Source organism: Empedobacter sedimenti, assembly GCF_030005555.1.
GTDB lineage: Bacteria > Bacteroidota > Bacteroidia > Flavobacteriales > Weeksellaceae > Empedobacter > Empedobacter sedimenti.
The window spans coordinates 57,672-115,342 of sequence record NZ_JASCQG010000007.1 but is presented as its reverse complement, the minus strand read 5'-3'; the positions used below and the strand labels follow the sequence as shown (position 1 = coordinate 115,342).

50 protein-coding genes (2 of these 50 cut by a window edge) are annotated in these 57,671 nt (G+C 30.6%); 24 read left to right on the top strand and 26 right to left on the bottom strand.

The features are described from left to right. From QHG34_RS08400 to QHG34_RS08390, 3 genes are all read left to right on the top strand, one after another. Window positions 1–222, top strand: partial view of a glutathionylspermidine synthase family protein gene (locus tag QHG34_RS08400; protein ID WP_282629732.1) — the 3' end only. Its footprint begins 915 nt before the window's first position; only the last 222 of its 1,137 coding nucleotides appear in the window; the start codon falls outside the window, past its left edge; it ends in the stop codon at window positions 220–222. 111 nt (window positions 223–333) lie between these two features. Then, window positions 334–1,218, top strand: coding sequence for a class A beta-lactamase (bla, locus tag QHG34_RS08395; RefSeq protein WP_282629731.1), 885 nt, complete (start codon window positions 334–336; stop codon window positions 1,216–1,218). Between the two features lie 245 nt (window positions 1,219–1,463). Next, complete coding sequence (locus QHG34_RS08390; protein ID WP_282629730.1) at window positions 1,464–2,120, top strand: DUF4240 domain-containing protein; 657 nt, start codon at window positions 1,464–1,466, stop codon at window positions 2,118–2,120. Between the two features lie 175 nt (window positions 2,121–2,295). Here the strand turns inward: QHG34_RS08390 and sucD are convergent, their stop codons facing one another. From sucD to QHG34_RS08375, 3 genes are all read right to left on the bottom strand, one after another. Further along, a complete protein-coding gene (sucD, locus tag QHG34_RS08385; RefSeq protein WP_282629729.1) occupies window positions 2,296–3,165 on the bottom strand; it encodes a succinate--CoA ligase subunit alpha in 870 nt (289 codons plus the stop codon). Between the two features lie 155 nt (window positions 3,166–3,320). Continuing rightward, window positions 3,321–4,247 (bottom strand): UDP-3-O-(3-hydroxymyristoyl)glucosamine N-acyltransferase, encoded by a 927-nt coding sequence (locus QHG34_RS08380; RefSeq protein WP_282629728.1) that lies wholly within the window; start codon window positions 4,245–4,247, stop codon window positions 3,321–3,323. A gap of 88 nt (window positions 4,248–4,335) precedes the next feature. Continuing rightward, on the bottom strand, window positions 4,336–5,115 hold the full coding sequence (locus QHG34_RS08375; RefSeq protein ID WP_282629727.1) for an META domain-containing protein: 780 nt from the start codon (window positions 5,113–5,115) through the stop codon (window positions 4,336–4,338). A gap of 164 nt (window positions 5,116–5,279) precedes the next feature. On the opposite strand from QHG34_RS08375, the gene dnaG reads away from it, so the two are divergent. Together dnaG and QHG34_RS08365 are read left to right on the top strand one after the other, a co-directional pair. Beyond that, on the top strand, window positions 5,280–7,226 hold the full coding sequence (gene dnaG / locus QHG34_RS08370; RefSeq protein WP_282629726.1) for a DNA primase: 1,947 nt from the start codon (window positions 5,280–5,282) through the stop codon (window positions 7,224–7,226). 247 nt (window positions 7,227–7,473) lie between these two features. Next, window positions 7,474–7,977 (top strand): septal ring lytic transglycosylase RlpA family protein, encoded by a 504-nt coding sequence (locus tag QHG34_RS08365; RefSeq protein ID WP_282629725.1) that lies wholly within the window; start codon window positions 7,474–7,476, stop codon window positions 7,975–7,977. Window positions 7,978–8,043: 66 nt separating this feature from the next. Here the strand turns inward: QHG34_RS08365 and QHG34_RS08360 are convergent, their stop codons facing one another. Then, a complete protein-coding gene (locus QHG34_RS08360) occupies window positions 8,044–8,322 on the bottom strand; it encodes a hypothetical protein (RefSeq protein ID WP_282629724.1) in 279 nt (92 codons plus the stop codon). Window positions 8,323–8,440: 118 nt separating this feature from the next. Here QHG34_RS08360 and QHG34_RS08355 point away from each other — a divergent pair, with 118 nt between their 5' ends. After that, window positions 8,441–8,749 (top strand): hypothetical protein, encoded by a 309-nt coding sequence (locus QHG34_RS08355; protein ID WP_282629723.1) that lies wholly within the window; start codon window positions 8,441–8,443, stop codon window positions 8,747–8,749. Window positions 8,750–8,823: 74 nt separating this feature from the next. Here QHG34_RS08355 and QHG34_RS08350 read toward each other — a convergent pair whose 3' ends face one another. From QHG34_RS08350 to QHG34_RS08325, 6 genes are read right to left on the bottom strand one after another with little or no spacing between them, the layout of a single operon-like run. Continuing rightward, the gene (locus QHG34_RS08350) at window positions 8,824–10,161 is read right to left on the bottom strand and encodes a hypothetical protein (protein ID WP_282629722.1); all 1,338 of its coding nucleotides are present in this window, start codon (window positions 10,159–10,161) and stop codon (window positions 8,824–8,826) included. A gap of 18 nt (window positions 10,162–10,179) precedes the next feature. Further along, the gene (locus QHG34_RS08345; RefSeq protein ID WP_282629721.1) at window positions 10,180–10,863 is read right to left on the bottom strand and encodes a c-type cytochrome; all 684 of its coding nucleotides are present in this window, start codon (window positions 10,861–10,863) and stop codon (window positions 10,180–10,182) included. After that, on the bottom strand, window positions 10,863–11,432 hold the full coding sequence (locus tag QHG34_RS08340) for a DUF3341 domain-containing protein (protein ID WP_407080907.1): 570 nt from the start codon (window positions 11,430–11,432) through the stop codon (window positions 10,863–10,865). The genes QHG34_RS08345 and QHG34_RS08340 overlap by 1 nt, the downstream gene beginning before the upstream one ends. Beyond that, complete coding sequence (gene nrfD, locus QHG34_RS08335; protein WP_282629720.1) at window positions 11,413–12,816, bottom strand: NrfD/PsrC family molybdoenzyme membrane anchor subunit; 1,404 nt, start codon at window positions 12,814–12,816, stop codon at window positions 11,413–11,415. Before nrfD ends, QHG34_RS08340 begins: the two co-directional genes overlap by 20 nt. Window positions 12,817–12,850: 34 nt before the next feature. Then, window positions 12,851–16,015: a TAT-variant-translocated molybdopterin oxidoreductase gene (locus tag QHG34_RS08330; RefSeq protein WP_282629719.1), complete on the bottom strand. Its 3,165-nt coding sequence runs from the start codon at window positions 16,013–16,015 to the stop codon at window positions 12,851–12,853. 22 nt (window positions 16,016–16,037) lie between these two features. Then, a complete protein-coding gene (locus QHG34_RS08325) occupies window positions 16,038–17,456 on the bottom strand; it encodes a c-type cytochrome (RefSeq protein WP_282629718.1) in 1,419 nt (472 codons plus the stop codon). Window positions 17,457–17,875: 419 nt separating this feature from the next. Between QHG34_RS08325 and QHG34_RS08320 the strand changes: the two genes are divergently transcribed. Next, entirely contained in the window at window positions 17,876–18,367 is a 492-nt protein-coding gene (locus tag QHG34_RS08320; RefSeq protein ID WP_282629717.1) for an SPOR domain-containing protein, read from the top strand. Window positions 18,368–18,470: 103 nt separating this feature from the next. Here the strand turns inward: QHG34_RS08320 and QHG34_RS08315 are convergent, their stop codons facing one another. Continuing rightward, window positions 18,471–18,791: a hypothetical protein gene (locus QHG34_RS08315; protein WP_282629716.1), complete on the bottom strand. Its 321-nt coding sequence runs from the start codon at window positions 18,789–18,791 to the stop codon at window positions 18,471–18,473. A 159-nt stretch (window positions 18,792–18,950) separates the two neighbouring features. On the opposite strand from QHG34_RS08315, the gene QHG34_RS08310 reads away from it, so the two are divergent. Then, window positions 18,951–19,274 (top strand): HopJ type III effector protein, encoded by a 324-nt coding sequence (locus QHG34_RS08310; protein ID WP_282629715.1) that lies wholly within the window; start codon window positions 18,951–18,953, stop codon window positions 19,272–19,274. 60 nt (window positions 19,275–19,334) lie between these two features. Here the strand turns inward: QHG34_RS08310 and ccoG are convergent, their stop codons facing one another. Then, on the bottom strand, window positions 19,335–20,786 hold the full coding sequence (gene ccoG, locus QHG34_RS08305; protein ID WP_282629714.1) for a cytochrome c oxidase accessory protein CcoG: 1,452 nt from the start codon (window positions 20,784–20,786) through the stop codon (window positions 19,335–19,337). Window positions 20,787–20,914: 128 nt separating this feature from the next. Between ccoG and QHG34_RS08300 the strand changes: the two genes are divergently transcribed. Next, the gene (locus QHG34_RS08300) at window positions 20,915–21,349 is read left to right on the top strand and encodes an energy transducer TonB (protein WP_282629713.1); all 435 of its coding nucleotides are present in this window, start codon (window positions 20,915–20,917) and stop codon (window positions 21,347–21,349) included. A gap of 4 nt (window positions 21,350–21,353) precedes the next feature. Here the strand turns inward: QHG34_RS08300 and QHG34_RS08295 are convergent, their stop codons facing one another. After that, window positions 21,354–22,238: a helix-turn-helix domain-containing protein gene (locus QHG34_RS08295; RefSeq protein ID WP_282629712.1), complete on the bottom strand. Its 885-nt coding sequence runs from the start codon at window positions 22,236–22,238 to the stop codon at window positions 21,354–21,356. Between the two features lie 53 nt (window positions 22,239–22,291). Here QHG34_RS08295 and QHG34_RS08290 point away from each other — a divergent pair, with 53 nt between their 5' ends. Beyond that, entirely contained in the window at window positions 22,292–23,401 is a 1,110-nt protein-coding gene (locus QHG34_RS08290; RefSeq protein ID WP_282629711.1) for a patatin-like phospholipase family protein, read from the top strand. A 40-nt stretch (window positions 23,402–23,441) separates the two neighbouring features. On the opposite strand, the gene QHG34_RS08285 is transcribed toward QHG34_RS08290, so the two are convergent. Both QHG34_RS08285 and QHG34_RS08280 read right to left on the bottom strand, forming a co-directional pair. Next, a complete protein-coding gene (locus QHG34_RS08285; RefSeq protein ID WP_282629710.1) occupies window positions 23,442–23,768 on the bottom strand; it encodes a hypothetical protein in 327 nt (108 codons plus the stop codon). A gap of 105 nt (window positions 23,769–23,873) precedes the next feature. Next, window positions 23,874–26,114 (bottom strand): PAS domain-containing sensor histidine kinase, encoded by a 2,241-nt coding sequence (locus tag QHG34_RS08280; protein WP_282629709.1) that lies wholly within the window; start codon window positions 26,112–26,114, stop codon window positions 23,874–23,876. Between the two features lie 158 nt (window positions 26,115–26,272). On the opposite strand from QHG34_RS08280, the gene glsA reads away from it, so the two are divergent. Then, complete coding sequence (gene glsA, locus QHG34_RS08275) at window positions 26,273–27,304, top strand: glutaminase A (protein WP_282629708.1); 1,032 nt, start codon at window positions 26,273–26,275, stop codon at window positions 27,302–27,304. A gap of 55 nt (window positions 27,305–27,359) precedes the next feature. On the opposite strand, the gene QHG34_RS08270 is transcribed toward glsA, so the two are convergent. From QHG34_RS08270 to QHG34_RS08225, 10 genes are all read right to left on the bottom strand, one after another. Beyond that, window positions 27,360–30,455 carry an efflux RND transporter permease subunit gene (locus QHG34_RS08270; protein ID WP_282629707.1) on the bottom strand — a complete coding sequence of 1,032 codons (3,096 nt, stop codon included), beginning with the start codon at window positions 30,453–30,455 and terminating at the stop codon, window positions 27,360–27,362. A gap of 2 nt (window positions 30,456–30,457) precedes the next feature. Beyond that, window positions 30,458–31,549, bottom strand: coding sequence for an efflux RND transporter periplasmic adaptor subunit (locus QHG34_RS08265; protein WP_282629706.1), 1,092 nt, complete (start codon window positions 31,547–31,549; stop codon window positions 30,458–30,460). A 1-nt stretch (window position 31,550) separates the two neighbouring features. Beyond that, the gene (locus QHG34_RS08260; RefSeq protein WP_282629705.1) at window positions 31,551–32,801 is read right to left on the bottom strand and encodes a TolC family protein; all 1,251 of its coding nucleotides are present in this window, start codon (window positions 32,799–32,801) and stop codon (window positions 31,551–31,553) included. Between the two features lie 80 nt (window positions 32,802–32,881). Continuing rightward, on the bottom strand, window positions 32,882–34,219 hold the full coding sequence (locus QHG34_RS08255; RefSeq protein ID WP_282629704.1) for a sensor histidine kinase: 1,338 nt from the start codon (window positions 34,217–34,219) through the stop codon (window positions 32,882–32,884). A gap of 3 nt (window positions 34,220–34,222) precedes the next feature. Further along, on the bottom strand, window positions 34,223–34,897 hold the full coding sequence (locus tag QHG34_RS08250) for a response regulator transcription factor (protein WP_282629703.1): 675 nt from the start codon (window positions 34,895–34,897) through the stop codon (window positions 34,223–34,225). Between the two features lie 145 nt (window positions 34,898–35,042). Further along, on the bottom strand, window positions 35,043–37,421 hold the full coding sequence (gene tssR, locus QHG34_RS08245) for a type VI secretion system protein TssR domain-containing protein (RefSeq protein WP_282629702.1): 2,379 nt from the start codon (window positions 37,419–37,421) through the stop codon (window positions 35,043–35,045). A gap of 9 nt (window positions 37,422–37,430) precedes the next feature. After that, window positions 37,431–38,348 carry a PKD domain-containing protein gene (locus QHG34_RS08240; protein WP_282629701.1) on the bottom strand — a complete coding sequence of 306 codons (918 nt, stop codon included), beginning with the start codon at window positions 38,346–38,348 and terminating at the stop codon, window positions 37,431–37,433. 47 nt (window positions 38,349–38,395) lie between these two features. Continuing rightward, window positions 38,396–38,902 carry a type VI secretion system TssO gene (tssO, locus tag QHG34_RS08235; RefSeq protein ID WP_282629700.1) on the bottom strand — a complete coding sequence of 169 codons (507 nt, stop codon included), beginning with the start codon at window positions 38,900–38,902 and terminating at the stop codon, window positions 38,396–38,398. Between the two features lie 17 nt (window positions 38,903–38,919). Beyond that, window positions 38,920–39,426 carry a type VI secretion system TssO gene (tssO, locus tag QHG34_RS08230; protein ID WP_282629699.1) on the bottom strand — a complete coding sequence of 169 codons (507 nt, stop codon included), beginning with the start codon at window positions 39,424–39,426 and terminating at the stop codon, window positions 38,920–38,922. A 19-nt stretch (window positions 39,427–39,445) separates the two neighbouring features. Continuing rightward, entirely contained in the window at window positions 39,446–40,117 is a 672-nt protein-coding gene (locus QHG34_RS08225) for a response regulator transcription factor (protein WP_282629698.1), read from the bottom strand. A gap of 170 nt (window positions 40,118–40,287) precedes the next feature. Here QHG34_RS08225 and QHG34_RS08220 point away from each other — a divergent pair, with 170 nt between their 5' ends. From QHG34_RS08220 to QHG34_RS08175, 10 genes are all read left to right on the top strand, one after another. Further along, on the top strand, window positions 40,288–42,780 hold the full coding sequence (locus QHG34_RS08220; protein WP_282629697.1) for an ATP-dependent Clp protease ATP-binding subunit: 2,493 nt from the start codon (window positions 40,288–40,290) through the stop codon (window positions 42,778–42,780). 22 nt (window positions 42,781–42,802) lie between these two features. Beyond that, entirely contained in the window at window positions 42,803–43,651 is an 849-nt protein-coding gene (locus QHG34_RS08215) for a lytic transglycosylase domain-containing protein (RefSeq protein ID WP_282629696.1), read from the top strand. A 63-nt stretch (window positions 43,652–43,714) separates the two neighbouring features. Continuing rightward, a complete protein-coding gene (locus tag QHG34_RS08210) occupies window positions 43,715–44,155 on the top strand; it encodes a GPW/gp25 family protein (protein ID WP_282629695.1) in 441 nt (146 codons plus the stop codon). Between the two features lie 63 nt (window positions 44,156–44,218). Continuing rightward, a complete protein-coding gene (locus QHG34_RS08205; protein ID WP_407080906.1) occupies window positions 44,219–46,024 on the top strand; it encodes a type VI secretion system baseplate subunit TssF in 1,806 nt (601 codons plus the stop codon). Next, the gene (locus tag QHG34_RS08200) at window positions 46,024–46,989 is read left to right on the top strand and encodes a hypothetical protein (RefSeq protein WP_282629693.1); all 966 of its coding nucleotides are present in this window, start codon (window positions 46,024–46,026) and stop codon (window positions 46,987–46,989) included. The genes QHG34_RS08205 and QHG34_RS08200 overlap by 1 nt, the downstream gene beginning before the upstream one ends. Before the next feature lie 43 nt (window positions 46,990–47,032). Further along, window positions 47,033–47,935 carry a TssN family type VI secretion system protein gene (locus QHG34_RS08195; RefSeq protein WP_282629692.1) on the top strand — a complete coding sequence of 301 codons (903 nt, stop codon included), beginning with the start codon at window positions 47,033–47,035 and terminating at the stop codon, window positions 47,933–47,935. Between the two features lie 12 nt (window positions 47,936–47,947). Next, window positions 47,948–49,093 (top strand): hypothetical protein, encoded by a 1,146-nt coding sequence (locus tag QHG34_RS08190; RefSeq protein ID WP_282629691.1) that lies wholly within the window; start codon window positions 47,948–47,950, stop codon window positions 49,091–49,093. 105 nt (window positions 49,094–49,198) lie between these two features. Beyond that, window positions 49,199–49,648, top strand: a complete 450-nt coding sequence (locus QHG34_RS08185; protein ID WP_282629690.1) for a type VI secretion system contractile sheath small subunit — start codon at window positions 49,199–49,201, stop codon at window positions 49,646–49,648. A 25-nt stretch (window positions 49,649–49,673) separates the two neighbouring features. Continuing rightward, window positions 49,674–51,041 (top strand): DUF5458 family protein, encoded by a 1,368-nt coding sequence (locus QHG34_RS08180; RefSeq protein ID WP_282629689.1) that lies wholly within the window; start codon window positions 49,674–49,676, stop codon window positions 51,039–51,041. Between the two features lie 72 nt (window positions 51,042–51,113). Further along, window positions 51,114–51,557, top strand: a complete 444-nt coding sequence (locus QHG34_RS08175; RefSeq protein ID WP_282629688.1) for a hypothetical protein — start codon at window positions 51,114–51,116, stop codon at window positions 51,555–51,557. A 9-nt stretch (window positions 51,558–51,566) separates the two neighbouring features. Here the strand turns inward: QHG34_RS08175 and QHG34_RS08170 are convergent, their stop codons facing one another. After that, the gene (locus tag QHG34_RS08170; protein WP_282629687.1) at window positions 51,567–52,352 is read right to left on the bottom strand and encodes a GLPGLI family protein; all 786 of its coding nucleotides are present in this window, start codon (window positions 52,350–52,352) and stop codon (window positions 51,567–51,569) included. 418 nt (window positions 52,353–52,770) lie between these two features. Between QHG34_RS08170 and QHG34_RS08165 the strand changes: the two genes are divergently transcribed. The 3 genes from QHG34_RS08165 to QHG34_RS08155 form a co-directional block, all read left to right on the top strand. Continuing rightward, window positions 52,771–55,383 carry a carboxypeptidase-like regulatory domain-containing protein gene (locus QHG34_RS08165; protein ID WP_282629686.1) on the top strand — a complete coding sequence of 871 codons (2,613 nt, stop codon included), beginning with the start codon at window positions 52,771–52,773 and terminating at the stop codon, window positions 55,381–55,383. Between the two features lie 301 nt (window positions 55,384–55,684). After that, window positions 55,685–56,926 (top strand): phage integrase SAM-like domain-containing protein, encoded by a 1,242-nt coding sequence (locus QHG34_RS08160; protein ID WP_282629685.1) that lies wholly within the window; start codon window positions 55,685–55,687, stop codon window positions 56,924–56,926. Between the two features lie 170 nt (window positions 56,927–57,096). Then, on the top strand, window positions 57,097–57,671 hold the 5' portion of the coding sequence (locus QHG34_RS08155; RefSeq protein WP_282629684.1) for a hypothetical protein. 403 nt of this gene lie beyond the right edge of the window; the window shows 575 of its 978 coding nt (coding positions 1–575); it begins with the start codon at window positions 57,097–57,099; its stop codon lies off the right edge, out of view.

Sequence of the window (57,671 nt, the reverse complement as noted above, 5' to 3'; positions counted from 1 at the left end):
GAAGTTGTAAAAAACGGAACTATTTCGGAGCAAACTTCTGGAGAATATGGCGAAGAAGGTTTTATTTACCAAGCTTTAGCTAATTTACATCACGAAGAAACGGGTTATACTATTATCGGAAGTTGGATTATTGGACAAGAATCGTGTGGAATTACGTTCCGCGAAAGTGACCAATTTATTACAACTGATAAAAGTCGATTTGTTCCGCATATTATTGAATAAATATTTAAAATAACAAATATCAAAAAGTCTAATTCCATTCCGAATTAGACTTTTTTTAGTTTGAACAAAATCAAATAATTAACTAATTTGGTCGAAATATTAATCACAACTATGAACAAACTGATTTTTTCTTTCCTATTCATACTTTCAGGTTACTGTTTAAATGCTCAATCCATTGAAAGGTTAAGAACAGAAATCAATCAAATTATTTCTTCAAAAAATCTTACAGCTGGTATTTCATTAAAAAATCTTGAAAATAAAGACACCTTAAGTATCAACGGAAATCAAATGATGCCAATGATGAGTGTGTTTAAATTTCATATTGCATTGACTGTTTTACATGAAGTTGATCAAAATAAATTACAACTTAATCAACAATTTTTTATCAAAAAAGAAGATTTATTACCTAATACTTGGAGCCCAATTCTTGAAGATTACCCAAAAGGAAATATGTATCTAACACTTGACCAACTTTTAAGATATACAGTTTCTCACAGCGATAACAATGGATGTGATATACTTTTAAAGATTATTGGTGGAACTAAAACTGTTCAAAATTTCATTAAAAAACAAGAGATTAAAGATTTTGTTATAAAAGTAAACGAGCAAGAAATGCAAACTTGGGATAATTTATATCTCAATACAACTTCTGCAAATGCTACTACAAAATTACTTGAGAAATTTTACACAAATAAAGTTCTTAAAAAGAATTCTACAGCTTATTTATACAAACTAATGGTCGAAACATCCAGAGGTTTAACTTGGATGAAAGCAGGTTTGCCCACAAACACAGAATTGGCTCACAGAACAGGAATTAGTGATACAAATAACCAAAATCTAAGAGTTGCATTGAATGATATTGGAATCATTAAACCAATTAATAATAAACCAATTATTTTATCAATTTATTTGAAAAATATAACAGAAGAAAGAACTGAAACGGAAAAAGTAATTGCTGATATTACAAAAGCTGTTTGGAATTATTACAACAAATAGAAATATTATAAGTCTAATTCCATTCCGAATTAGACTTTTTTAGTTTGAACATAATCAATTATTTAACCTAAAAATCACACATCATTCAGAAAAAGGTTGGTTTTTTATGACATTTTTCATAAATTAAAGAAAGATTCATTTAATTACAAATTTTGATTAACAATTTAAAATTTAAATCGTTAGAAAAAATAAAATGTACAATTTGAATCAAAACCAACTCTGAATAAACCAAAAAAAGTAGAAATATGGACTTTTTCGATGATTTATTAAATTCTTCAACTATTCCGACGCAGCAGATTTCTAAAATGCTTGAGGAAGATTTGTTTTGGCAAATTATAGAAAACTCTTTACAAGATTCAAACAATTTACAAGACCAAGAAATACATCTTTCTCATGAATTAGAGAATTTGGTAGCCGAAGATATTATTGGTTTTCAACTTCGCCTTGAATATTATTTATTTGCTTTGCATACACCAGAAGTATGGTGCGCGGCGTGTATTATGAACGATGATACTAATACGGATCATTTTTTCTATTTCAAAAACTGGATTATTTCGCAAGGAAAAGATTTATTTGAAAAAGCAATTGTAAATCCTGATGATTTAGCCGATTATTTTGAAGAAGGTTTTAACGAAGATGATTTGTACGAATTTGATAGTTTTCATTTAATTGCGAATATCGTGTTTAACAGTAAATTTGAACATAATATTATTGATTTTGTAGACAAAGAATGTTTCAACTTTTTTACTGAAAGTGCTGCAAAACCAGAATTTGATTGGGATGACGAAAACTTGACAAATCTTCAAATATTATGTCCAAGATTATTTAAAGTTTTTGTGGAAGATTATTCACCTGATGATGATTTCGACGAAGATTTTGATGACGAGGATGAGTTTTTGTAGGTATTATATGCGAAGCTGAAATAAATTCAGCTTGACATTACTGTCATTCCGAGCTTGTCGAGGAATCTTAGATCTATTTTTTTTCGAAGATACTCATTCTTAAATGACGAAAAATATTAAGACAAAAAAAAGGAACTCAAATTGAGTTCCTTTACTATTTTGATTAAGAATATTCTTATCCTAAAACTTTTGCAACTGTAGCTCCGATATCAGCAGGAGATGCAACAACGTGGATTCCACATTCTTCCATAATTGCCATTTTAGCTTGTGCTGTATCATCAGCTCCACCTACGATAGCTCCAGCGTGTCCCATTGTACGACCTTTTGGTGCAGTTTGACCTGCGATAAATCCTACAACTGGTTTAGTTCCATTCGCTTTAATCCAACGAGCAGCCTCAGCTTCTAATTGTCCACCAATTTCACCAATCATAACGATACACTCAGTTTCTGGGTCATTCATAAATAATTCAACAGCTTCTTTTGTTGTAGTTCCAATAATTGGATCTCCACCAATTCCGATTGCTGTAGAAATTCCGTAACCAGCTTTTACAACTTGGTCAGCAGCTTCGTAAGTTAAAGTTCCTGATTTAGAAACGATACCAACTTTACCTTTTTTGAAAATGAAACCTGGCATAATACCAACTTTAGCTTCTTCAGAAGTGATAACACCTGGACAGTTAGGTCCGATTAATGTTACATCTCTTTGATCAACATAAGCTTGTACTTTAACCATATCTTCTACAGGAATACCTTCTGTAATACAAATAATTACTTTGATACCTGCTTCTGCAGCTTCCATTACAGCGTCAGCAGCGAATGCTGGTGGAACGAAAATAATAGAAACGTCAGCTCCAGCTTGATCAACAGCATCTTTTACAGTGTTGAAGATTGGTAAACCTAAGTGAGTTTGCCCACCTTTACCTGGAGTTACACCTCCTACTACGTTTGTTCCATATTCAATCATTTGTTCAGCGTGAAAAGTTCCTTCTTTCCCAGTGAATCCTTGAACGATTATTTTTGAATCTTTGTTTACTAATACAGACATTGTGATTTTTAATTTACACAAATATAAAAGGACTTTTGGATTTTAAAAAATATTCGATGTAAAAAATACGCTAAGCATTTATTGAAACTGGTCTATTAGCTATAAGATATTTATCATAAAAAAAGCCGACTTAGTTGTCGGCTTCAATTTTAATTTTATTTTTTTCGATAATCTCTTACCATTATTTCTGTCGCGGCAATCTTTTTATATAGTCCACGTGCTTCTTCTGCTGGTGTCCCAAAGTAAGTTTTTCCTCCTTCTAAAGATTTACTTACACCACATTGTGCTAATAAAACAGCTTTTGTACCAATTGTTACACCACTTGTTATCCCAACTTGTCCCCAAATAGACACTTCGTCTTCAACATTTACACAACCTGCAATACCAACTTGAGAAGCGATCAAACATTTTTTACCAATAATTGTATCGTGACCAATCTGAATTAAATTATCCATAATTGTTCCTGCTCCAATAATTGTAGATGCCGAAACTCCTCTATCTATCGTACAGTTCGCTCCTATTTCTACATTATCTTCGATGATAACATTTCCTACAGATTTTAAACGATCAAATCCCGTTGGGCGATTTTTATAATAAAAAGCGTCTGCTCCTAAAACTGTTCCTGAACGGATAATTACGTTATCACCAATAATTGCATAATCATTAATTGATACATTAGAGTGAATCACACAATTTTTACCGATTGTTACATGATTCCCGATAAAAGCTCCTGGCTGAATAATTGTTCCTTCGCCTATTTCTGCTGTATCAGAAATTTGTTTTGTAGCAGGTTCAAAAGCCATAAAATGTTGACCAATTTTCACGAAATCGCGAAATGGATCATCAGAAATTAATAAAGCTTTTCCTTCAGGACAATCTACTTCTTTGTTAATTAATATGATTGTTGCATTAGACTCTAACGCTTTATCATAATATTTTGGATGATCGACAAATACGATATCACCAGCTTCTACACGATGAATTTCATTAATTCCTTCTACAGGATAATTTTCGTCACCAATAAATTTTGCATCAATAATTGCTGCAACTTCTTTTAATTTATGTGTTTGTGGAAATTTCATAATTTCAACTTTTATTAAAGTGTACAAATATAAAAAGAAAAAAGCTGTCAATAAATGACAGCTTTTAGGTTTATTGATTAAAAATCAATTATTTCTTTTTGAAAACCATTGTTTTTACATCATTAGCATACAATACTAACTTACCATTTTGGATTTCGTATTTATTTACATTGTTAAAACGCTCTCCAAATGCATCAGAATCTACTCCTTGACAAGCCATACGTGTAGTTGCGATATTTTTTACGGTCAACGAATTACCAATTGCTAAATAACCTCCAGTCATATTATTACAACCATCATTTCCAGAAACTTGATTATTTTGGAATGTTACAGTTGGTTTTTGATTAGGAAAACGATCATTTAAAGATTTTGCACTTCTATCTTTACCTATAAACTCTTCTAATTCCCAAGTTCCAGCTAAAGTACCAGGTCGTTTGAATCGCATAATTGCAATATCACCTTGGATTAAAGTTAACGTATTATCTTGAATATCATATTTCAAAATACCTTGTAATTTTTTACTAAAATTAGCATCTTGTACACCATTACATGCTTTCATAGTAGACATCATATTACCAAATGTAATTTGATTTCCCTCTACTGTTACACCACCATTTAACGTGTTACATCCATCAGAAGCATTCAGCATTTTATTTGATACAAAATTCAAATATGGTGCTCCCATTGGATAAGCTTCAGCTAAACTTTTTCCATCCTGAGTCATGATATAATCTAACTCCCATTTTCCTAAAATCCCTTCGTTAGAAGCTTGATTATTTGTAATAGGATTTGCAATTGTAGAACAAGAAGATAAAAATCCTGTTGCCATCACTGCTACGAATGTAATTTTTAAAAAAGCTGTTTTCATTTAAATATTTTTCAAGTTTCTTCTTAATATACGAATACCGTACCAATTTTAACAATTTATCTAAAATGGTATAATTATAAATAGATAAATGAATGATGTTAAGAATTTGTTTTAATTTTGAATAAATAATTTTTGATTTTAATTCTCTTATAAAATAATTCAGTTTGATTTCTCAAAGAACAATAGATATAATTTTTGAAACAGCTCGTGTAGAAGAAGTTGTAGGTGATTTTGTAAATCTAAAACGTGCCGGATCTAGTTTAAAAGGTTTGTCTCCATTTGGTAACGAAAAAACTCCTTCGTTCGTCGTATCACCTGCAAAACAAATTTGGAAAGATTTTTCTTCAGGACGTGGAGGAAATGTTGTTTCTTTTTTGATGGAAGTTGAACAATTCTCTTATCCAGAAGCTTTGCGATGGTTAGCGAAACGTTATAATATAGAGATTGAAGAAGATGAAGAATTTTCGGTAGAACAAAAACAAGAAGAAAAAGACCGCGAAAGTCTGTTTACTTTAACCGAGTTTGCAAAAAAATTCTTTGTCAACCAATTACATAATTCTGAAGAAGGAAACTTAATTGGACTAAGTTATTTCCGCGAGCGTGGCTTTACAAAAGAAACCATTGATAAATTTGAGCTTGGTTATTCTCCCAAACAATGGGATGCTTTTGCCGAATATGCAATCAAACAAGGATATTCGAAAGAATTATTAGAAGAATCTGGATTAGTTTCTTTCAAAGAAGATAACAAGAAATTTGACAAGTTTAGAGAGCGTGTCATGTTTCCTATCTATAGTTTTTCGGGGCGTACACTAGGTTTTGGTGGTCGTATTTTAAGAAATGATATCAAAGCTGCAAAATATCTTAACTCTCCCGAAAATAAAATCTACCATAAAAGTAAAACACTTTACGGATTTTATCAAGCCAAACAAAGTATCAGAAAAGCGGATGAATGCTATTTGGTAGAAGGTTATACAGATGTTTTATCATTGCATCAAGCAGGAATTGAAAATGTAGTAGCGAGTTCTGGAACAGCACTTACTAATGAACAAATCCGAATGATTAAGCAAATGACACCTAACATTACTGTAATGTATGATGGTGACAATGCTGGTATCAAAGCTTCTTTCCGTGGAATTGATATGATTTTGGAGCAAGAAATGAATATCAAAGTTCTTTTGTTACCAGAAGGCGAAGATCCTGATTCTTTTGCAAGAAATCATTCTACAAGCGAAATTGAAGCATATATCAAAGAAAATGCGAGCGATTTTATCCGTTTCAAGGTAAATGTTTTGCTGGAAGATGCGCAGAATGATCCGATCAAAAAAGCTGAATTGATTAGAGAGATTGTCAAATCAATTTCGTTGATTCCGAATATTATCAAACAAGAAGTTTATATAGCAGAAACTTCAAAATTATTACAAATTCGTGAAGAGGTTTTATTCAAAGAATTAGCTCAAATACAAAAATCTGGAGATAAAAATTCTGAAAGCTCTACTCATATTACTGATAAAGCTAGAACTAAGCAGCCTATAATTTCTGTTGTTCCATCAAATAAAGAAGTGGTTAATGTTCAGCAAACTGTCGAATCAGAAATCATTAAACTTATTCTACAATATGGTGATTTAGAGGTAGATTTAAAGAACGAAAACAACGAGCTATATAAAACTACGGTAATACAGGAAATAGTTACTCAATTTGACGAAAACGAATTAGTGCTTTCAAATCCTTTGTATCAATCTATTTTAGACGATGTAAAAATTGGACTAGAGAATGATGAATTACGAACTGGTATCTATTTTTCACGTTTAACTAATCCAGAAATGATCAATTTAGCATCAGAAATGATGTTGGAAAAACATAGTTTAAGTGAAAACTGGACCATTAAACAAGGTATCAATATCAAGAAAAAAGAAGAGTTTGTTCACAAAGATTTGTTTGATGTGCTATTAAGATTTAAGATTATTTACATTGACAATATGATTGGAAACTTAATGAATGAAACTAAAAATCCTGAGTTACCTCAAGAACATATCCAACAAATATTGCAACAAATAATGCATTATACTGGATTAAAAAATATCCTAAATCAACATCTTAATCGAGTAATATAATTTAGCAATAATTTCAATATTTCATAACTAATTGTATATTAAGTTTTTATATGTTTTTTGTCAAATATTCTTAAAAAATTTAATAAGTTGAATATTTTTTAACTTTGCTTTAACAAACAATCATAAATCGTCTACTTATAAAGGATTATACCTTCTTCGTGTAGCCTAAATCATCAAGAAATATTATCTAATTGTAAACAAACTCTATTATGTAGTATTTTAGATAAAGATTCAGAAAAAGCTATATATGACAAAAAAGTTTTTAACATTATTAGTAGTACTGATGATTCTTCCAATGGCTAAAGCAAATGGAAAATCAAGCTTTTCTAAAGAAAGTCCACTACCATTACCTGTTTCAACATATGCTAAGAAATTGATTAGCGCTAAATTTGTTGATAAAGTAAATGAAATAAAGAAGATAGATAATTCTTCGGTAGCTGAGATAGTAGAAAAAGCAGGAAAAAAAATAAGTGGAATTGTCTCATGGTATGCAGATAAATTTCAAGGACAAAAAACTTCAAGCGGAGAATTGTATAACAAAGATAACTTTACTGCAGCACACAAAACTTTACCTTTCGGAACTAAAGTAAAGGTAACTAACACAAAAAATGGTAAATCTGTTGTTGTAAAAATAAATGACAGAGGTCCACATACCAAAGCAAGATTATTGGATTTAAGTAAAGCAGCATTTTCATCTATAGGTTCTATCAATTCAGGCGTTCTGAATGTAGAAATGGAGGTAGTTGAATAATTGCATTTTTAGATATTAAAGAAAAAGGATTGAACAATGTTCAATCCTTTTTTATTCGTCATCATATTAATGATGTTTTTTTCCTTTTTTATAATATTTGTTTTGTTGTCCTGGAGCATATTTTTTGGCTGATTTATCACCGTGTATTTTCTTATGTTGTCCTGGAGGTAAACTTCTATGATCTTCGTATCGTACATCATATTTCGGATACTTTTTATATTTACCTTTCTTATGGTTACTATGCTCTATTCCATAAATTGTTGTCGTACCATCACATGAAACTAAAAATAAAGCAGCTAAACCAAATACCAAAACCAAATTAAATTTTCTAAATACTGTTTTCATATCTTTCATCATTTCTTATACTTACTAAGACAATAACCTTACCAAAAAGAAATTAATTAAGTATTTAATAAACTTATTGGAATAATATTTGAGGTTTTACAACTACAAACTCTACATTATGAAAGAAAAAATACAGTATCGATACAAATCAGCTTCTCTAGCTCTGGCTGAATTAAAAGAATTAGGTTACACAATTGATTACAACATTGAGAAAGATCAAATAAAGCAAGATTCTACTAATTTTGATATTACTTATATCTACCGCTACGAAGGTGATTCTAATCCTGATGACGAATCTTCTGTATACGGAATAGTGAATAACATAAACGGAGATAAAGGCGTATATGTAGTTGGAAATCTAGGTACAGATGATGAAGTTGATCACTTTTTAATTCAATTAGAAATTAAAAGACGAACAATAGAATAGTACTATAACTCTGAAAATAAAAAAAGCTCGATACAAATGTATCGAGCTTTTTAGTTTTATAATCATCTTTCTGATTAGAAAGGATATTCATAAATTTTTGATTCGTGGAAGTAAGGGTGACCTTTTGCTTCTAAGTTTAATTTAGAAACTGCATTCATAACTACGAATGTAAAGATTCCTCCGATTCCAACTAATGCTCCAATTTCCATTAAACCAAAGTTGTGGAATGGACCTACAGCTGCTGGCATAATTTGGTTGTAGAAATCCCAATAGTGTCCAAAAATGATAACGAATCCCATCACGAAAACGATTTGGTAACGACGTTTCATACTTGATGAAATTAAAATCAAGAATGGAGCTACTAAATTGATCACTAACATCCAGAAATATAATGGGTATTGTGCCATACGTTGTTGGAAGTATTGAGCTTCCTCAGGAATGTTAGCATACCATTGTAACATGAATTGACAGAACCATAAGTAAGACCATAATAATGAGAAACCGAACATGTATTTTGTTAAATCATGTAAGTGGTTATCATTAAATAACGGTAAAGCGTTCTTTCTTTTTAAGTAGATAGAAATAATTGCCATAATAGAAACCGCAGAAACTAAGTATGAAACCATTCCGTACCACATAAATAATGAAGAGAACCAGTGTGGATCTAAAGACATCACGAAATCCCAAGCAAATGCTGCAGAACATAATGCAAAAATTACTAAGTAGATTACAGATTTTTTGTATAATTGAGCATATACTTTTAAATCTCCGTTTGTCTCGTCTAATTTACGTGTTGCGTTTTTAATTACAGGTAACATTAAAGATAATACTACTAAGTAAATAACACAACGTACTAACCAGAAGTTAGGGCTTAACCAAAGTTGAGCTTTGTTTGCCATGTAAATATCATAATTAGCACTTTTTGTATCAATCAAACTAGCATCCATCCAGTGGAATAAGTGATTCATGTGAAAATAAGATCCTAAAACGATGATACCAACAAGAGCAGAACCAACTGGTAAAAATGATGCGATAGCCTCCATAACACGAGATACTACCATAGACCAACCAGCGTTTGCTACGAATTGAATACATAAGAAAAATAGCGCAGAAGCCGCAATACCAAATGCTAAATAAGCTGGTACATAGAAAGCAGCCCAAGGTCTGTTTTTCAATAAATTTGTCAAATGCTCCATGTGTCCAGCATGATCTGTATTCATAGATGCATAAGAATCTGAAATGTACTCTCCAAAAAATTGTGTTGGATGAGCTTCAATCAAACCGTTAATATATTCAGTTGAATTAGCAACATCTTGTTGATGTAAGAAAAATCCTATCCCGTAAAGTACAACACCTATCACAGCAAGGATAAGCGATGCATTTTTTAATCTTGGGGAAAATGTATATTGCATAATAATTAACTTATTTTATTATTTATTAGTTGCTTTTTCTTCAGTTGCAGGTTTAGCTTCAGCTGTAACCTCTCCAGCAGGAGCAGGAGTAGCAGCAGCTGTTGAACCACCTTTCAAACTCATTACATATTCAGCAACTCTCCAACGGTCTGCAGGAGTCAATTGAGATGCGTAAGAACCCATCGCATTTTTTCCATACATAATTACATGATAAACTGATCCTACAGTAACATCTCTTTCGCTATAATTTGGAACACCAGAATAAGCTTTAGATTTTACAATAGATCCTTGTCCATCACCAGCGTCTCCGTGACAAACGGCACAGTTTTGACCATACATTACTTTACCTCTTTCTAAATCTGCCGCTTTATTAGCTGCGTTAAGAGGAGAAGTAGTTACAGCTTTTGCTTGTGCGTAACCAGCGTTATTATTTTTGAAAGTCCAAGGTAAAATATCACCATCCGTTCTTGCAACAGCTCCTTCTACAGATTCTAATGCAGACATATTATGATTTTTACTCATTACTGGAACTTCAGAGTTTTCTTCGTCATGAGGATAACCAAAAGTAGCCTTTTCATAAGGATCGTAAGCTGTCGGATAATACATATCTGGCATATAAACGATACTTGGATGACGTTTCTTATCAGAACAAGAAGTAATTAAAATACTTCCTAATCCTATAAATAGTGCGATCTTTTTCATTATGCTTCTTGTACTAAATTGTTAACACTTGGTTCTACTACAACATCACCTTTTACAGTTACTTCTTCAGCACCAGTTTCTACAAATACATTTTTGATTTTCTCTACATCAGATGTTTTAATTTCAATTAAGAATTTATCATCTGTTGTACGAGGATCTGGGTTTTTAGCTTTTGCACCAGGATACATTTTGTTACGTACTAAGTAAGTTAATGTCATAAAGTGCGCTGCACAAAATACTGTCAACTCGAACATAATAGGAACGAAAGCTGGCATATTTTGCCCCCAAGAGAAAGATGGTTTACCACCAATATCCTGAGCCCAGTCATGGTTCATAATAAACCATGTCATCAATGATGCTAATGTTGTACCAAATGCACCGTAAAAGAATGCTAGGTCAGAAATACGAGTTTTCTTTAATCCTAATGCTTTATCTAATCCGTGTACAGGGAAGGGTGTATATACTTCATCTATTGTAATACCTTGTTTACGAATAGATTTTACTGCTTTTAATAAATCATCGTCGTCTCCGTAAAGACCATAAACGATTTTAGTGTTCGTGATGCTCATCTTCAGTATGATGTTTTTTATAGCTTTCGCCTGATGATTTCAAAATAGTTTTTAATTCAGACTGTGAAATTACTGGGAATGTACGTGCGTACAATAAGTATAACACAGAGAAGAATCCCATAGTACCTAAGAAGATACCTACGTCTACCCATGAAGGCATAAACATTGTCCAGCTCGATGGTAAGTAATCGCGAGATAAGTTGATAACGATAATATCAAAACGCTCAAACCACATACCAATGTTAACTACGATAGAGATAACAAAAGTCCAGAAGAAGTTTCTTCTGATTGGACGAATCCATAGTAATCCTGGTACTAAAACGTTACAGATAATTAACGCCCAGAATGCCCACCAATAAGGTCCTGTTGCAGCACCTGGAGAGAAGTATGTAAAATCTTCATAACGAGATCCAGAATACCATGCAATCCATAACTCTGTTAAGTAAGCTACTGCTACCATACCACCAGTTACAACGATTACGATATTCATATACTCGATGTGTTTACGAGTAATATAATCTTCGTAATGTAAAACTTTACGCATTACACTTAATAATGTTTGTACCATTGCGAAACCAGAGAAAATTGCTCCGGCAACGAAATATGGAGGATATACTGTCGAGTGCCATCCTTTAATAACAGATGTCGCGAAATCGAAAGATACAATTGTGTGTACCGAGAATACTAACGGTGTACATAAACCAGCTAATACCAAAGATAATTCTTCGAAACGTTGCCAGTGTTTAGCTCCACCACCCCATCCGAAAGCTAAAATTCCGTAGATTTTTTTAGCGAATGGTTTTGTTGCACGGTCACGTACCATAGCGAAGTCAGGAATTAATCCCATCAACCAGAAAACTGTTGATACAGAGAAATACGTAGAAATCGCAAATACGTCCCATAATAATGGTGAGTTAAAGTTAGGCCATAAAGATCCAAATTGGTTAGGAATTGGGAATACCCAATACATTAACCATGGACGACCCATGTGAATTACAGGGAATAACGCTGCCTGTACAACGGCGAAGATAGTCATAGCTTCCGCAGAACGGTTAACCGACATTCTCCATTTTTGACGGAATAATAATAAAACGGCTGAGATTAATGTACCAGCGTGACCGATACCTACCCACCAAACGAAGTTGGTGATATCCCATCCCCAGTTAATCGTTCTATTCAATCCCCAAACACCAATACCTGTTCCTACTGTATATGCAATAGCTCCTACTCCAAAAACGAAAGCAACCATTGCAATACTGAAACATATCCACCACAGTTTACTTGCTGGCGTCTCAATCGGACGTGCAATGTCTTCTGTGATATCGTGGTAGGTTTTATGTCCTAAAATAAGGGGTTCTCTTACCTGTGATTCGTAATGTGACATATTTGTTTACCTTATTGATTCTTTACTAATTAAATTAAGCTTGTTCTTTTCTGTTTCTAACTTTTACTTGATAGATAACATTTGGTTTAGTACCAATTTCTTCTAATAAAACATAAGAACGTTTATCTTTCGATACTTTTCTTACTTCTGATTTATCATCATTGATATCACCAAATTTCATCGCACCTGTTCCACAAGCAGCAGCACAAGCAGCAGCATTCAAGAATTCATCGTCTTTAACGACTCTGTTTTCTTTTTTCGCTTTCAAGATTACAGCTTGAGTTTGTTGGATACAGAATGAACATTTCTCAATTACACCTCTTGTACGTACAACAACGTCTGGGTTAAGTACCATACGACCTAAATCATTGTTCATGTGGAAGTCGTATTTGTCATTATTCGCCCAGTTAAACCAGTTGAAACGACGTACTTTGTAAGGACAGTTATTTGCACAGTAACGTGTACCAACACAACGGTTATAAGCCATCATGTTTTGACCTTGACGACCATGAGATGTTGCACCTACTGGACACACAGTCTCACAAGGAGCGTGGTTACAGTGTTGACACATTAATGGTTGGAAAATCACGTCTGGATTTTCAGCCTCTGGTTTAATTAAACGTGTGTATTGTTGTGGCTCATTATCTGGATCAGATTCTAAAGCGACTTTTTGAGTTAATTTTCCGTCTTTATCTTGGTAAGTTACATCAGAGTAGTAACGGTCAATTCTTAACCAATACATATCTCTTGACATACGCATTTGCTCTTTACCTACAGTTGGTACGTTGTTTTCTGCTTGACAAGCAATCACACACGCTCCACATCCTGTACAAGAGTTCATATCAATTGTTAAATTGAAGTGAGGTCCTGTAGAACGATCAAAACTAGCCCATAAGTCAACCTCTCCTACTGGAGAATCTCCTCTCCAAGTTGGCATTTTAGCAACTGGATTCCATTCTTGACGATCTGTGTTGATGAAATCTGCTAAAGAAACTTCTCTTGCAATTTCATAACGTCCCATCAATGTTGGTTGTTGTTGCATGTTAGCAAATTCGTGCTTATCTGTACGAGAAGATTTTTCAATCTTAGCATTAGTAGCTCCTACATTACCATTGTATAATGCGAAAGCGTTAACCCCTACATTGTTTGCAACTTTACCAGCTTTTGTACGACCGTAACCAAAGGCTAAACCTACAGTTCCGATTGCTTGACCTGGTTGAATGAATACTGGAACGTTTTCTAAAACTACTCCATTAACAGTTAAGTTTACATACTCACCGTCAAATTGCATTCTTCCGTTTGTAACGTTGTAGTTATCTTGAATTTTGATTCCTAATTTTTCAGCATCATTTGGATTAACTGTTAAATAGTTATCCCAAGAGTTACGCGTAATTGGGTCTGGTAATTCTTGTAACCAAGGATTGTTTGCTTGTGTACCATCTCCTAAACCAGCTTTAGAATAGAATTGAATTTCCCATTGTGATGCTTTACCAGCAGCTAATTTAGTAGCAGCGGCAGCAGCAACACCTGTGTTAGCAGTAAATGCAGATGTTTCAGCTGATTCATTATAACCATTGTATAATGCTTTGTTGAAATCTACACCTAACTTAGGTAAAATAGCAGTTTCCCAGTTTTGTTTTACATATAAGTAGAATGGAGAAACTTTTTGTCTTGTAGCAGAAACAGCCATCACCATAATTGGATCATTAGGATCTTCTACTTCTACAACTTTAGTTTGTCCTGTTAACCAAGCGATTAATGAATCTTGAAATTGACGAGAATCAAAAATACGTGCGATTGTTGGTTGTTGTAATGAATAAACACCTGTTAATGGGTTGAAATCATTCCAAGACTCTAAACCGTGAGTTACTGGAGCGATAACGTCCATAACTGATGCAGTTTCGTCTAATTTTTCTACTAAACCAACTTTAAGTCCGATATTTTTGAAAGCAGCTTCAACATCTTTTGTGTCTTTAGCACTATAGATTGGATTTGTTTGGAAGTTTAATAAAACACCAACTTGTCCAGCTTTAGCTTCAGCAACAAATTGTTTGAATGTAGCGTCGTTAGACTCTTTTAATAATACAGCTTTACCAGTAATTGCAGCAGAACCTAATAATTGGTTAATCGCATAAGAAAGAGCGAATGCTTCTTTTGAACCATCAGCCATGACTACAGCTTTAGATTTCTTTGCATCTAATTCAGTTGCAATAGCAATTGCTTCTTTAGAAGTAGCTTTACTAATACCTGCTAATTGATTATAAACTTCAGCCAATACTTTTTCAGTATCAGTTGGTTTTAAAGGATAACGTGTATCTGCATTAGCACCTGTTAAAGATAAAACAGATTCTACTTGGATGTGACGCATCATGTTTGCTCCTGGTTTACGAGCAACACCATAATCACCTTCCATTCCACCACCATTATAATCTCCTAAGAAATCTGCGTTGAAAGAAACAACTAATTCAGCATTCTTAAGATCGTAAAATGGTAATTCTCTTTTTCCGTACACTTCTTGCGCAGCGTCTAATGCGTTTGAATAAGAAACAGCATCAAATACTACGTGTTGCGTTGTAGGATATTTTGTTGCAAATTCAGCAATCAACTTTTTAGTTGTTGGAGAAGGTAAAGATGGAGTTAAAATAACTACTTTCTTTCCTCCAACTGATGCTAAAGCTTTAGTCACTCTTGCATCAAGTTCTTTCCATGTTGTTGCTTTGAACTTACCACCATCATTAGTTAATGGTGATTTTATTTTATCAGAATCGTATAATGATAATACAGATGCTTGAACACGAGCATTTGTAGAACCAAAATAATTAGCGCCTTTATTTGCATCTATACGGATAGGACGACCTTCTCTTGTACGTACTAATACGTTAGCATAGTCATACCCATCAAATACAGTAGATGCGTAATATGTAGGAACACCAGGCATAATATTTTCTGGTTTAACTACATAAGGAACAGATTTTACGATTGGAGCTTCACAAGCTGCTAAAGTAACGGCAGCTGTACTGAAACCTAAAATCTTCAAAAAGTCACGACGTGAAGTTTGACTGTTCTCCATGGCGTTATCATTCCCTAAGAAATTGTCTACAGGAATTTCTTCTGCAAATTCATTGGTAGTTAACTTTTCGTTTAACGTATTGTCAGTTAACTCCTCAAAACTTTTCCAGTAATTTTTCTTCGAAGCCATTTATACTCCTCTCTTTTTTATATTAATAATGACATTTACCACACTCTAAACCTCCGATAGCATCAACTGTAATCTTCGTTGCGTCACCGTACTGTTTTTTCAGTTTCTCGTGTAGTTCTGCGTAATATTCTTTGTTATACTCGTTGTCCATATCTACCTCAGTAGTTCTGTGACACTCAATACACCATCCCATTGTGAAATCATTCGCCATTTTAACTTCGTTCATTTCATCAACACGTCCGTGACATGCGAAACAAACTTGTTCTCCTGAACCAATGTTTAATTCTTTAGAATTTGGAATAGTACCGTCTTTAATTGCTTTTTTGATTGCTTTCTCTCCAGCTACAACGTGTTGTGCGTGGCTAAAGAAAACGAAATCTGGCATATTGTGAATGCGAACCCATTCGATTGGTTTTTGTGGACCATCGTATTTATTCGTTTCTGGATTCCAACCGATTGCTTTATACATTTTCTGGATTTCACCTGTATAGAAGTTTTTAACAGCTTCTTCATCAGCAAATTTACCAGAAGTGATTAGTTCTTCTTCGAAATAATCTCCTTTGTATTCTTTGATTGTTTTGTGACAGTTCATACACACATTTGGTGAAGGAATACCTGACACTTTACCGTATTTAGCAGAGCTGTGACAGTATTGACAATCGATACCTTGTACACCTGCGTGAACTTTGTGAGAGAAATAGATTGGTTGTTCTGGCTCGTAACCTTTATCAACACCAATTCCCATTAATCCCCAGTACACATTGTACAATGCGAAGAATGCTAATACAGCGATTAAAACTCCACCAACTTTTTGGTATTTTTGGAAGAATTGAGCGAAAGAGAAAGCAGCTTTTTCATCTGATACATTTAAATCATCTGTTGCTGTTGCTTTAACTAATGCATTAACGCGAACCAAAATCCACAATAATAATGCAGCTAATACAACAAATCCTACTGCGATAACTCCCGTACCAGCTCCACCACCACTTCCGGCAGCAGCAGCTTTAGCAGCAGCAGCTTCTTTCTTTTTTGCAGCTTTTGCATCATCAAAAGCCTTTTTACCACCATCAGGATCGGCAGTATATGCTAAGATATTATCAATATCACCATCAGATAAGTTAGGGAATGCTAACATCTCTGTGTTATTGTACTCAGCGAAAATTTTGTTTGCATACGCATCTCCAGATGCGCGTAAAGCTTTGTTGTCCTTAATCCAAGCGTGTAACCACTCTTTTCCAAGTCCAGCCTCTTCTTGTACGCGTTTCTCAACATTACGTAATTCTGGCCCAATTAACTTACCATCAATCTGGTGACATGCAGTACAGTTGGCTTCGAATAACTCGTAACCTTTTCCTGCATCTTGGGCATTTGCTAGAGAGAACGTCGACATAATAATCGCGCAGCTCCATAAACGTATTCTTTTTAGAAATCTTGCCTTCATTTACTTAAAATAATCTCAGTTCGTTGTTTCTTTTAACTAGTTTTTATTTGAACACTTAACTAACAGCAAAAATAGCTTCAATACTTAATAAAATCATAAAGTTTACATACTGAACTTTGTCATTGAGCTTAATTTAAAACAATTCTAAATTAATTGTTAAAAATTATAGCTCTATAAACTTTCCTTATTCTCAATTGTTACAATGATTTGTCTTAAAGTTAGTAGAATTCTGTACAATCATTTAACATAATTAATAAAATCACTCTTGTTTTATCTATTTTTAAATTGAGTAATAAATGCTTAATCAAATTTGTTCTTTGATAAAAATTGGAACAATATTAGTAGTAAGAAAATAAAGTAATCGTAAAATTAAATAACTTAATTGTTAAGAAGTATATTTGCACAAATTAATTCATCCTATGAAAAAATTTATCGTTTTATTCTTATTCGTCTTTTCTGCTTCTGCTTTTGCACAAGAAAAGATTGATACTGTACAAATTATTAATAATGGTACATTGAATATGGAAATTGATAATCGTATAAATACTGTTTTAAAATCCAAAGAAGACGCTGTATGTACTTATACTGCTCCTATTAAGAAAAACACAGAGAAAAAACCTGTTGTTGTAAAATCAAATGATCCTTGTGCGGGAATGCCACAGGTGAATGGATTTAAAATTCAGATTTATTACTCAAAAGATAGAAAAGATGCTGACAAGGTAAGAAATGAGTTTGATCGTTCTTATCCTGATATGTCTTCTCAGGTTGCGTACTATCAGCCAGATTATCGTGTTTTAGTTGGAGATTATTTTACAAAAGGATCTGCTTCACGTGATATTCGCCGTTTAAAATCTAAATACAATAGTGCATTTTCTATTCCATTCAAAGTTTTGTGTAGAAAAGCGAAATAACATAATTTACAAAGCATAAAAAAAGCGTTATCAAATGTTGGTTTGGTAACGCTTTTATTTTTTTATGGTAATAATTAGTAGACGATTCATTTTGATTTTGCATTTAATTATTGAGATATGTATTACGTCCTTCTATTTCGAGATGAATTAATGCATTTGCTAAATTATTCTGAGCAAAACCTAAATTTCCGGCAACTAAAACTCCTTTCTCTCCAGTCGAAATTTTTTCAATTCCGTAAACAGTCGATTCATCGTCCGGATTTGAATTTCCATCGTAACGATAAATGTAAATAATTCTGAAATCATGTGGATGATCCATTAATTCGCTTTCAAGCAAATTAAAATCTTCTTGATATCCTTTTTCAGCCAACTCTCTGAGCGCTATACTCGAAGTTTCGTAGTTAAATTGCCTTCTTTCAAACATAATTTATTTTATTTAAAAATTAATAATATCTAAACTAACTATTTGTAAAACAATATTTTGTTAAAGAATAGTTAATCATTTTTCTCTTGATAAAATTTAACTTTTCTAAACATTTATTGTATTCGAATTAAGTTATTACTTTTGAATAAATTTAGTACTATGATTTTAGAAAAATTAATGAATAACGAGGCAAATTTTGCAGATGTTATTGAATTTATAGAAAATAATTACACCTATACAGCTTCTGCTTTTACAAATGGTAATCAGGTAAATGCTGCAGATCAAAATCAAGGAAGTGCAAAAGTATTGGCTTATGCTCAACTTAACAATTTATCACAAGAAGACACGTTGAAATTATTTGCAGAACATTATAATGCAGTTCTTGAAACGCCAAACGGAACTGATCATAATAATATAAGACAATTTATTGAAAATGGTTGGAACGGCGTTTCTTTTGAAAACAATGTTTTAACAGAGAAGTAATAAAAAATCCTTACAAAGTAACTTGTAAGGATTTTTTGTGTAAAAATGATATATTGAATATTAAAAGGGCGCCATAAAACTGATGACATAATCATCAATTGATTTTCCGTTTTGATCTTTTATTTCTAAATCGACCGGAACTTTATAAGATGTCAAATCTTTTTTCGGAATTTTAATTTTGATTAAACCTTGTTTCAATTCACCTTCATCTATTTTGATAAATTGACCTGGCTCGTTCAAAATCTCCGTTTTTCCATTTTCGAAAGATTTTACTTTAACCGTTAATTGATAAGGATGATTTGTTTTATTCATTAAATTATATTGTAATGTATTGGTAATATAATTTCCTTCAACTGTAAAATCTTTTCCAGGAACTTGTAAAAACTTAACCTCAACCTCACTTCTGTTCATCATGAAGACTCCCATCGCTGCAATCATTGCAACCAAAATAACAGTAAAAGAGATCAATCTTGCATTAATTCGGAAAGGTTTTCCTTCGGCTATATTATCTTCAGAAGCATATTTTATAAGCCCCTTAGGTAAATCAATTTTCGTCATAATCTCGTCGCAGGCATCCATACAAGCTGTACAATTGACACATTCTAATTGCGATCCATTTCTGATATCAATTCCAGTTGGACAAACTGCAACACATTGTCCGCAATCTATACAATCTCCTTTACCTTCTGCTTTTCTATCCTCGTTCTTTTTAAATTTTGAACGACCTTTTTCTCCTTCTCCTCGGCGGTAATCGTAAGCGACTTGAATTGTTTTTTTATCAATCAAAACACCTTGAAAACGACCATAAGGACAAACTAGTGTACAAGCTTGCTCGCGAAACCAAGCGAATACAAAATAAAATAACCAGCTTACAATAAAAACACCAATAAATTTACCACTATGTTCTGCAGGACCATCTTTTATCATTTCGATTAAAGCATCTGCTCCAACGATATAAGCCATAAAAATATTGACAACGAAGAATGAAATAAAGTAATAAATAATCCACTTACTTCCGCGCTTCAGTATTTTTTCTTCGTTCCAATCTTGTTTATCTAAACGAATTTGCTTGTTACGATCGCCTTCTATTAAAAACTCTATTTTTCTAAAAACAAATTCTAAGAAAATTGTCTGAGGACAAACCCATCCACAAAACAATCTACCATAAACAGTCGTAAATAGAATAATGAAAACCACACTAACAATCATACCAAATGCTAGTAAGAAAAAATCTGTTGTAAAAAATGGATATCCAAAAAGTACAAAGTTTGTATTAAACACATCAAACTTAAAAAGTGGATTTCCGTTTGGTAATTTAATAAAAGGAAGCACAACTAACAAAACCAATAAAATGGTTGAAACGATTGTACGATAATTCGTATATTTCCCAGACGGCTTCTTTGCGTAAACCCATTTTCTTGTACCATTTCTCTCCATTGTAGCAACTTCGGTACGAAATTTTTCGTTTTCCTCTGCTACATTAAATTGAATATTTTGATTCAAATTACTCATACTCTTGTATTAGATTGCAAAGTTACTTCCCAATACCTACTTTATCTTGGCACTATTTATGCATAATATGGTATTATTTACAGAATGATAAAAGTCATTCTGATCTCAACCACCTAAATATATTATCTATGAAATCTTACCTCCTACTACCTTTGTTATTCTTTTTCAATTTCGCATTGTCGCAAGATGTTTACAACGCAAAAACAGTTGATCAGTTTCCTATTTATCCAACTTGTCAAGATTCTATCAATGATTTACCAAGCTGTTTTGATAAAAACTTGAACGATGATGTACAGAAAAAACTCTCTGCAATTAAACTAGATAAAATAATAAAAGCTTCGGGTCGTATTTTTACAAAAGTGAATTTCGTTATCAATGAAGAAGGAAACTTTAGCGACATTAAAGTTTCTGGAAACGAAATTTTAGGACGAATTGTAGGAGAAGTTTTATTAAGAATTAATCAAGAACAAACAGAAAATAATTCAAAAATTACACCTGCAAAAGTAAATGGTAATTCAGTTAAACTAAATTACAGTTTACCAATCGAATACTCTTTGAAATAAATTCTTAGTTATAGTATTGTTTACGAAATTGTTCGGGAGTAAAATTGGTGTACTTCTTAAAGAATTTGACAAAATAAGATGCATCTTGAAAGTTTAAATCATAAGCAATTTCACTCACAGATATTTCCTTATTAACCAGCAATCTTTTTGCTTCTAAAACAATACGAGTTCGTATTAATTCTCCAGCAGAAATCCCTAAAATATCTTTACACATTGCGTTAAGATGATTTGGTGTTACATGCAACAATTCTGCGTATTCTTTTGGTAATTTTTTAGTTTTGAAGTTTTGGTCAATCAAATTCTGAAAATTATCCAACAACACAGAAGATTGATTATTTTTAGCTACAAGATCACTTTCTACCAAATTTCGATCAATATCTATAAATAAATCAAGTAAAGTAAATCCAATTTTTAAATTTGAAAATGTATCATTTAATTGATTTTCAACCATCATTTTCTCAAAATAAGTAGAAATTGTAGCTCTCAATTCGGGCTTTATTTCAACAACATGATCTTGAACTCTGATTGATTGAAGAAATCTAAATTTTTGAAGTAATATTGAATTTATTCCAATCCAATCCAAAAAATTAGCAGAAAAATTAACTACAAATCCATCATATTTTTCTTTAAAATGCCATTGATGTACTTGTCCTGGTTTCATAAAATACATTGTACCAGCTTTCGCTTCAAACTTCTCAAAATCAATCAAATGCTCACCGCTTCCTTCTGTAAAAAAAACCAAATGATAATAATGATGATTATGCACTTGCTGCAAATGTGGATTACTTTCGACATAACCTCTAAAAAAGTCGATAGAAAACAATTCGTTACTATTTTTTTCTGTATTTAAATTACAAATATCAAAAACTGGAAATTGCTGTTTATCCATTCAATTCAATGCATTAGTTTGTAAAAATACGAAGAATTGATGTTGTTTTAAAAATGAAATCTTTAACTTTAATTCAATTTAGATTGTTTAAAATGGAATTTAAAGAGAAAAAGATTATTTTACTCTCGTTAGATGGTGGAGGAATTAGAGGAATCATCTCATGTGTGATTCTAAAATATATCGAAGATAAACTAAAAGAGCAAGATTGTCCTGATGCCAAAATTGGAGATTATGTCGATTTTATTTCTGGTACAAGTACTGGTGCATTAATTGGATCACTACTGTTAATGCCCTCTGAAGATCATTCTCGAAAAGCAAAACACTCTATCACAGATGCTTTGAATATTTATCTAGGAGAAGGAAAAAATATTTTTTCAAAAACATTTTGGACAATTCTCAATAATCCTTTAGCCGTTTTTAAAGACACCATTTCTACAGTTGTTTTGGAACAACAACTTAGTTTAGTTTTTGGAAAAACGGAATTAAAAGATCTTATTCGTCCTTGTTCGTTTGTTTCTTATGATACTGAGCATCAAAAACCTAAAATTTTCAATTCGATTGATGGTATTTCACCTTTCAGAAATTTTTATGTTAAAGATATTTGTCGTGCTTCTTCTGCAGCTCCTACCTATTTTGAGCCTGCTAAAATTAAATCTTTTGCTGATCAGTATTTTTCTTGTATTGACGGTGGCGTTTTCGCTAATAATCCAACATTTGTAGGTTTTATTGAAACTCAAAAAATTAACTTTAGCAAGTATTTAAAAGATGATTTAAAATACAACGGTGTAGCATCTTTACAGGAGTTTATTACTATTTCTATCGGAAATGGATCTCGTGCTAAATCATATAAACACGAACAATTAATTGGCATCTCAAAATCTAAATGGGTTGATCCTTTGGTCGATATTTTTATTTCTACTGGTGTTGATATGGTTGACATGGAAATGAAGAGTATGTATAATTTGTTAAAACCAAAGTATCAACATAATTATTATCGATTTAATCCTGAAATACCCGAATCTTCACTAGATTTAGGAAATGTATCAAATAGTAATATCAAAACATTATTGGATGTAGCAAACGATTATGTCGCCAAAAATAAAGAACATTTGGATGAAGTTGTACAAAAACTCATTTTTAATAAAGTTGAATTACCTACATAAAAAAAACCTTTTTCTTACTCAGAAAAAGGCTTTGCAATTTTTATTTATTACGAACATAGACAAAAATTTCTTGTTCTTTATTTAACTCACGGTTATCTATAATACTCTCGATAAAGTCACTTGCTGAATTAACATCTACTTCTGTATGAAAGTTTTTAAACTTTCCATTAACTAACGGAACTACATGTCCATTTAGTTTTTCTGGTGTTAATGATTTTCTTTCTCCAATCAAAGTGTAAACGTATTCGCGACCTGTTTCATCAGTAAAGTTATCAACATTATAAATTTGCTCTAAATCTCTCTCGTTATCTATTATTACAAATAAATAATCCTTGTGGCTATCTTTTTCAAAAAATACTCTTTTCATATCCCAAAATGTTTACTCAAATTTATTAAAACTTCAATTTTATACAATAAAGATAACTCTTTTATGCAATTATTTGAAAATATTATGAAATACTTTTTCGAATTATTAAAAGCTTTTTATTTCTTCTAGAAGAGGTAATTCAAAATAAAATTCTGAACCTTCATTGTTTTTAGATAAGGCATAAATTTCGCCTCCACTTTTCTTGATAATTTCTGAAGAAATATATAATCCAAGACCAAGTCCGGAAATAACATTCTCAAACCCATTTTCTACTCTTACGTATTGATCAAATATTTTGGAAAGTTTATTCTCCGGAATACCAATCCCGAAATCTCTTACACAAACTTGTGCTTTATTATCAACTCGTTTTACAGAAATTTCTACTTTATCAGAATCTGGAGAATATTTAACTGCATTGCTAATCAAATTAATTACAACTTGGCTAATACGATCTTTATCTGCAAAAACATCACAACAATTCATCTGTGTTACAATAAGTTTATGATCAACTGATAACTGCTGTTCTTCTATCAATTCTGAAATCAAATCAACCAAATTAAACTTTGTGATGTTTAATTGCATTTTATTATTCTGAATTCTAGTTAAATCAAGTAAATCGATGATTAAATTTTCTAATTTATTAATCTGCAGCTCCATTTTCTTGGCTAATCCGGCATTATCAATATCATTTGCTTTCTTTAAATTACGCTCTATAAACTGAGCATATAATTTAAGACTTGTTAATGGTGTTTTAAGCTCGTGACTTGCTATTCCTAAAAAATCGTCTTTTTGTTTCTGTAATTGTTTAAAATCATGGATATCTGTACATGTTCCTACCCACATTTTTATCCTATCAAAGTCATCATAAAGCGGAATTGCTCTGGCTAAAAACCATCTATAAGAATCTCCGTTTCTAGGATCTCTTAATTGATACTCTATTTGATAAGGTACATTATTCTCAACCGTTTCTGTCCATGTTTTTCTAACTAAATCTACCGAATCTGGGTGTACAAAATCCCAAAAACTAGTATTTGGATTAGAGCTTTTTGGTAAACCAGAATATTTATACCAATAATCGTTAAAGAAATCAACAACACCGTCTTCTGTAGCCGTCCATACTATTTGTGGCATAAAGTTGGAAAGTGCCTTGAATTTATTTTCACTTTCTTCTAATTGCTGCTTAAAGATCACTTCCTGAGACACATCATAACCAAGTGTCAAAATGTATTTAGTTTTTCCTTTTTTATCTTTAATTGGTTTCAGAATGAAATTTACATATCGCGCATTCCCTAAATTATCAATAAAATGATGTCCTTTTTTCTCAATTTGCACTCCTTCATTGTAAACCCTCAACAAATCTTTATAAATAGGTCTTTCTTGTATATAAGGAACTGTATCTTTCACTTTATTGCCAATTGCTATATCAAACCCCCAAACTTCTTTAGAAATACTATTTGATAATTTATAAACCAATTCTTCGCCTTCCAGAATATTAATTGAAACAGGTACATTTTCGATAAAAAGTTTCAACATTTCTTCACTCTCGTATAATTTTGAACGAGATTCTACTAAATCGGTTACATCCACACAAGACATAATGATTGCAAAAACTTTTTTATTCTGATCTTTTTTGGGTTTCAAAAATAAGTTGAGATACTTTGTAATTCGCTCACCATTGATGACAAAGCTCATTCTAACTTCATTTATAAGGAGTTCATTTCCTTCTAAATAAACGGCACGATAAAGCTCATCAAATGACTGCTCTAATAGCTCTGGCCAAATATCAAATACTCTATTCCCTACAATTTCGTTATTCTTACCAAGAAAATTTAACATCCTCTTGTTTGCTATTTCAACAATAGGGTCTAGTCCACTAAAAATAATGGTAGATGTAAGTGAGTTTGATACGATATAATCAAATTTATTTGAAACTTCAGCTATTTTTCTTTTATAAAATGTTTCTTCAGAGACTGATATCAAAGATAAGTTAACGCCCAAAAATTCATTCTTGTTATCTAAAACGCGAGAAATAAAAACGTCAAAATATTGATTAGATTCAAATGGTTTTATTGGAAAATTAATTGCATCTGAAGAAATATATTCTGATGAAAAAATCTCAGTTAGCTTTTCAATCCAAATCTCTTTTTTTACATTATTTTCGTTCAGAATTTGTTCAAAAGACTTATGAACAAACACTTCTGAAGCAGAAAAAAGTGACTGAAAAGCATTATTTACATATTCAATTTCAAAATTAGTTTTCGTAATAAAAGCAAAACCAATTGGATTTTGCTCTAACACGTCTTTAAAAAAATTTTGCGAAAGAATATTTTCTTCAAAAAAACTCATATAATTTAGATTACTCAAAATTTTTAACCCTCAACAATTAAAGTTAGTAAATTTCATCTATTTTCCCCAATTAATATTCATCAAACAAGTTAATTTATTTGTTTATTTGCAAGCAGCAATAATCGTCAAATAAAACGTGTAAAATCTTTTTAGTAATAATGAAAAATATTAAGCAATCCAGTGTTGTATTCGGTCTTTTTTTAGCATCATTTTTCGGAAATTATTCAACAATTTCTGCTCAAAAAACTACAAAAGAAATTACGAGTCAAAAAGTCATTACAAAAGAATATTTGACTTCTAATTTAATAAAAAACAAAGCTTATTACTCGAAAGGAAAAGTAGCAGATTATATTCCTGAACTTGGCAAAATGCAAGCTGATAGAATTGCTTTTTCTGTTGTTAATTCGAATGGAAAGATCATCAGTGTAGGCGATGTTAATCAAAAATTCACGATTCAGAGTATTTCAAAAATTATTGCTTTGATGGTTGCTGTGAAAGAAAATGGCGAGGAAAAAGTATTTGAAAAAATGGGCTATTTCGGAACTGATAAACCTTTTAACCATTTTGCAAATTTAGATACAAATGGTAAACCGATGAATCCGATGATGAATGCTGGTGCAATTTTGACAACTTCTCTGATTTCTGGTGAAAAAGATCTTCCGTATCAAAAAATACTTGAAATGATTCGTTTTATCACTAAAAATCCTTCAATTGATATTAATTCGTCTGTTTATGACTCAGAAAAAGAAACTGGACATAAAAACAGAGGAATGTTTTACATCATGAAAAACAGTGGTCTTATCGATGGAACTGAAGATAAACTAGATAATTATTTTAGACAATGCTCGATTGAAATTACTGCAGAAGATTTAGCAAAAATCGGGTATTTCTTTGCAAATCATTGTACACGATTTGATGGTGATAAAACATACTTTAACATCGAAATGTCAAAATTAATCGAATCTCAGATGTTGACTGCTGGTATGTACGAATTTAGTGGTGAATATGCTCGCCAAGTGGGCTTACCTAGTAAATCTGGTGTTGGTGGTGGAATTACAGTTGCTGTACCTAACAAAAAAATTGGGATTGGCGTTTTTAGCCCTTCATTAGACGAACATGGAAACTCTTTAGCTGGTTATCATATGATTTTGGACTTAGTAAATGAATATAAATTAGGATTATTTGATTAATAGAAAAGCGAGCAAAAGCCCGCTTCTCAAACAAAAATTAAATAATATTTCAGAATTATTTATGACTTTCGTCTTTTTGATAACAATAGAAAAACACAACTGGTAAAACAGTAAAAGATAAGACTAAACAAATTAATAATCCTCCGACAATCATAATCGCTAAAGGCTTTTGTATCTCAGACCCCATTCCTGTAGATAAGGCTGCTGGTAACAAACCTAAAGATCCCATTAAGGCAATCATTAATATTGATCGAATTCTACTTTTAACGCCCAATGTAATCGCTTGACGAAGTGAATTAAATTTTAGATAATCTTTCATTACAGCGATTAAAATAATACCATTGATTGTATTAACTCCAAATAAAATTATTAATCCAATTCCGGCAGAAATCCCAAAAATTGTATTTGTAATCCAAAGAGATAAAAACCCTCCAATAAACGCAAACGGAATTGTAATTGAAGCAATTGCTGTATCGCGAATATTTCCAAAATTGCTGTACAACAATAATAAAATCAAGATTAAAGAGATTGGAATTACTGTCATCAATTGTTTTGATGCTCTTTCTTTACTTTCAAACTCTCCTGCCCATTCCATGTAGTTTTCTTTCGGTAATTTCACTTCTTTATCAACTACTTTTTTGGCTTCGTCAATTGTACTTCCTAAATCTCTTCCATCAATACTAAAACCAACGCCAATATAACGGCTATTTCCTTCTCTGTAAATAAACGCAGGTCCCGTCTGGTAACCAATTGTAGCGATTTCTTGCAATGGCACATTTTGTCCATTACTTGTTGGGATCAAAATATTACCAATTTTTTTAGGCGTATCACGATAAGCTTCATCAAAACGTAGAATTACATCAAATTGTCGATCATTTTCATAAAACTTTGTTGCTGCTTGCCCTCCAATTGTCATCTCAATTACAGCTTGTACTTCTGCTGTATTTACGCCATATTTTGCCATTTTAGAATCACTTAACTGAATTCTGAGTTCTGGTAAACCAATATTTTTGTACACATTGATATCTGTAATACCTTCTACTTTTGTAATAGACGCAGCTACTTTATTGGCATATTTTTCTAAATCGTACAAATCATCGCCAAAAATTTTAATAACCAATGAGCTTTTTACACCCGCAACATATTCTTCGACATTATCCTGAATTGGTTGCGAAAATCCAAAGGTAATTCCAGGATATTGATCCAATTTAGTCCTCATTTCTTGTATGATTTCTTCTTTTGAAATCTTTCGATTCCAATCTTTTTCATCTTTCAACTGAATATTAAATTCTATATTAAAAAAACCTGTAGGATCCGTTCCATCATTTGGTCGACCAGTTTGAGTCAAAATAAAATCAATCTCATCACACTCTTTGCGTAACAAATTTTTCATTTCTTTGGTTAAACGCGTCGATTCTTCTAAATTAACACTATTATGTAAAGTTGCTCTTACATAAACAGATCCTTCATTTAACTGAGGTAAAAACTCAGAACCATAATTCATAAATTTATATACACAAAGAGAAAGAATTCCGATAAATGCAATAAGCGTTGCTCTTTTCCATTTGAATGAGAAATTGAATAATGAATAGATAAGTTTTGTAAAAAACTTTGAAATAAAATTCTCTTTTTCTTCAATATTCTTCGTAAACAATAATTTACACATCGCCGGAACATAAGTTAAACTCAAGATTAGTGATCCTAACAAAGCATAACCAAGTGTAAATGCTAATGGGGTAAACATTTTACCTTCTACTTTCTGAAAAGAAAAAATAGGAAGTAATGCAACAATCAAAATAATTAAAGCAAAGAAAATATAAGAAGCGACACTACCAGCGCTTTTTTTGATTACTCCCAACTTGCTCATCTTTGCGAAGCGCTCTGCTCCTACTTTGTGCTGCATAGTTGCAAGCGCCACAAAAACTGTTTCTACAATAACCAGTGTTCCTTCTAACAACAATCCAAAATCTAAGGCCCCCATCGAAATAAGATTCGCTGGTAATCCTTGTATTTTTAACATGATAATTGCAAATAAAAAGGATAATGGAATAACCGAAGCTACAATTACAGTTGATTTCCAATTGTACAAAAAGATGAAAACGATTAGTGAAACTAATAAAACACCTTCGATAATATTTTTTGTAACCGTTTGTACTGTGTTATCAACCAATTTAGTTCGATCAACAACTGTTTCAATTTGTACGTTACTTGGTAAAGTTCTTGTGTTTAATTCTTCAATTTTTGCTTTCAAATTTGTAATAACTTCAGAAGGATTCTCGCCTCGTAACATCACAACAATACCTTCTACCAAATCATCATCAGAATTAAAACCAACTTGTCCTAATCTTGGTTTATTTGAAACAATAACTTCTGCAACATTCTTGATTAAAATTGGCGTTGTTCCATTTAATTTTACCGTAATATTTCCGATGTCATCTATTTTATCTAACAAACCTACACCTCTCACAACATATGCTTGATCGCCTTGCTGAATAATATCTCCACCAACATTTATATTCGATTTTGAAACGGCTTCGTAAACATCTAAAGGAGATAAATCATAATTTTTCAGCTCGGTTGGATTGATTTTTATTTCATACGTTTTTTCTTCTCCTCCAAAACTCACCACATCTGCAACACCAGGAACTGAAAGTAATTCCCTCTCTATTACCCAATCTTGTATTGCTGTGACTTCTTTTAACGGAAGTGGACTTTTTATGACATATCTAAAAATCTCACCAGTTGCACCAGAAGGAGGTTCTATTGAAGCATCAGCCCCAGTAGGAAGATCTACTCCACTCAGTTTATTCGAGACATATTGTTGTGCGTAGAAATCGTCAACCTCATCATCAAATTGCACTGTTACAACAGATAAACCAAACAAAGAAATTGACCGAAGACTTGACTTTTTCGGAATACTATTCATTACTTTAGAAATAGGTAATGTTACCAACTTCTCCATTTCTTCTGCACTTCTACCTGGCCATTGTGTAATGATTCGTGCTCGCGTATTTGTTACATCTGGAAAAGCCTCTATTGGTGTATGTTTTAACGCATATATACCACCAAAAAAAAGTGCTAAAGTTGCAAATAAAACAAATGTCGTATTGCGCAACGAAAAAGTTACGACAGCTTGTACTAACTTTTTCATCTTTATTTATTTAATTCATCATAAATCAACAACGCGTTTTTTGAAACAACTTTCTCGTTTGGAGCAAATTTTTCTTCAACAAAAGTGTATTCTTCGTTAGCAGCAATAGTTGTTATTTTTCGGACACTTAAATGGCAATCATCTGTATAAACAACAATATATTCTTTGTTATTTTCAAATACCTTTGCATTATTAGGTATTGCAAATCCTTTTCCTATAACATTTTGTTTATCTATAATTATTTCGGCACTTAGACCTGGCATCAAGTTCAAATCATTATTTTCTAATACAACTCTTGCCTTTAAGACGTGTTCGTTATCATCAAAAACATTGTAGATTTTATCAATTTTTCCTGAATAAACTCGATCTGGATAAGCCAAGGTTTTTACCTTTACGATGTCGCCTTGTTTTATATATTGCAAATTATTTGCATAAATATTAACCATTACCCAAACTTGTTTTAAGTTTGAAATAGAAAATAAAGCAGCGTCAGAATCTGGAGTAATTGACTGACCAACACTCATGTTTTTTTGAACAATGTATCCATTTTTAGGCGCAATAATTTGAAATTGTCCGTTTCCTACTGCTCGATACATTCCTAATGTTGCATTCAGTTTGTCCAATTCTATTTGCGCTAATTGAATTTCATGTTCAGTTGCTGTAACGTCTTGTTGTGATGTCATTCCGTCCGCTAACAATTCTTTTTTAGTTTTCAATTGTTTTCGCGATAACTCTAACTGATTCTGAAAAAATCGTTTTTGCTGAGTCAATTCCAAAACTTCATTTGATTTTACAACAGCCAAAACTTGCCCTTTCTGAACATAATCACTCAATTCAAAATTTACTTTATCAACAACTCCTTGCAGTAAACTTTTGAAAGCAACTAAATCATTCTCATTGTATTCAATTTTACCTGATAAACTTAATTGCTCTTGAATTGGTTTTTCAAGAATTGGAGTTATTTCTGTTGTTTTCTTCAATTGTTCATTCAAACAATAAGTCGATTTTTTTTCTTCAGTTTCAGTTTTTTCTTTCTGATCAGTACAACTAAACAGACACATGAAAACTGATAAAACGTAAACTATTTTTTTCATTTTAGATTTCTTTTCCGATGATATAATTTAATTCTTCACGAGTAAGTTGATAATCTTCAAGCGCTTCTAAATATGCTTTTTTTGCCTCTCTATTTGCTTGAATAAAATCGATAAACTCTAATAGAGTAATTTGCTTATTTTGAAGATGTTTTTGATAATTCTCAACCATTTCTGCTTGTCCTTCATTATTCAAGATTTCCCAGTTTTGCAATGATGTTTGAAAACGTTTTATTTGTTCTGATAACTGATTGACAGTAGTATTTAACTCATGTAAATACGCTGATTGTGATAGTTTTTGTTGAGAAATAGTCAACTCTGCAAGTTTGATATTTCCTTTGTTGTTATTCAGTATCGGAAGATCAAGGCTTACGCCAATTCCCACAAAATCTCGCATAATACTTCCGCCTCTATCATAATTAGCATGCAAAGTAATATCTGGCGTTTTCTGCGCTTTTTCTAGCACAAATTGTTTCTCAGAAATCTCAACTTCATTGTTTAATTTTTTTAGCCCAACATTATCCTTAAAAATTAATGGAGAAAAATCTAATGGAAGTTCTGTGGGAGCAAAATCAAAAGTTGAAAAATCTATGTCAGACAAAGAAAGTTCTGATAAATGTGTCAAAAGCTTTATTCGATGAAGATATTCTATTTCTTTATTTTCAATCTCTAGCTCATCTTTTTGTAATCCTATTAACTCTGATTGTAATCTGTAATAATCTGCTTTAGGAACATTTTTGATTGCTGCCTGACGTTTGTATTGATTATTCATTTCGGTAAAAAGAGAAATTGTATTTTTCAATTGCTCTTTCTCTTTACTTAATCGCGCCAATGACATAAAGGATTGTCGTAAATCTTTTTTTAGTTCGCGCAACAATTCTTCGTATTCAAATAAAGAATTATTTTTCTCTAATTCCTTTATTGCAACACGCTTTTTACGTTTACCGGCTGTAACAAATATTTGCTCTAACTCGACAGATAATTGCTGATTTTTTCCATACTTACCAATAAGATTTGGTTGTACTTCAACCTGATAAGTTTTCCATAAATTAACCTCAGAAAGCGTTAAAGTTGGATTGTCCCACAATTTTTCTTGTATAATTTCTGCTTCTTTTTTCTCTACATTATATTTAGAAGAAAGTAATAATGTATTCTGACTAAGGAAAGACGCTTCTAATTGATTTAATGTAATTGACTGCGCGTTTGTTACTTGAAAAACGCTTGATATCAATATAATTAGCACATACTTTTTCACTTCATTTTAGTTTTATGAAGCAAAATTATAATCCTAAGATTAAGGCTAATTTTGAGTTAAATTAGAATTGAATTAGAATTCTAAAAATACAATTGAACAATCGTTCCTTTTGGATGATTTGAAATTATTTTAAGCTTGATTTGATGTGAAATTAGAATAATATTTGACATAGAAAGTCCTATTCCTTTTCCTTGATAATCTTGCGTATTTTTTCCTCTATAAAAATTCTGAGTGATTTGATTGATTTCCTTCTCGTCAATTCCAATTCCTTGATCGATAATCTGAATTTGTAATTTGTCATCAATTTCTAAAAACTGAATTTGAATAGGCAAATTATCAGAATACTTGATTGCATTTCCCACTAAATTATTAAAGGCAACTTCTAACAATTTTTCATTCCCTTGAATGGTTAATAACGTATCATTTTCGACTTGCAAATCAACATTTATCTGAGCATTATGATACAAAACTGCATTTTCAATTACTTTCCAAACAATTTCATCAACACGGATAGTCTCAAACTCAAAATTGGTTTTTGCACCTGAAAGCAACATCATTTGATCAAGTGTATCATGTAAATCGTTGGTATATTGTTTTAGTTGAAGGAGTACATTTTGATATTCCTCTATGTTACGCGACTTTTGGTTAGTAACCTCTAGTGTACCTAATAATGCAGTAATTGGCGTTCTTAATTCGTGCGAAACATAATCTATAAAGTTTTTTTGAACTAGAAAAGTTTGCGAAATTCTTTCGGTAAGTAGATTATACGTTTTGACTAAGTCTTCAATTTCAGCATAAGAGCTTTTTAAAACCAATGGTTTATTCAAATTCTTTACATCACGCTCTTTTAACTGCTCTACCACACGCACAATTGGCTGATACGCAATATAACCTAAATAATTAGAAAAAAAATAGATAAAAACAAGTCCAATTACTGAAACGATGATTAAGATATGTAACAAAGATTGCAATTGTTCATTAAAATCTTTTTTAGACTCGCGAGCAATTACAACAAAATCTCCTTGATTATCGTGATAATAAATTCCATTATAAAAGAAATCATCTGTTACAAAAAAATCATTGTTATTTTTCCTTACACTTTCGATAAAATCTGGCTCAATAACTAAATTCTCGTTCATATTTCCATCAAACTTTTGGTTAGAGTCATTGTAGATGACAATATTTTTACGAGAAATTGTTTTTTGTAATTGATTTTTTACATTTTCATGCTCTAATATTGGTAATTCGTCTTTTTCAAGATAATAAATCGCAGCTAAAAGAGATTTACTTTGCAGAGATTGTATCTCTTTTTTCTCCATTTGAGTGTAATAAGAGAAATAAATTATAGCAGAAACAATAAGTATAACAACACTAAAAATAACAATAGAATATAGTGTTAATCGATGTTTTAATTTCATACACTAAACTTTAAATAAATACCCAACACCTTTTACAGTATAAATGTATTTATAATTCTTTTCTATTTTATTTCTTAGATATGAGATATAAACATCCACTACATTGGTGTGATTATCGAACGTAATTCCCCAAACAGCATTCAATATTTGTACTCTTGTTACCGTTTTTTCTCTATTTTCTATTAAATAAATAAGTAGTTTATATTCGCGAGGAGATAAATCAACTTCTTGGTTATTTACTAATACTTTGTACTGATCCAAGTCAATCATCAAATCACCTAACTCAATTTTATTAGGTTCTGAACTCATTTTATTAATTTGACTACGTCTTGTTAGTGCATTAATACGTGATAATAATTCGTCAAAATGAAAAGGTTTCGTAATGTAGTCATCCGCACCATAATCTAAAGCAGAAACTTTATCTTGTACGGTATTTAAAGCGCTTAACATTAATATTGGTGTGTTTACAGCCTTGTAACGCAGCGTTTGAACTAACTGAATACCATCCATTTTAGGTAACATAATATCGCAAATAATCAAATCGAACTGAATCGTTGTAAAATGCTCCAAAACAGATTCGGCATCTTTACATAAAGTCACTAAATGAGAATTCTCTTCTAATCCTTTGATTAAAAAGTCACTTATTCTTTTATCATCTTCAATTACCAATATCTGCATAAATCATTGCTTTTAGCAAAATTACTCATTTTGAAAGCAATACAATTTACAATCTTTAATTTCTAATGACATTCTAATCTAAACAAAAAGCATCTTGCCAAATGACAAGATGCTTTCTTTTGCAAAAAAAATATTCAGATGTATTTTATTCAACGTGAATATTGTACAGATTTGGTAAAAAATATTGATTTAACCAATAGTACGTTTCTCCGTTTTGTTGAATTAAAATTTTCTTATTGTTTTTATTCTCTAGCATTCTATCTGCTAACACTTTATAATTATCAAAATACTCTTTTACAATAGCTGGATCAATAACACTCTTCTTTCTCCAATTTGCTAATGTATACTGTGTCATAATATCTTCATTATACGTGTCATAACCAGTACTAGACGCAATTGCATAAGCCATTGTTTTTTTACTTAAATCTTTTGGCTGAAAATCTTTTAACGTTGTATAATTATCTTTTATAATCTTCATATAACGTTTAATCGCAACACTTTGATTAAAATCTCTATTCTTAATAATTGTCTCATGATAAATATTTAAATAAAGCTGACGTAAACTCTCGTATTCTTCTGATGAAATCAAAATTCCACGATCAATTAACGGACTATATTTTAAGTTTTTATCAATTTGACCTTTTAATAAAAATGGATTATCTAATGTTACAAAGTTTGTAGCAAATTCTGCTGGAACTGGATTTGGAGCACCAGGATATAAACCTCTAAAATTTGGTTTAATTTCTGTTTTAGACACTCCTACTTTTGATTTAAAGTATTTTGTTAATGATGCATCAACTTCCTTATTTTCATAAGTAACCTGAGCTGTAATACTATCCATCGCTTTTGCAAGTAAATTATTTGATGCCATTTCTCCTTTTTTAGGATAAATAACAAAACCTTGTGTCATACTTGTTTTCGGAAAATCTAATGAATAAAAACCATCATCATTACCAACCAAATTGTAGTTATTTTTATTTGTAACCTCATTTTGATCAACAATTTTATCCATTTTTAGTTTTGCTACATTTTTCGCTGTATTGGTAATAACATTTTCTGAAGCTAAAACGAAATTATTAAATTCAGATTCTGATCCAGAAATTGTTTGAAAAGCAACAACTTTAGCTCTCGCTTGCGACAATTTAAGAATTGCATCAGAAACGCCAGCACTTGCAGAAGCTGTAGAACCAATTGCTACAACAATATTTGTTTGATCAGGATAATCACTTAATAAATTTCCAGCAGCAGCTAAACCTAATTGATATGGTTGTCCACTTGGACCGTTACATTTCATTTCTTTAGATTTAGTATCAATAAATTTTGAAATAACATCCAAATTATCTGACAACTCTGAAACGGCTAAATTATCTCCACATGAATTGTTTTTATACAAAACAACACCATATTTGATATTTTTATAATAACTTAAATTACTTAGTTTAACCTGAAAATCTTGAAAAACAGATTTTGCAATAGCTCCACTCTTCGCGTTTTGAGCACTAATATCTAGTGCAAATACAACATTTAAGTTCTTATTCTCAGTGATAATTTCTTTGTATCGATTATAATAGATTTGTTTACCAGCAACATTGTAAACAAAGTTTTTACTGTAATCTAAAACATTTGTATAATATTTTAACTTGCCTTTTTCTGTTTGTTCTGCATCCTTCAAAGAAATTGGAATAATTCGTTCCAATGGTTTTTCAGAATAAACATTTTTTAAAAGATAATTATTTCTATTTGACGGATCAACAACTACTCGATTAATTGCAATTTTATTTACAATCGAATCATAATTTTCTTGATTCGCGATTTTAATAGCAGATTTCTCTCCCCAATAAGAAACCATATTAGAGCTTATCCAACCATAAACATTATCTTCATAGCTATCAATATTAATTTCAGGAGATTTACCAATTAAGTATCGTTTATTATTTTCTGATTGTTTATAAATGTAAACAAGTTGACCAATAGGCAGTTTCTTTTTTGTTGCTTGTGTTAAAGTTGGTGATGTATAGACAATTACAGAATCATTTGCTAAATACTTATCTCCTGTTTTCATCACATCCATATTATTAGGAACTAAGGATGCTTTAACTGTAAAACCATTATCTTGATTTTTTAAAGCCTTTGTCCATAATAACAATTGATCTTCTGGAATCCAACCATAAGATTTAATAGATTTTTTAGGCGTTTTCTTCATCAAAGCATCCGAAACATATTCAGCTACTTTTACTAAGCCATTTGATTTATTGTGTTTTAACACTAAAAGTGGCTCCAAAAACTTAAGCTCTTTTGGAGATTTCTGGTCACTTTTATCCATATAAACGGTATTATTCTCACGATCAGAGATAACTACCCATGGTGCATTTTTTTTAGGATAACCATCAATCACTTTTGTCTCTTCAATAAAACCATAAACAGATTGATTTGGCGTTCGTTGAGCAGGTAATTTAACACTACAACTTGTTAATAAATTAGATGTAAGAAGTATAAGTGTTAATGGTAAGATTATTTTTTTCATAGGTGGTTATTATTTGCTTTGTTTTACTTCTACTTTATTTACACAATTGATATTTTTATCTAAAGTAACCTTCACTTCATTGATTGCATTATTTTTATCAAACTGTAAACCAGTAGTATAATAGTAGAAATTGCCGTTTTTATCATTAGCTACAACTTGCGCATTATCTTTGTTACATAAATAAGTGCGTAATAAATAGTTATAATGCTCATTAAAGTCTTTACCATTCGCTATTTGTTGTAAATGATATTTAAAATCGTTGTTAATTGCAATTGTAGGATCTATTTCAACCTTCGGAACAATAGGACCAGTCTCTATTATTCCAACAGTTTTAATCACCTTAATACGATGTGTTATTCCTTCAACTTGTTCATTTGTATATAAAGTAACAAGATAATCTCCTGGTTTTTTATACGAATAAGAAGGATTGCGATCAAATGAGTCTATTCCTCCAGTTTCTCCAAATTTCCATCTAAATTCTTTTGCTGTCGTATTATTTGTAGTAAATAAGACATTAGCTAATTGTAAAACTTCAGATGGTGCTTCTATTAAAGTAGGTGTTATTTCTCCAGGTTTAGGTTGTTCTATTTTTGTCGAAACTAATATAGGAAAAGTCTTAGGATATTTATTATTAATCAATACATTAACTTGATAATATCCTGGTTTCTTAAAAAAGTGTACACCACTTTTGTCATCTGATGTAAAGCCATCACCAAAATCCCATTTGATTGTTTTGGCATTATCAGTATTATCTTTAAAAATTAAAGAATCGCCTACATTAATCGTATTTGGATAAACTTGCGCGTTTATGTCTTCTGAATTTATATTATTTCTATTCTGAAGCCACAGATACAATAATATTCCTATTACGGATAATGCTGTAACCCCAATCATTATATTCGTTTTGTTTTTCTGAATGTAATTCATCCTTTGGTAAGTTTTAGTTGATTGATTATTATTATAAAGTTTTTTTTCTATTTATTTGATAATTGAATAATTTGTTGTTGTTTAGTTTGATATCCGATAGAACATTCTTCGAACTGTTTTTTATAGATTCCGACATTATCTTTTCTGATTGCTTCAAACTTTTTATCATCTAAATACATTTTATAGTATTTAGCAACCAGTAGATAAGAATCTTTTCGTTGATCTTTCGTAGAACTCAATTCAAAATAATTAGCAATATCACTAATACTATTTTCTAATTCATAGCCTTTTAATGAATTCTTATTATCTAATTTAAGTTTGTCAATTTTAACAAAAGTACTATCCAGAATTGGTTGTGCTAAATCCTGCTGTTCGTCAAACTTATTTTTTTCGTTAAGAGTTTGTATCGTAATAAAATCTCGATTTGTAAATGGTGACTCAAAATTTTTGATAAAAACAACTGTCAACAAAATCGAAACAAAGAATAACATAGCTAATAGATAAGAAAAATAATGTCTTTTCTCCTTTTTTGATAATGTAATTTGTACTTGCATAGGTAGTTATTTAATAATTATTGAGTATATCGAGATAAAATTTTATTCAGTTCCGTAACTTTACTATTACATTCTTTCAAATCTCGTAAAGCGATCTCTTCTTCATGAGTTGTCGTCATCATTTCACTTTTAAATTCGACAATCTTTCTAAGATTTCTAACTAGAGAAGCATATTGCTTAAACTCTTTTATACTATCTTCTCCCATCACAATTTGGCATTCTTTTATATCACGAACCAAAGAATTACGTAAGAATATTTCGTTTTCAACTTGTTTTTTCGAAAGCTTATCCATTTTAATATAAACCGTATCTAACTTAGATTTCAAAATCTCATTACGACTTATGATATTACGATAATGCTCTAACTCAGATTGAATATTATCTTTCTGAACTTCAGAACTTTTAAAAAATAAAAAGATTGAGAAAAAAGAGAAAAAACACAAGATGATAAAGGACAAAAAGAAATGTAGTGTTCCTTTTCTTACGTCTTTTTTGTTTAGTTTTTGTTGGCCAGTAGTAGTCATTATGTTTTAGGTTAAGAGTTTATATACTTGTATTGTAATAGCCGTGTTCAACACAATATCGGATTAAATCTATTTTACTTTTCAGTTCAAGTCGTTCCGTCAATCGATTAATATACGTATCCACGGTTCGACCACTCAAATTGATACGATCACCTATTTCTTTGTTACTAAAACCTTCATAACAAAGTTTAATAATCTGTATTTCTGTTACTGATAGTTCTTGTTGATTTTCTTGCTGACGTGCCATATAATCCTTTACAGCTAAAGATTGTCCAGCCCATTCTTTCTTATAATCCTCATAATTTGTATTCTTATTCAAAATACAATTACTTAGAATATCTTTTATAATGATGCTATTTTTTTGACAATAAAAAACATTTGGAATATCATTCAGTAAATCAGCCATATCCTCTTGATAAGTTGAAGAATAGGTCAAAATTGGCGTAGTATTATTCGTTTTTCGAATAATTTTTATAGCTTCTATACCACTAATAATTGGCATAAAAAGATTGATAATAAATACGTCTTCTTGTTTTCGATAGAGTCTATTTATCAATTCACTTCCATTATTACAATCGCTCACGATTTCGTAAAATGGATTTTCTTGAAGCATTTTTACTAAAAACTGTTTAAAATAAAAGTCATTTTCAGCAATAGAAAACTTCGTAATCATTGCAGATTTAGTATTCATGGTTAGGTAGAGAATATAAATTTAGGCTAATATAAAAAAAAACTAGCAGTATAAATAAGATTTTGATAATTAATATTATGTTTTTATTTCTAAAAAATAATTGTAGCTTTGAAACTAAAGTTGAGAAGCTCATACTTCATCAATTTTATCTACTAACCTAATTTTACTTTATGAGTGTTTTAATAAGTAACGATACTATTAAACAGATTTTTCATATTGCGCAATCTATCGCAAGAGAAAATTATAATGCAACCTATGGTCCATCACATATAATGATGGCACTTATGCACAAAGACATTGGTCTTAGAGATTTTTTAACTTCTATTGATAAAGATCCCAACTATATCTACGACTGGGCTGATGTAAGAATCGAAGAATACCCAAAAACAGCTCATTTACCGAACGAAGCTCTTCCAAATGATCAAATAGATACCATTCTAGAAGAAGCAGACGAAATTCGTGTTAAATTAGGCTTAGACGAGATCTCTCCTATCTGTTTATTAGCAAGTATAACAAAAGCAAATGTTGCTTACACAACACAAGAGTTAAAATCATTGCCATTAAGAGAACATGAAATTCTTAATCTTTTCAGAAATGATGATGGTAAAATAACATCTGTAGAAGAACAACTCTTAGGAAACAATTCTCTTGATAATTCAAAATTCCCATCAATTAATAGTTATTGTATAGATAAAACTCAACAAGCTAAAGATGGTAAATTAGACAATATTGTTGGACGTGATAAAGAATTAAGAAATTTAGTCGAAATTCTTTGTCGTCGTACAAAGCCAAACGTAATTATTGTTGGTGAACCTGGTGTTGGTAAAACAGCATTAATTGAAGGTTTCGCGAACGAAATAAACAATTCCAATGTTCCAGAAATGTTACAAGAAGCAACATTATTAGAACTGGATACAGGTTCTTTGCTTGCCGGAACATCATATAAAGGAGAAATAGAAGATCGCTTAAAAAAAGTGATTAACGAATGTAAACAAATGAATAAAGCAATTTTATTTATTGATGAAATTCACTCACTTCTCGACCCGAAAGGAACAGCAGGTAATGTAGCTAATCTTCTGAAACCAGAATTAGCTCGAGGAGAAATTACTGTTATTGGTGCAACAACACAAGAAGAATATCGTAAAATTATAGAGCCGGAACGCGCTTTTGATCGTCGTTTTGAGGTTTTAGTTGTCGAAGAACCAGACGATGCAACCTGTGTTAAAATGATCGAAGTTTTGCTAGATGGTTATACCAATCATCACAAAATAGAGGTCGATAAAACAGCTTTACCAGAGTGTATTCGTTTAGCAAAACGTTATGCAAAAGGTAAAAAACTACCCGATTCTGCAATTGATTTATTGGATAGAACAATGGCTTCTATCAAGATGTTAGATGAATTATCAGAGAAAGAATTAGCGGATTGGAAAAAGAATTACGAAACCTTAAAAGAAGATTTGTCGAATGACGAATTTAAGATAGACGAATTAATTTGGCAATATAATTTACTAAAAAATAAATTGAGTCCAATTTTGTGGGGTTCGCTTGTAGAACAACACGTTTTGGATAACAAAATGAGTATCGAAGAAATCGAAAAAATCATCGATTCTACTTTTGATGAACTTATACAACACGCAGCCGTAAAAAGAGAAAAAGTTGGTAAAATGGAAATGGCAGCTGTAATGGCAGCCAAAACGAATATTCCTATTGGTAAAATTCAATCTCAAGAGAAAGAAAAATTACTAAACATGGAAGAATTACTAACAAATCGTGTGGTTGGTCAAAATCATGCATTGAAAATTCTTTCAGATGCCATTATCGAAAACCGAAGCGGTTTAAACAAACCTGGACAACCAATTGGTTCGTTCTTCTTACTTGGTCCAACAGGAACAGGAAAAACTGAGTTAGCCAAATCTATTGCAGAATTATTGTTTAACGACGAAAAAGCAATGATTCGTTTCGATATGTCTGAGTTTAAAGAAGAACATTCGGCAGCTTTATTATACGGAGCGCCTCCTGGTTACGTTGGTTACGAAGAAGGCGGAATGTTGGTAAACAAAATTCGTCAGCAACCTTATTCGGTTGTATTATTTGATGAAATAGAAAAAGCACACACATCTGTTTTTGACGTTTTCTTACAGATTATGGACGAAGGAAAAGTACATGATAAATTAGGGAAAGAAGGCGATTTCAGTAATTCATTGATCCTTTTCACTTCGAATATCGGAAGTGAAGAAATCGTGAAATATTTTGAAAGAAAAGAAATTCCAGCATCTTCTAATTTAATGAAAATCATGACTGATTCAGGACGTTTCAGACCAGAATTCTTGGCTCGTATAACAGAAATTATTCCGTTTGCTCCAATTACAGAAGAAATGGCAGAAATGATTTTCTCAATTCAATTAAAATCATTGATTAATTCATTATCTCGCATGAATATGGAGTTTTCTATTTCTAAGGAAGCAATCAAACACTTAGCTACAAACGGTTTTAGTAGTAAATATGGTGCAAGACAAATTTCTGGTGTGATTAGAACTCAGATAGCACGTCCAATTTCTAAAATGATTGTTCGCGAAGAAGTAAAAGCTGGACAAACGATCAATTTAGATTTAAATAAAAAGAATCAAGAACTTAAATGGAAAATTTCGGATACTAAAAAATAAAACATAAACCTCTCTACTTACTATGTTAAAAAATTTATTCGTCATTGCTCTCGCAGCAATTCCGTTTTGTATAAATGCTCAAAGTTTAGGAGCAACAGATACGTCGGAAAATAGCGTAAAACGATACAAAAGTGTAATCAATAGCAACAAAGACGTTGTATCATTTATAGAATACTCTTTGCAAGAGAAAGGATTACCAAGACACTTGAAAAATTTAGCTTTCATTGAGTCTCATTTTAATCCAAATACAGTTTCTACAGCTGGCGCAAAAGGTGTATGGCAATTTATGACAGCTCATGCAAGCGAATATGGATTGACAGAAAAAGATCGTACAGATATTTACAGAAGTACAAAAGCTGTAACGAACTCTTTGATTAATCTTTACAATAAATATGGCAATTGGGTTACAGTTGTTGCAGCATATAATTGTGGAGAAGGAAATGTACAGAAAGCGATGGACAGAGCTGGGTCAAAAAAATACACTGACTTTTACCAATATTTACCAAATGAAACAATTAATCACGTTCAGAAATACTTGAATGCAAGCTATGCTTCAGGAGAATTAAGTGAAGTTTTAGATGATTATTATGGAACATCTAGTGGTGGAGCTGTAATGGTTTACAAACCATTTGTACCCGAAAAAATTGATTTCAGTCTTTCTTCAACACAAATTAATTCAGCTTATAACCTTGAAGTTATTGCTAAATTTCTGAATATAAACGAAAATGATTTATTAAGATGGAACAAAAATATTAAGAGAGAATTGTCTAAATCTGGAGAAAGTATGTTATTTCTTCCTAATGATTTGATGACAACTTTTACGCTTAATCAAGACGAGATTCTTACTCAATCACTAAATTTTAAAAATTAAATTAGTATTTCTTATTAAAAAGAAGTAATTTAAAACAATCAATCTTTTATATCTAAACTTATAATGGATAACTCGAACTACAAACTACCTTTTAGACCATTAAACCTAATGGCAAGCAACGGACAAATTGAAACTTGTGATGTTTTTGAAAGCATTGCACAAAACATTATGCTGCTTATTACTACAAAAAAAGGTGAAAATAGATACGACGAAAACTACGGAAATGATGTTTGGGATGTAGAATTTGATAATGGAGTTAGTACTGTTATGTGGGAAAATATTTTCATTAAAAGTTTAATTCGTCAAATTCAAGATTACGAACCAAGATTGATTCAGCCTAATATAAAGGCACATATAACTTATGTAGAACACGACTATGAAACGAAAGGTTTTACAGAACTAAAGAAAAAAGTAAAAATAGGGATTAATGCAAAATTAGAGTCGACAAATGAGAACTATAACTTCTCAACCGAACTTTTTCTAAGTCCAATGTCGATAGATTAACTTTTTTAAAAAACCATGAACCTAAACCAACAAATATATTCCAAAGAATCAATCAAAGCTCGCATGCTACAAAATGCGACAAAACTTTGGGGTGTAAAAAATGTACAAGCTTTAGACCCTGTTGTTAAATTACTAATTGATGCATTTAGCACAGAAGTTTTTAAGGCAAATAATGAAATTCAGAATGTTAATGGTCGTATTTTAGAGAAACTAGCACGATTATTAACGCCTGCAAAATATACGCATCCCAATCCTGCACACGCAATTGCGTTTGCACATCCGGAAGAGGATACAGAAATTTTATTAGACCATTCGGAGTTTTTCATAAAAAAACATCTAAATTCTTTCAAAAAAGTACAATCAGATAAACAACTATCAATTCCATTTACACCAATTGACCATATTGAATTAATCAATGCACAAACAGTATTGATGTTAGCTGGAAACACTATTTATAGTATTGATGAACAGCTAAATAAAATTCCGATTAGTCGCGTAAATAATAGTATTGAGAACTATCGAAAACTTAAAATTGCAATTGATGTAACCAATTATTCTTCAGAAATTTTCCCAGAATACTTAAGCTTCTACTGTTCTAACCCAACATTTGAGCACATTGATTTTGTGTATCGTTTGTTACCACATATCAAAGTGTCTTGTAATGATTTAGAATTAGAAGTTTCTGCTGGAAAAACATATCCAACACTTGAAGATACACATGGATACGAAGGTTTATTTAGAGAGCAATCAATCTATTATAAATTAAAAGAAGATATCAAAAATATTTATAATGAACGCTTTATAGAAATAAGTGGTTTTGACAAAAATATTTTGAAAGATTTATCTGCTTTACCAACAGAAATAGACCCTTCAAATCCTGTATTGGATGAATATAAAGGACGAAAATTAATTTGGTTGACGTTAGAATTTCCTCCACAATTTAACCAAGAAATTTTAGAAAATTTTCAGTTTTCACTCAACACTTTTCCTATTTACAACAGAGGATGGAAGAAAACAGAATATAATTTAGATATAATGGGAAACAATATCCCGTTAGAAACTGAAGAAAATGAATATTTTTTATTTGTAGATGAAGTAATTGACGAATTAGGAAAAAAATATACAGAAATTCCTTTTACTCCAACTAACAATCTTGAGAAAGGTTTGTACACTGTAAGAAAAGGTGGAATGGAACGCTTTAACGAACGTAATGCAGTTGATTTACTATCAAATGTGATGGAATTATTACGTGATGAAGTTGCAGCATTCTCTATTTTCAATCGTGATAAAGTAAAAGACGTTTTAGGCGAAATTTCAGGAAAAATGAAAGGTTTGATGATAAAAGTTGATCATGCAAACCGCGAATTAAAAGATGACGTAAACTACGTTATCATAGAACCTGTTGAAAATTCTGGACATACTTATGCCACTTTTTGGATGACAAATTGTTCTATGGCAAATAGTTTTAGACCAGCAACAGAACTGAGTTCACAAATCAACCAGCAAAAAATAACCTTATTAACAGAAACTGTTGGTGGATTAGAAGAACAAAAAAGATCAGACACCATTTTAGCTTATAAATATGCATTAACAACACGAGATAAAATCATCTCGAAAGAGGATGTAAAAAATTATTGCAAAATGGTATTGAGGGATGAGATAAAACGCATTAATGTAAAAAGAGGAACGATGATTAGTGATCGTCCTAAAGAAGGTTTTATCAGAACTGTTGATATCGAAATTTATCCTCTAAATTATGCTTTTTATGGTCAAAAATATTGGGATAATTTATCCGAAGTATTGAAAAAAGACATCAAGCTAAAAGCGATTGATGGAGTTGAATATCGTGTAAATATTATAGAAAATTAATGTTAGAAAATATGGAAGTTTCTGAGCGTGTTTTATATAATATTGCTGACATGAAATATAATAAGTTGCAAACAGATTTTAAAGCAGAAGCTGTTGCGACTAATTTATTAAAATTTTATAATGCAAATGCTTCAGTTTTTCTGAAACGAGTTGGTATTAACGAACGCCCTTATTTAAAAGACATTAAGAGTATTTCGACCACTTATTTCGGATTTGACGAAGAAAGTATTTTAATAGAATCGTACCGTGAGAGTATTTATGATTATTTACCCGAAGGCTTATTTCATCAAGCTTCTTTAGGAGTTAATCATCGAAATATTGAAAAAGTAGTTAACGAAATAAAAAAGCAAAAAGATGTTGAAGATAACGCACGAAAGTTTTTTCAACCTTTTGAATTAGAGTTTTTTAACACTGAAGTTACAGCTTTAATAAAAGAAACTGAATTTGATATAGCAGATCAGTCAAATACAATAATTGATGTAGTTTCGGAATTGTGGCCTTTGCTAAAACAAGTTGATCCAGAAACAGCAAAAATCTTTTTCTATATTCTTCCTTTCTTACATCAAGTAAGAGGAAATACGAAATGGATTAGTCATTTTTTGAGTGCATTTAATAATGTACCTGTTACAATTGGTTTTCAACCAAATGAAATTGATCAACAAGATGATGCAGAGAAAACTACAATTTTGGGCACAGCGCGGCTAGGAATCACATTAATTCCGAATGGTAAGCATATGGATGGCGAACGAAATTGGGTTGTAAATATTGGACCTATACCGTACAATAAAATCTATCGCTATGTATCTGGACATCCATTCAGAGAATTATTGCAAAATATCTATGATTACTTGATGCCCGTTACAGTGAAGGTTTTCGAGAATTTTGTTACCGAAAGTAACGAAAATTCTTTTGTATTAGGAGACAATAAAAATACGAGCCGCTTAGGCTACTCAACATTTATATAAAAAGACAATGTTTATTTTTTTAATATCAACAACAAATATAGAAATGGAACCAGCTTCTATAAAATCGATTTTCTTTAAGTATCTATTGATGCCAATCATCGTAGCGATTATGGTTTTCATTTTGGGGCTTATCAGAAAAGCAAAACCAGCTATTCAAATCAAACACATCATTATTTATGTGTTATTAGGAGGATTATGTTTAGCATTACCAGGAATGTTTGGTTTTTCAGGAAATTTATTCAATCCATATTGGTATTTAATTTCTCAAATTGTTTATTTGGGATTCGGAATTTTACATGTCAATTTATTACACAAATTTTTCCGAAAACACATTGATAAAGTTTGGATGAGTATTCTTTTTGAAAGTGTACTAACATTAACTTGTATTGCATTTGGAGGATATTTATTTACACTTATTTTCAAATATTTCAGTAATGGTTTAGGTAATCCATATATGGCAGCAACAAGTATGTTTACCTTTATTGTTCCATTGGCTTTTTACTATTGTTATGTTCAATTTATAAGTATTCCGTTCGATATTTACAAAACATGGAAATACGATCCAGATCAGCGTCCATTCAACTTTGAAGGAATTGATTTTGATAAACTAATGGTTTTAAATGTAGAATTAAGTAAAAATATTGATGAGAATAAACGCTTCTTAATCAAAGCCAAAACATTGCCAACAGAAATCACTTTTGGAGATTGGTTTTACAGAGTTGTAGATGATTATAATTTCAAGAATCCAAATTCTACAATCAATTTAATGGATCAAAATAACGAATCATATTATTGGATATTCTATGTTAAAAAATCATTTTTCAGCTTTAGAAAATACGTTGATTTTGAACAAGATATTGCGACAAATAAAATCACAGAAAATCAAACAATTATTTGTAAACGTGTGATTCGTCATCATGAAGAAGGAAAAAAAATACAATCATAAAAAAATAAACCTATGATACAAACAATCAAACATTTCCCAGTAAACTGGGTTGATGGAATGAAAATTTCTCAACAACATTTGATTGAGCAAGAAAACTTTGTTATTGATAGTATCCGAGATTCTAATTCTATTTTATTAAATAATTTCAATTACGGATTATTACCCATTACAGATCAATTTGCAGATAAAACAATTTACGAAATTATCAATACTGCGACAAATGACGCACAATTAATTATCAAAAGATGTTCTGCAATAACACAAGCTGGTTATCGAATTGAATTGACGGATTACAAAGTAAACATTAGATCTTTAGCTCAATCAATGAATATTGAGCATGAAGAACAAGACGGAGAATATTATGTAATTGCTTCGGTTAATTTGTTTGAAAAAGTTCCTTTTGGAGAAATTGATTCGGAAGAAATTCCTCCACGTCATCCGTATACTTTACCAAAGTATAAAATTGAGTTAATCAATTCAACAATCCTAAATAGTAGTTATTCAGGTGGAAACTATTTAGTTTTAGGAAAAGTATTGATTAAGTCAAATATTGCTCAGATTGATCACAATTTCATTCCGCCTTGTACATCAGTACAAAGTCACCCAAAGTTGATTGAACATTATAACACATTTGTTATTTCGTTGAGTAATTTGCGTCAATATGCGTACAAAATTATTCAGAAAGCATCTCATAAAAATCAAAACACAGCCTTAGCAGAAAATGTAAAAACGTTGTGTCATACCGTAATCAGAACGATTGGAGAAAATTATTTTCAGTTCAAAAATATTACGCCAAATCAACCACCTATTTTCTTGATTAATATTTTCTCTAAACTTGCTTTGCATTTGTATAACAATACACAAACAATGATTCCGGCAGAATTAGAAGAAATGTTGAATTACAGTTTGGAATGGAGCGAAGTTGCCCCACACACCATTCTTAATCACTTGACAACGGTTGCAGAGATTAATTACGATCATCATAATTCGGGAGAAGCTTTTGTACAAATCAATACGTTATTGAAAAATCTAGAGGTTGTTTTCGGAAAATTGAGCGATTTAGATTACATCGGTCAACGCAAAGAAAGTATTATTGTTAATGAACAAGAAGTAAAATCTAACATTGATCCTAAAAAAGGATGGAGTGTTATTGATTAATCTAAATAAATGATTAACAAAATTTTAGAATAAAAATAATAGAAAATTAGTATTTTTAAGAAACAATCAAAATATAAATAGACCATTAATTAAAAATCATACACTATGGCAGTATATAATTACGGAGTTGGAGGTAACGAAGTGAAAGTAGACGCTAACGAAGCTATCCAAAATATACAAGAAAACAGAACGCTTCTTGTTAGTCAATTAACATCAGACGAACCTTTTGTACCAGAAGTGGTAAGAGGTTTAAAAACTGTTGATGATGTTTTTCGTCATTTCGAACCATCTATTTCTGTACAACACGAAACAGAAGAAGGAACAATTGTAGATGAAGAATTTAGATTTCAGAATTTGGGCGATTTTACACCAAAAACATTGACTCAAAAATCTGAATATCTAAAACAATTAAGCATCGAACAAGAGCAATACAACAAAATTTTGAGACAATTAAAAAACAACAAAATTTTAAAATCTATTGTAGAAAACGAGCAAACAAAAGATGCATTGATTGATGTATTAAAAGAAATCGCTCAGGAATTAGAAAAAAAATAATTCTCTTGTAAAAATTTAAGAAAAAATGGAAAACAAACCTCAACCTATACAAGGACAACAACAGCAGCAAGCTGGTGAACAACAATTTGCACAGAAAAAGAAAAACTCATTAGAAGACTTAAACAAAGTTGGAGGATTTAATTTTGTGGAGACAGTTGTTGACGGAATTGCTAACATGAATCCGACAAGAAAAGCTCGAAAAGAAATCTTTTTGAACGATCAAAATAAAGAAGATGAACGCAAAGATTTATTGAAAAAAATTAATTTGTGGGTTGATTTATTAGAAAACAATAAATCAATTGATCAAATGGCTGATTCTTCTAAAACAAAAGCTCAATCTGCAGAAAGTAATTTAAAATCTAACTTAAAAAACACGTTAGATTCTGTTCGCGAATTAGAAACTTCTTATCGTACAATTGCGCAGTTTTACAAAAATACTGAGTTAGATAAAGTAGACAATGTAAGTATTGTAAATGCAAGTTTAGAGCAATTACAAGATTTAGATAATCCGTTGTTTATTGATGCAATTTCTGAAGAGTTTAAACAAAATTATGACCGTTTAGATTTACGTGATAATTACTCAATTTTAGCTTTACCAGGATATTTAGGATCTAATAAAGTTGTAGAAAAATGGGCAAAAATCTGTAACGAAAACAAAGTAATGTTATTAACAGATTTTGCTAATTTAGATAAACCAGACGATGTTGTGGATTTATTTGATTCTGCAAATTTAACTGGTGGAGAATTGCACCGAAGCAATGTTATTATGACTTGTAACTGGCTTGTAGGGCGCGGAAGAGCGGAAGAAGTTGGTGAAGAAGAAAACGTAGATTTACCACCTTCTACTTCATTAGCTGGAAAAATCTACAAAACTTTAATGTCACAAGTTGCTGCAGGTAAAAAACATGGTAATATCAACGAAGTTGACGCTGTAAAATTTGACTTGAAGAAAAGTGAAATTTCTCAGTTAGAGAAAATGGGATTGGTACCAATGGTAAATGAGTATGGTAAAATCATGGCATTTTCGGCTAAAACTTTATTTAACGGAGATAATATTGGTTTACAAACTTATTCTGTAGTTCGTGTATTTGATTATGTAACAAAAGTTTTGTTAGATTTCTTAAATCGTCGTGCTTTCGAAAACTGGAATCCTCGTAACGAAGATGATTTGAGAAGACAAATCGTTCAATTCTTAGACGAAATTAAAGGTCCAGATAAATTAATCGAAAAATTCAAAATTGTACGTTTTGAACAAGATAAAGTAAACAAAGATCGTGTTTGGTTAGATATTCGTATGACACCATATTTCCCTACAAAAAGTTTTGTGATTAAACTTGATGGTCACAAAGGAGATGATGGTAACGAATGGGAAGCTGAATACCAACAAGAATAATTTACACAAAAGGATATATATATTTTAAAGGAGTTTGCTTTCGAGTAAATTCCTTTTTTTAAAACCAACTCAATGAAAAAAATCAAAACTACTCTTCCACTACTCTCTTTTATCCTTTTTAGCACAATTTTCGGTTGTAAAAAAGAATATGAAAGACCTGATCAATACTCGATTGATTTATTTGAAAATGAACGAAGAAAAGATAATCAAGGTATTACACATAAAGAAGCTTTAGAATTGAGCAAAGCCTTTATTACAACAGATTCTATTCAGTTGTTAGATAGTTACAATAAGGACAATAATTCGTTCTATATCTACAAAATAGCAAATGGGAAAATAGAAAAAGAAACGAATGACACCATCAAATTTCCTATTAATATCCTTTCTACAACAAAAATTAATAAGACCAATAATATGTATAATTTATATCTCCAACCTTTGAGTGCTTACAAATTAATGGTTAAAGAGTTTAATATAGAATATCAAACTCTGAATGAAGTCATTATGAAAGAATAAATTAAAAAACTATTTCTTTCCAAGAATATTTAGAATTTCTATATTATCTTTTTCTAACCATTTTTTCAAGTAGTCAATATCCTTTTTCTTATATTGTAAATCCTCTACAGTAGGATCTTGCATATCTTTATAAGGATCCTTAATGTATTCTTTCAACATTTTATTGTATTCAATTTCACTTATTGTACGTCTTTTATGCTCAAAATTATTTTCCAAAAAATTAGTTGTGTCAAAAACTGAATCTAATCTTTGTGATTTTATGAGACTGAAATGAAAAATGTTTTCTGAATCATATAATTCAAAAATTAATCCTGGTAAACCTTGAAATTTATAAGGACCATACGGCAATGGAATTTCCGAATTAAACCAAGCTATCCAATCTCTTCCTTTATAATTAAGAGTTGCCTTTTGTAAAGTAAAACCATTTACACTTTTCTTCTCTTTTTCTATCTTCCAGTCTTGCTTTATAGCCTTTTCTTTGACAAGATAATAATCTGACACACCTATACTTTTTAATTCAATAAATGCATTTTCAGATTTATTTTTAATAACAGCAAAATCAGTTCTGTATATAGTCGTAGCAGTTCCTAGTTTATATGAATCTTTATATACATTATACAAAGAATCTGCAGGTAAAAAATCATGTTTATAAAACTTTACAGACTCTTCATTGATATCTAAAACATATATCTTAGACGAAGATCCATTCTTTAATTCATAAAGATACCTTTGTGTAGTTGATTGTGAAAAAATAGATTGAGATACAAATAAAAAGAATACGAATAAAAACTTCATAACAATGGTTTTTTGTTTATATGATAATGTATTAATGGCTAACCTAAAATTAAATCATTTCGCAACTTAACATGTTACAATTGTACGTTTTAGAATTCATTTTAGTTATACAATTATAAAAATAAAAATCTTAGTATAAAATCAATAATCACAAAACAGAAAACAAATCAATAGAAGCGTTTTTAAATGAATAAAAATTGGATTTTACATTCAATTTCATAAAATTGTACATAAATAAGCTATTTTGTGTTATTTTATTAAATAAATACAATGAAATTTGACTATATATCAATTAATAGTTATTTTAGTTATATTAATCATAATATTTAAACTAAGACAACTGAAGAGAAGTCCTAAGAAAAAAGTTATATATAGAAGAACCTAAACAATACCATATAATTCAACTAAAACATTTTTTTTGAAAACAAGATTAACACTACTACTCACATTTCTTTCTCACTTAATTTTTGCTCAACTCACAATATCAGGTGTTGTAAAAAATGAAGAAGGAAAACCTATATCTGAAGCTAATGTCACAATTTCGCCAAATAGTTCAGACGAAACCTTGGCTTACTTTATAACTAAATCAGATGGAAAATACACTTTAAAAATAGACAATCCAGTACATGAAACCTATGAAATAAAAGTTCGTGCAATGGATTATGCTTTTACGTCGGATTTGGCAAATGAATCTTCTACAAATTTTGATTTTACTTTACAAAAACAACTTATTGAATTAAAAGAAGTCAAGCTAAAAGAATCTCCAATTCGTAAAAAAGGTGATACGATTGCGTATGATGTGAGCAATTTCAAAGATATAAAAGACCGTTCTATAGCAGATGTGATCAAAAAAATGCCAGGTATAGAAATTGAAAGTACTGGACGTATTTTATATCAAGGCGAACCCATCAATACATATTATATAGAAGGAATGGATTTAAGTGGCGGAAAATATATGTTGGCAAACGAAAACTTGTCTGCAGACGCCGTAGATAAAGTACAAATTTTAGAAAATCATCAACCAATTAAAATTTTAGATAGTTTAACCTATAGTACTAGTGCAGCACTAAACATAAAGCTGAAAAGTAAAATAATATATTCTGGAAAAGCAGAAGTAGGGCTTGGAGCATCTCCACTCTTGTATAATGCCAATATTACGCCAATATTGATAACTCAAAAACAGCAAATAATTGCCTCTTATCAAGGAAATAATCGAGGAAAAGATGTATCACAACAATTACAGGATTTCTCTAATGAATCAGAAAATTTTTCTAATGAAAGATGGCTTTCTATTTCAGGAATTCAAACACCTGATTTTAATTCGGAACGATGGTTAGATAATGCGATAAATATGGGAACGTGGAATCATTTATTCAAACTAAAAAAAGACTTAGATTTTCGCTTAAATATTTCTTATCTGAATAATTATCAAAAAAGATTTGGCGAAACAACAACACAATATTTTCTACCAACTGGCGATGTATTTTTAGATGAAAAAAAGCAAAACTATTTGCAAACAGAAAGTCTAAATATCAAAGCTACGTTGCTAAAAAATAGCACGACGAGCTATTTAACAAACACGCTCGAATTTAAAGGAGATTGGAATAGCTCTAGAGGAAATCTTATACAAAACTCTTCTCCTATCGAACAAAAGTTAAACCAACCAAATCGTCAATTCTCCAATAAATTTAGTACAATTAAAAAATTAGGAAAACAACTGATTACACTAAAATCGATTATTTCGTACAAAGATTATACAGAAAATTTAAATGTTTCTCCAGGAGTTTTTACAGATTTTATTCATCAAGGAAATTCTTATCAAGAAGCCCGTCAACTACTAAATTTCTCTAAATTTTTGACAGATAATTATGCAGAATTTACCAAAGGTTTAAAAGCATTTTCTCTGCAATCAAAAATTGGAGTAAAATACATTCATCACTCTTTAGAAAGTGATTTATTTGCAGATTCCGAACCTACAGCGGCAATCTTTACCAACAATACACAATGGTCAACTTTTAATCCTTATGTAGACAATCGTTTATCTTACAAAAAAAATAAACTTGAAATGTCTTTCGGAATTCCTTTTCAATGGTATAATTTGACAAATAAATTAGTTGAATCAAAAAAATCATTCAATCGTTTTTATATAGAACCAAATTTATATTTATCAGTTAATTTATCACAATTCTGGAAAGTTTCGACTTCCCAAAACTTCAGTAACGATTTAGGCAGTTTAACCAATCTACACGATGGTTTTATTTTGTATAATTACAATTCTATTCAACAAAAATCAGGAGAATTTAACGAACTGAAAAACTGGAATTCTTCTTTGCGTTTTGATTATAGAAACCCACTAAAGTCTCGTTTTATTAATTTTGGCTATTCATATTCTTGGAACGAAAATAACTTGTTGTATAATTATAAATACAATCAAGATGCAAGTACAATATTAGAAGTTATCAATCAAAAAAATCATCAACAAACACACGCTATTAGTGGTAAAATAAGTCAATATTTCTCAAAAATAAAATCAACTTTCAATCTTTCGGCAAATTATAATTTCACCAAATATGATCAATTATTAAACAATAACTTAGTTGAAATTAACAATACTATATTAACTTCTAATTTCGAAACCTCTATTCGAGCATTAAGTTGGATGATGATAGAATATAAATATGGAATTACGAATTATAAAAACAAGTTCTCTGAAAATCTGAGTTCTGGATCAATTACCAATCAAATTCATCAAGTTGCTTTACATTTTTTCCCAGCAGATCGTCATTATATTAAACTGAATTTAGATTTTTATGTAAACGATGATCCTCGCTTAAATCCAAATTCTACATTTGGAGATTTAATGTATCGTTACACATTAAAGAAGAAAAAAATTGATTTTGAATTTAGTTCGTATAATTTATTCAATGAAAAGTATTTTTCTCAGAATAATTTTTCTGCGAATTACGAGCAAAGATTTGTTTATAAATTACGTCCAACACAATTTATGCTGACAACAAGATTTAATTTTTAGAGGAAAATTTTCAATTGAATCTAGTTTATTCATCAATTTATAACAACGAATTACTTTAAGATTAACATCCTAGTAATTGAAAATCATTAATAATTAGCATAATTAAATAAAAAAAGCACCTTTAAAAAGGTGCTTTTGTGGTCCCACTTGGAGTTCTGTTTGTTTTTGTCAACTTTTAATGTACTTTTACATATTATATAACAGATAGTTAGTGTTTTACATGAATTTGTTTTAATTAATTTTAACCTATTTTAATTTCAAAAACACCCCCTTTCTGACCCCCTAATTAAAAGTTGTTATAATGAATTATCATTTTGAGCTAAGGAAAGATAAAATAAACAAAGATGGTCTGATTCCTATTAGATTAGTTGTTACGCATGGAAAAGCTAGAATTCGTAAGAATATTAATGCGAAAACCATTGACAATGATTGGAATAAAGATAATTATTCAATTAATAATCATAAAAAGAGTGCATTTTATGAATTTTATAAAGCTTCAAATAAAGAAATCCAATCTGTAATAGAAAAAGTAGAATTTATTTTCAAGTTTTTTGAATACAATGAAATCGATTTTTCAGAACAAATATTTAATGAAAGATTTGATGAAGAAAATACTAAAATTTCTATCGACTTTTTTGAAGCATTTCAAGAGTTTATTGATGTTTCTAAACTAACTAAAGCTACTGGAACAATTAAAAAATATACTACTGTTCAGAATTTCCTAAATGATTTTAAAACTTTTACAAAATATCCATTACGCTTCGATTCTATAAATAAGAAATTTGAGGAAGTCTTTATGCTTTACTGCTTTGAAGAGCGCAAAACGATTAATAATTATTACGGTAAATTAATTTCCATCATAAAAACGTTTATGCAATGGAGTTTTGATCGACAATATCATAATTCTATCGAATTTAAACGAATAAAACGTACTGAGGATGAAATAGAAGTTATTTATCTTTCAATGGATGAATTAATGGAGTTATACAATCATAAATTTGAAAATAAATCTATGGAAAGAGCCAGAGATTTTTTCTGTTTTGGTTGCTTTACTGGCTTACGTCATTCGGATATTTACAATCTTGATAATGCAAATATTTATGACGATCATATTAATCTATCCTTGATAAAAACCAAAACTAACGATCATATTATTCCAATAAACAATTTTGCAAAAGCTATTTTACAGAAATATAAAAACACAATTTACAATCCAATTCCTAAAATTTATTCGCAGAAATTAAATAAAAAAATTCAAGATTGTTGCGAAGAATTAGAATGGTTTGATGAAGTTAAGTTAGTGAGATACATTGGAACTGAAAGAGTTTATAAGACATTTCAAAAATATCAATTAATCACTTCTCATGTAGCACGAAAAACCTTTATTACAAATGGTTTAATCTTAGGAATGAATGAACGTGTTTTAAGAAACATTACCAATAGTAAAGACGAAAAATCTTTCAGACGCTATGTTAAAATTGAAGAAGTTCAAAAGCAAAAGGAAATGGATATTTGGAATACAGTTAAATACAAAACTAAATGAACAAATTAACAATTAACACTCCTTTGAATCAGATTTTAGTTCATTTAAACAAAAATGAAGATATTGAAATTGAAAATCTTTTAGATTCGATAAATGAACATCTGAATTACAATGATATTATTACACTATTTGATTACATAGATATTCATTTTCCATTACTTAAAAATCAATTGAGTGAAATTGAAAATCTAAACATTCTATTATTTGAAAAAAAATATTCTACAAATATCTTTGAATATTCTAAATTATTTGAAACAGGTTACTATATAGCTTATTTAATATCTATAAAAAAGGAAATTGAAACAACCTTAATAAACCCTATATTTTGTAATTTAAAACTTAAATATATTAAAGATTTAGATATTAAAATAATACAAAACACAGCTAAACTAGATTTAGAATTTGAAAATAAACAACAATTTCATTTAAAAGATTGTCTATTTTCATTTTTTATTTACGATCATACTAAAGCCTTTAGATTATTAAAAAACAATATTCTAAACACTATAGAAGAATCGAATAATACGCACACTTTTATTAATTCAACATTCGAAATAAATAACTTCTTTAAAATTTTAAATCTTGATTACATTCCATTAATCAATGTAGAATCAATTGATTCATTTGACACAAAAATTCAAGAAAAAGAAATATTAAGTTTATTAAATGGAAGTTTGGATAATGAACGGTCAATCCCTCTATCAAAATTTGATAAAAATGTTATTATAGAAAGTGTAAATTATTT

Excerpts from the sequence above, each read along its gene's own strand:
- nrfD (WP_282629720.1), bottom strand. The coding sequence starts at position 12,816 with ATGTCACATTACGAATCACAGGTAAGAGAACCCCTTATTTTAGGACAT.
- QHG34_RS08170 (WP_282629687.1), bottom strand. The coding sequence starts at position 52,352 with ATGAAGTTTTTATTCGTATTCTTTTTATTTGTATCTCAATCTATTTTT.
- QHG34_RS08240 (WP_282629701.1), bottom strand. The coding sequence starts at position 38,348 with ATGAATTACATTCAGAAAAACAAAACGAATATAATGATTGGGGTTACA.
- sucD (WP_282629729.1), bottom strand. The coding sequence starts at position 3,165 with ATGTCTGTATTAGTAAACAAAGATTCAAAAATAATCGTTCAAGGATTC.
- QHG34_RS08190 (WP_282629691.1), top strand. The coding sequence starts at position 47,948 with ATGATACAAACAATCAAACATTTCCCAGTAAACTGGGTTGATGGAATG.
- QHG34_RS08180 (WP_282629689.1), top strand. The coding sequence starts at position 49,674 with ATGGAAAACAAACCTCAACCTATACAAGGACAACAACAGCAGCAAGCT.
- QHG34_RS08390 (WP_282629730.1), top strand. The coding sequence starts at position 1,464 with ATGGACTTTTTCGATGATTTATTAAATTCTTCAACTATTCCGACGCAG.
- QHG34_RS08255 (WP_282629704.1), bottom strand. The coding sequence starts at position 34,219 with ATGAAATTAAAACATCGATTAACACTATATTCTATTGTTATTTTTAGT.
- tssO (WP_282629699.1), bottom strand. The coding sequence starts at position 39,426 with ATGACTACTACTGGCCAACAAAAACTAAACAAAAAAGACGTAAGAAAA.
- QHG34_RS08345 (WP_282629721.1), bottom strand. The coding sequence starts at position 10,863 with ATGAAAAAGATCGCACTATTTATAGGATTAGGAAGTATTTTAATTACT.
- QHG34_RS08315 (WP_282629716.1), bottom strand. The coding sequence starts at position 18,791 with ATGTTTGAAAGAAGGCAATTTAACTACGAAACTTCGAGTATAGCGCTC.
- tssR (WP_282629702.1), bottom strand. The coding sequence starts at position 37,421 with ATGAAAAAAATAATCTTACCATTAACACTTATACTTCTTACATCTAAT.
- QHG34_RS08280 (WP_282629709.1), bottom strand. The coding sequence starts at position 26,114 with ATGAGTTTTTTTGAAGAAAATATTCTTTCGCAAAATTTTTTTAAAGAC.
- QHG34_RS08210 (WP_282629695.1), top strand. The coding sequence starts at position 43,715 with ATGGATAACTCGAACTACAAACTACCTTTTAGACCATTAAACCTAATG.
- QHG34_RS08355 (WP_282629723.1), top strand. The coding sequence starts at position 8,441 with ATGAAAGAAAAAATACAGTATCGATACAAATCAGCTTCTCTAGCTCTG.
- QHG34_RS08250 (WP_282629703.1), bottom strand. The coding sequence starts at position 34,897 with ATGCAGATATTGGTAATTGAAGATGATAAAAGAATAAGTGACTTTTTA.
- QHG34_RS08270 (WP_282629707.1), bottom strand. The coding sequence starts at position 30,455 with ATGAAAAAGTTAGTACAAGCTGTCGTAACTTTTTCGTTGCGCAATACG.
- QHG34_RS08365 (WP_282629725.1), top strand. The coding sequence starts at position 7,474 with ATGACAAAAAAGTTTTTAACATTATTAGTAGTACTGATGATTCTTCCA.
- QHG34_RS08310 (WP_282629715.1), top strand. The coding sequence starts at position 18,951 with ATGATTTTAGAAAAATTAATGAATAACGAGGCAAATTTTGCAGATGTT.
- QHG34_RS08175 (WP_282629688.1), top strand. The coding sequence starts at position 51,114 with ATGAAAAAAATCAAAACTACTCTTCCACTACTCTCTTTTATCCTTTTT.
- QHG34_RS08325 (WP_282629718.1), bottom strand. The coding sequence starts at position 17,456 with ATGAAGGCAAGATTTCTAAAAAGAATACGTTTATGGAGCTGCGCGATT.
- QHG34_RS08285 (WP_282629710.1), bottom strand. The coding sequence starts at position 23,768 with ATGAAAAGAGTATTTTTTGAAAAAGATAGCCACAAGGATTATTTATTT.
- ccoG (WP_282629714.1), bottom strand. The coding sequence starts at position 20,786 with ATGAGTAATTTGAATCAAAATATTCAATTTAATGTAGCAGAGGAAAAC.
- QHG34_RS08290 (WP_282629711.1), top strand. The coding sequence starts at position 22,292 with ATGAAATCTTTAACTTTAATTCAATTTAGATTGTTTAAAATGGAATTT.
- QHG34_RS08350 (WP_282629722.1), bottom strand. The coding sequence starts at position 10,161 with ATGCAATATACATTTTCCCCAAGATTAAAAAATGCATCGCTTATCCTT.
- QHG34_RS08375 (WP_282629727.1), bottom strand. The coding sequence starts at position 5,115 with ATGAAAACAGCTTTTTTAAAAATTACATTCGTAGCAGTGATGGCAACA.
- QHG34_RS08185 (WP_282629690.1), top strand. The coding sequence starts at position 49,199 with ATGGCAGTATATAATTACGGAGTTGGAGGTAACGAAGTGAAAGTAGAC.
- QHG34_RS08330 (WP_282629719.1), bottom strand. The coding sequence starts at position 16,015 with ATGGCTTCGAAGAAAAATTACTGGAAAAGTTTTGAGGAGTTAACTGAC.
- QHG34_RS08360 (WP_282629724.1), bottom strand. The coding sequence starts at position 8,322 with ATGAAAACAGTATTTAGAAAATTTAATTTGGTTTTGGTATTTGGTTTA.
- glsA (WP_282629708.1), top strand. The coding sequence starts at position 26,273 with ATGAAAAATATTAAGCAATCCAGTGTTGTATTCGGTCTTTTTTTAGCA.
- QHG34_RS08320 (WP_282629717.1), top strand. The coding sequence starts at position 17,876 with ATGAAAAAATTTATCGTTTTATTCTTATTCGTCTTTTCTGCTTCTGCT.
- QHG34_RS08215 (WP_282629696.1), top strand. The coding sequence starts at position 42,803 with ATGTTAAAAAATTTATTCGTCATTGCTCTCGCAGCAATTCCGTTTTGT.
- QHG34_RS08380 (WP_282629728.1), bottom strand. The coding sequence starts at position 4,247 with ATGAAATTTCCACAAACACATAAATTAAAAGAAGTTGCAGCAATTATT.
- QHG34_RS08220 (WP_282629697.1), top strand. The coding sequence starts at position 40,288 with ATGAGTGTTTTAATAAGTAACGATACTATTAAACAGATTTTTCATATT.
- QHG34_RS08200 (WP_282629693.1), top strand. The coding sequence starts at position 46,024 with ATGTTAGAAAATATGGAAGTTTCTGAGCGTGTTTTATATAATATTGCT.
- QHG34_RS08295 (WP_282629712.1), bottom strand. The coding sequence starts at position 22,238 with ATGGATAAACAGCAATTTCCAGTTTTTGATATTTGTAATTTAAATACA.
- QHG34_RS08340 (WP_407080907.1), bottom strand. The coding sequence starts at position 11,432 with ATGAGCATCACGAACACTAAAATCGTTTATGGTCTTTACGGAGACGAC.
- QHG34_RS08265 (WP_282629706.1), bottom strand. The coding sequence starts at position 31,549 with ATGAAAAAAATAGTTTACGTTTTATCAGTTTTCATGTGTCTGTTTAGT.
- QHG34_RS08225 (WP_282629698.1), bottom strand. The coding sequence starts at position 40,117 with ATGAATACTAAATCTGCAATGATTACGAAGTTTTCTATTGCTGAAAAT.
- bla (WP_282629731.1), top strand. The coding sequence starts at position 334 with ATGAACAAACTGATTTTTTCTTTCCTATTCATACTTTCAGGTTACTGT.
- QHG34_RS08300 (WP_282629713.1), top strand. The coding sequence starts at position 20,915 with ATGAAATCTTACCTCCTACTACCTTTGTTATTCTTTTTCAATTTCGCA.
- QHG34_RS08195 (WP_282629692.1), top strand. The coding sequence starts at position 47,033 with ATGGAACCAGCTTCTATAAAATCGATTTTCTTTAAGTATCTATTGATG.
- QHG34_RS08160 (WP_282629685.1), top strand. The coding sequence starts at position 55,685 with ATGAATTATCATTTTGAGCTAAGGAAAGATAAAATAAACAAAGATGGT.
- QHG34_RS08205 (WP_407080906.1), top strand. The coding sequence starts at position 44,219 with ATGCTACAAAATGCGACAAAACTTTGGGGTGTAAAAAATGTACAAGCT.
- tssO (WP_282629700.1), bottom strand. The coding sequence starts at position 38,902 with ATGCAAGTACAAATTACATTATCAAAAAAGGAGAAAAGACATTATTTT.